The sequence below is a fragment of the Bradyrhizobium sp. AZCC 2176 genome, from assembly GCF_036924645.1.
Lineage (GTDB): Bacteria > Pseudomonadota > Alphaproteobacteria > Rhizobiales > Xanthobacteraceae > Bradyrhizobium.
Window position 1 is genome coordinate 5,995,994 of the sequence record NZ_JAZHRX010000001.1, and the last position, 52,559, is coordinate 6,048,552.

The 52,559-nt window shown below is 61.8% G+C and carries 66 protein-coding genes, 3 tRNA genes and 2 pseudogenes (2 of these 71 running past the window's edge); 40 read left to right on the forward strand and 31 right to left on the reverse strand.

Going from position 1 to position 52,559, the window contains the following annotated elements:
* On the reverse strand, nt 1–29 hold the 5' end (the start) of the coding sequence (locus tag V1288_RS28165) for an alpha-2-macroglobulin family protein (RefSeq protein ID WP_334360127.1). 5,182 nt of this gene lie to the left of the window's left edge; 29 of the gene's 5,211 nt are visible here — the first part of the coding sequence; its start codon is at nt 27–29; the stop codon falls past the left edge of the window.
* A 329-nt stretch (nt 30–358) separates the two neighbouring features.
* On the opposite strand from V1288_RS28165, the gene V1288_RS28170 reads away from it, so the two are divergent.
* From V1288_RS28170 to V1288_RS28180, 3 genes are all read left to right on the forward strand, one after another.
* A tRNA-Arg gene (locus V1288_RS28170) sits at nt 359–435 on the forward strand.
* Between the two features lie 125 nt (nt 436–560).
* Nucleotides 561–818 (forward strand): hypothetical protein, encoded by a 258-nt coding sequence (locus tag V1288_RS28175; RefSeq protein WP_247837597.1) that lies wholly within the window; start codon nt 561–563, stop codon nt 816–818.
* A 27-nt stretch (nt 819–845) separates the two neighbouring features.
* A complete protein-coding gene (locus V1288_RS28180) occupies nt 846–1,130 on the forward strand; it encodes a DUF3551 domain-containing protein (RefSeq protein WP_334360128.1) in 285 nt (94 codons plus the stop codon).
* A gap of 48 nt (nt 1,131–1,178) precedes the next feature.
* On the opposite strand, the gene V1288_RS28185 is transcribed toward V1288_RS28180, so the two are convergent.
* Complete coding sequence (locus V1288_RS28185; protein ID WP_442894188.1) at nt 1,179–1,373, reverse strand: hypothetical protein; 195 nt, start codon at nt 1,371–1,373, stop codon at nt 1,179–1,181.
* Nucleotides 1,374–1,718: 345 nt separating this feature from the next.
* On the opposite strand from V1288_RS28185, the gene V1288_RS34165 reads away from it, so the two are divergent.
* Nucleotides 1,719–1,970, forward strand: coding sequence for a PilZ domain-containing protein (locus V1288_RS34165; RefSeq protein WP_442893866.1), 252 nt, complete (start codon nt 1,719–1,721; stop codon nt 1,968–1,970).
* A 355-nt stretch (nt 1,971–2,325) separates the two neighbouring features.
* Here V1288_RS34165 and V1288_RS28195 read toward each other — a convergent pair whose 3' ends face one another.
* The 4 genes from V1288_RS28195 to V1288_RS28210 all read right to left on the reverse strand — a co-directional run bounded on the left by V1288_RS28195 (nt 2,326) and on the right by V1288_RS28210 (nt 5,152).
* Nucleotides 2,326–2,646, reverse strand: coding sequence for a hypothetical protein (locus tag V1288_RS28195; protein ID WP_334360131.1), 321 nt, complete (start codon nt 2,644–2,646; stop codon nt 2,326–2,328).
* Nucleotides 2,647–2,708: 62 nt separating this feature from the next.
* The gene (locus V1288_RS28200) at nt 2,709–3,044 is read right to left on the reverse strand and encodes an H-NS histone family protein (protein ID WP_334360132.1); all 336 of its coding nucleotides are present in this window, start codon (nt 3,042–3,044) and stop codon (nt 2,709–2,711) included.
* Nucleotides 3,045–4,559: 1,515 nt separating this feature from the next.
* Nucleotides 4,560–4,862 carry a hypothetical protein gene (locus tag V1288_RS28205; protein WP_334360133.1) on the reverse strand — a complete coding sequence of 101 codons (303 nt, stop codon included), beginning with the start codon at nt 4,860–4,862 and terminating at the stop codon, nt 4,560–4,562.
* Between the two features lie 44 nt (nt 4,863–4,906).
* Nucleotides 4,907–5,152 carry a hypothetical protein gene (locus V1288_RS28210; protein ID WP_334360134.1) on the reverse strand — a complete coding sequence of 82 codons (246 nt, stop codon included), beginning with the start codon at nt 5,150–5,152 and terminating at the stop codon, nt 4,907–4,909.
* 208 nt (nt 5,153–5,360) lie between these two features.
* On the opposite strand from V1288_RS28210, the gene V1288_RS28215 reads away from it, so the two are divergent.
* Nucleotides 5,361–5,606, forward strand: a complete 246-nt coding sequence (locus tag V1288_RS28215) for a hypothetical protein (RefSeq protein WP_334360135.1) — start codon at nt 5,361–5,363, stop codon at nt 5,604–5,606.
* A gap of 8 nt (nt 5,607–5,614) precedes the next feature.
* Here the strand turns inward: V1288_RS28215 and V1288_RS28220 are convergent, their stop codons facing one another.
* Complete coding sequence (locus V1288_RS28220) at nt 5,615–5,797, reverse strand: hypothetical protein (RefSeq protein ID WP_334360136.1); 183 nt, start codon at nt 5,795–5,797, stop codon at nt 5,615–5,617.
* Nucleotides 5,798–5,924: 127 nt separating this feature from the next.
* Between V1288_RS28220 and V1288_RS28225 the strand changes: the two genes are divergently transcribed.
* Nucleotides 5,925–6,278, forward strand: coding sequence for a DUF6481 family protein (locus tag V1288_RS28225; RefSeq protein ID WP_334360137.1), 354 nt, complete (start codon nt 5,925–5,927; stop codon nt 6,276–6,278).
* A gap of 151 nt (nt 6,279–6,429) precedes the next feature.
* Here the strand turns inward: V1288_RS28225 and V1288_RS28230 are convergent, their stop codons facing one another.
* The gene (locus tag V1288_RS28230; protein WP_334360138.1) at nt 6,430–6,669 is read right to left on the reverse strand and encodes a pentapeptide MXKDX repeat protein; all 240 of its coding nucleotides are present in this window, start codon (nt 6,667–6,669) and stop codon (nt 6,430–6,432) included.
* Between the two features lie 435 nt (nt 6,670–7,104).
* On the opposite strand from V1288_RS28230, the gene V1288_RS28235 reads away from it, so the two are divergent.
* From V1288_RS28235 to V1288_RS28245, 3 genes are read left to right on the forward strand one after another with little or no spacing between them, the layout of a single operon-like run.
* A complete protein-coding gene (locus V1288_RS28235; RefSeq protein ID WP_334360139.1) occupies nt 7,105–8,121 on the forward strand; it encodes a TRAP transporter substrate-binding protein in 1,017 nt (338 codons plus the stop codon).
* Entirely contained in the window at nt 8,118–8,672 is a 555-nt protein-coding gene (locus tag V1288_RS28240) for a TRAP transporter small permease (protein WP_334360140.1), read from the forward strand. Before V1288_RS28235 ends, V1288_RS28240 begins: the two co-directional genes overlap by 4 nt.
* Nucleotides 8,669–10,027: a TRAP transporter large permease gene (locus tag V1288_RS28245; RefSeq protein ID WP_334360141.1), complete on the forward strand. Its 1,359-nt coding sequence runs from the start codon at nt 8,669–8,671 to the stop codon at nt 10,025–10,027. Before V1288_RS28240 ends, V1288_RS28245 begins: the two co-directional genes overlap by 4 nt.
* A gap of 76 nt (nt 10,028–10,103) precedes the next feature.
* Here V1288_RS28245 and V1288_RS28250 read toward each other — a convergent pair whose 3' ends face one another.
* Nucleotides 10,104–10,793 (reverse strand): GntR family transcriptional regulator, encoded by a 690-nt coding sequence (locus V1288_RS28250; RefSeq protein WP_334360142.1) that lies wholly within the window; start codon nt 10,791–10,793, stop codon nt 10,104–10,106.
* 178 nt (nt 10,794–10,971) lie between these two features.
* On the opposite strand from V1288_RS28250, the gene V1288_RS28255 reads away from it, so the two are divergent.
* The 4 genes from V1288_RS28255 (at nt 10,972) to V1288_RS28270 (ending at nt 14,873) form a co-directional block, all read left to right on the forward strand.
* Complete coding sequence (locus V1288_RS28255; protein WP_334360143.1) at nt 10,972–11,595, forward strand: TRAP transporter small permease; 624 nt, start codon at nt 10,972–10,974, stop codon at nt 11,593–11,595.
* Nucleotides 11,595–12,860 (forward strand): TRAP transporter large permease, encoded by a 1,266-nt coding sequence (locus tag V1288_RS28260; RefSeq protein ID WP_334360144.1) that lies wholly within the window; start codon nt 11,595–11,597, stop codon nt 12,858–12,860. The genes V1288_RS28255 and V1288_RS28260 overlap by 1 nt, the downstream gene beginning before the upstream one ends.
* A 26-nt stretch (nt 12,861–12,886) precedes the next feature.
* Nucleotides 12,887–13,870 carry a TRAP transporter substrate-binding protein gene (locus V1288_RS28265; RefSeq protein ID WP_334360145.1) on the forward strand — a complete coding sequence of 328 codons (984 nt, stop codon included), beginning with the start codon at nt 12,887–12,889 and terminating at the stop codon, nt 13,868–13,870.
* 76 nt (nt 13,871–13,946) lie between these two features.
* Nucleotides 13,947–14,873 (forward strand): dihydrodipicolinate synthase family protein, encoded by a 927-nt coding sequence (locus V1288_RS28270; RefSeq protein ID WP_334360146.1) that lies wholly within the window; start codon nt 13,947–13,949, stop codon nt 14,871–14,873.
* Nucleotides 14,874–14,878: 5 nt separating this feature from the next.
* Here V1288_RS28270 and V1288_RS28275 read toward each other — a convergent pair whose 3' ends face one another.
* From V1288_RS28275 to V1288_RS28290, 4 genes are all read right to left on the reverse strand, one after another.
* Entirely contained in the window at nt 14,879–15,787 is a 909-nt protein-coding gene (locus V1288_RS28275) for a hydroxymethylglutaryl-CoA lyase (protein ID WP_334360147.1), read from the reverse strand.
* Nucleotides 15,784–17,790 carry an acetyl/propionyl/methylcrotonyl-CoA carboxylase subunit alpha gene (locus V1288_RS28280; RefSeq protein WP_334360148.1) on the reverse strand — a complete coding sequence of 669 codons (2,007 nt, stop codon included), beginning with the start codon at nt 17,788–17,790 and terminating at the stop codon, nt 15,784–15,786. The genes V1288_RS28275 and V1288_RS28280 overlap by 4 nt, the downstream gene beginning before the upstream one ends.
* A 2-nt stretch (nt 17,791–17,792) precedes the next feature.
* On the reverse strand, nt 17,793–19,397 hold the full coding sequence (locus V1288_RS28285) for a carboxyl transferase domain-containing protein (RefSeq protein ID WP_334360149.1): 1,605 nt from the start codon (nt 19,395–19,397) through the stop codon (nt 17,793–17,795).
* 103 nt (nt 19,398–19,500) lie between these two features.
* Nucleotides 19,501–20,673, reverse strand: a complete 1,173-nt coding sequence (locus tag V1288_RS28290; RefSeq protein ID WP_334361423.1) for an isovaleryl-CoA dehydrogenase — start codon at nt 20,671–20,673, stop codon at nt 19,501–19,503.
* Between the two features lie 180 nt (nt 20,674–20,853).
* On the opposite strand from V1288_RS28290, the gene V1288_RS28295 reads away from it, so the two are divergent.
* Together V1288_RS28295 and V1288_RS28300 are read left to right on the forward strand one after the other, a co-directional pair.
* Nucleotides 20,854–21,522, forward strand: a complete 669-nt coding sequence (locus V1288_RS28295) for a TetR/AcrR family transcriptional regulator (protein WP_334360150.1) — start codon at nt 20,854–20,856, stop codon at nt 21,520–21,522.
* The gene (locus V1288_RS28300; protein ID WP_334360151.1) at nt 21,522–22,025 is read left to right on the forward strand and encodes an Lrp/AsnC family transcriptional regulator; all 504 of its coding nucleotides are present in this window, start codon (nt 21,522–21,524) and stop codon (nt 22,023–22,025) included. Before V1288_RS28295 ends, V1288_RS28300 begins: the two co-directional genes overlap by 1 nt.
* A gap of 57 nt (nt 22,026–22,082) precedes the next feature.
* Here the strand turns inward: V1288_RS28300 and V1288_RS28305 are convergent, their stop codons facing one another.
* Nucleotides 22,083–22,388: an ETC complex I subunit gene (locus tag V1288_RS28305; RefSeq protein WP_334360152.1), complete on the reverse strand. Its 306-nt coding sequence runs from the start codon at nt 22,386–22,388 to the stop codon at nt 22,083–22,085.
* A 230-nt stretch (nt 22,389–22,618) separates the two neighbouring features.
* Between V1288_RS28305 and V1288_RS28310 the strand changes: the two genes are divergently transcribed.
* Complete coding sequence (locus V1288_RS28310) at nt 22,619–23,764, forward strand: OpgC domain-containing protein (RefSeq protein WP_334360153.1); 1,146 nt, start codon at nt 22,619–22,621, stop codon at nt 23,762–23,764.
* A gap of 26 nt (nt 23,765–23,790) precedes the next feature.
* Here the strand turns inward: V1288_RS28310 and V1288_RS28315 are convergent, their stop codons facing one another.
* A complete protein-coding gene (locus tag V1288_RS28315; protein ID WP_334360154.1) occupies nt 23,791–25,602 on the reverse strand; it encodes a carbamoyltransferase family protein in 1,812 nt (603 codons plus the stop codon).
* Between the two features lie 338 nt (nt 25,603–25,940).
* On the opposite strand from V1288_RS28315, the gene V1288_RS28320 reads away from it, so the two are divergent.
* Nucleotides 25,941–26,231 (forward strand): hypothetical protein, encoded by a 291-nt coding sequence (locus V1288_RS28320; RefSeq protein ID WP_334360155.1) that lies wholly within the window; start codon nt 25,941–25,943, stop codon nt 26,229–26,231.
* Nucleotides 26,232–26,353: 122 nt separating this feature from the next.
* Here the strand turns inward: V1288_RS28320 and V1288_RS28325 are convergent, their stop codons facing one another.
* The 3 genes from V1288_RS28325 to V1288_RS28335 all read right to left on the reverse strand — a co-directional run bounded on the left by V1288_RS28325 (nt 26,354) and on the right by V1288_RS28335 (nt 29,299).
* Nucleotides 26,354–27,361, reverse strand: a complete 1,008-nt coding sequence (locus V1288_RS28325; protein WP_334360156.1) for an amidohydrolase family protein — start codon at nt 27,359–27,361, stop codon at nt 26,354–26,356.
* Between the two features lie 130 nt (nt 27,362–27,491).
* On the reverse strand, nt 27,492–28,268 hold the full coding sequence (locus V1288_RS28330; RefSeq protein ID WP_334360157.1) for a cyclase family protein: 777 nt from the start codon (nt 28,266–28,268) through the stop codon (nt 27,492–27,494).
* Between the two features lie 47 nt (nt 28,269–28,315).
* A complete protein-coding gene (locus V1288_RS28335; protein ID WP_334360158.1) occupies nt 28,316–29,299 on the reverse strand; it encodes a fumarylacetoacetate hydrolase family protein in 984 nt (327 codons plus the stop codon).
* 87 nt (nt 29,300–29,386) lie between these two features.
* Here V1288_RS28335 and V1288_RS28340 point away from each other — a divergent pair, with 87 nt between their 5' ends.
* From V1288_RS28340 to V1288_RS28360, 5 genes are read left to right on the forward strand one after another with little or no spacing between them, the layout of a single operon-like run.
* The gene (locus V1288_RS28340) at nt 29,387–30,310 is read left to right on the forward strand and encodes an ABC transporter substrate-binding protein (RefSeq protein ID WP_334360159.1); all 924 of its coding nucleotides are present in this window, start codon (nt 29,387–29,389) and stop codon (nt 30,308–30,310) included.
* A gap of 10 nt (nt 30,311–30,320) precedes the next feature.
* Nucleotides 30,321–31,019: a GntR family transcriptional regulator gene (locus V1288_RS28345; protein WP_334360160.1), complete on the forward strand. Its 699-nt coding sequence runs from the start codon at nt 30,321–30,323 to the stop codon at nt 31,017–31,019.
* Nucleotides 31,020–31,023: 4 nt separating this feature from the next.
* On the forward strand, nt 31,024–31,827 hold the full coding sequence (locus V1288_RS28350; RefSeq protein ID WP_334360161.1) for an ABC transporter ATP-binding protein: 804 nt from the start codon (nt 31,024–31,026) through the stop codon (nt 31,825–31,827).
* Nucleotides 31,824–32,588: an ABC transporter permease gene (locus V1288_RS28355; protein ID WP_334360162.1), complete on the forward strand. Its 765-nt coding sequence runs from the start codon at nt 31,824–31,826 to the stop codon at nt 32,586–32,588. Before V1288_RS28350 ends, V1288_RS28355 begins: the two co-directional genes overlap by 4 nt.
* Nucleotides 32,585–33,352, forward strand: a complete 768-nt coding sequence (locus V1288_RS28360; RefSeq protein WP_334360163.1) for an ABC transporter permease — start codon at nt 32,585–32,587, stop codon at nt 33,350–33,352. Before V1288_RS28355 ends, V1288_RS28360 begins: the two co-directional genes overlap by 4 nt.
* An 8-nt stretch (nt 33,353–33,360) precedes the next feature.
* Here V1288_RS28360 and V1288_RS28365 read toward each other — a convergent pair whose 3' ends face one another.
* The 7 genes from V1288_RS28365 to V1288_RS28395 all read right to left on the reverse strand — a co-directional run bounded on the left by V1288_RS28365 (nt 33,361) and on the right by V1288_RS28395 (nt 37,056).
* Complete coding sequence (locus V1288_RS28365; protein WP_334360164.1) at nt 33,361–33,573, reverse strand: hypothetical protein; 213 nt, start codon at nt 33,571–33,573, stop codon at nt 33,361–33,363.
* A gap of 128 nt (nt 33,574–33,701) precedes the next feature.
* On the reverse strand, nt 33,702–33,926 hold the full coding sequence (locus V1288_RS28370; RefSeq protein ID WP_334360165.1) for a hypothetical protein: 225 nt from the start codon (nt 33,924–33,926) through the stop codon (nt 33,702–33,704).
* Nucleotides 33,927–33,998: 72 nt separating this feature from the next.
* Nucleotides 33,999–34,547 carry a CAP domain-containing protein gene (locus tag V1288_RS28375; protein ID WP_442894189.1) on the reverse strand — a complete coding sequence of 183 codons (549 nt, stop codon included), beginning with the start codon at nt 34,545–34,547 and terminating at the stop codon, nt 33,999–34,001.
* 119 nt (nt 34,548–34,666) lie between these two features.
* Nucleotides 34,667–34,743: transfer RNA gene (locus tag V1288_RS28380), tRNA-Pro, on the reverse strand.
* A gap of 63 nt (nt 34,744–34,806) precedes the next feature.
* Nucleotides 34,807–35,286 (reverse strand): DUF192 domain-containing protein, encoded by a 480-nt coding sequence (locus V1288_RS28385; RefSeq protein WP_334361425.1) that lies wholly within the window; start codon nt 35,284–35,286, stop codon nt 34,807–34,809.
* A gap of 142 nt (nt 35,287–35,428) precedes the next feature.
* Nucleotides 35,429–36,094 (reverse strand): cold-shock protein, encoded by a 666-nt coding sequence (locus V1288_RS28390; protein WP_334360166.1) that lies wholly within the window; start codon nt 36,092–36,094, stop codon nt 35,429–35,431.
* 200 nt (nt 36,095–36,294) lie between these two features.
* Complete coding sequence (locus V1288_RS28395; RefSeq protein WP_334360167.1) at nt 36,295–37,056, reverse strand: SIR2 family NAD-dependent protein deacylase; 762 nt, start codon at nt 37,054–37,056, stop codon at nt 36,295–36,297.
* Nucleotides 37,057–37,653: 597 nt separating this feature from the next.
* On the opposite strand from V1288_RS28395, the gene V1288_RS28400 reads away from it, so the two are divergent.
* From V1288_RS28400 to V1288_RS28415, 4 genes are all read left to right on the forward strand, one after another.
* Entirely contained in the window at nt 37,654–37,821 is a 168-nt protein-coding gene (locus tag V1288_RS28400) for a hypothetical protein (RefSeq protein WP_334360168.1), read from the forward strand.
* Between the two features lie 855 nt (nt 37,822–38,676).
* Nucleotides 38,677–38,835 carry a hypothetical protein gene (locus V1288_RS28405; RefSeq protein WP_334360169.1) on the forward strand — a complete coding sequence of 53 codons (159 nt, stop codon included), beginning with the start codon at nt 38,677–38,679 and terminating at the stop codon, nt 38,833–38,835.
* 127 nt (nt 38,836–38,962) lie between these two features.
* The gene (locus V1288_RS28410; protein WP_334360170.1) at nt 38,963–39,157 is read left to right on the forward strand and encodes a hypothetical protein; all 195 of its coding nucleotides are present in this window, start codon (nt 38,963–38,965) and stop codon (nt 39,155–39,157) included.
* Nucleotides 39,158–39,202: 45 nt separating this feature from the next.
* On the forward strand, nt 39,203–39,517 hold the full coding sequence (locus V1288_RS28415; RefSeq protein WP_334360171.1) for a hypothetical protein: 315 nt from the start codon (nt 39,203–39,205) through the stop codon (nt 39,515–39,517).
* On the opposite strand, the pseudogene V1288_RS28420 reads toward V1288_RS28415, so the two are convergent.
* The 3 genes and pseudogenes from V1288_RS28420 to V1288_RS28430 form a co-directional block, all read right to left on the reverse strand.
* Nucleotides 39,490–39,699 (reverse strand): annotated as a pseudogene (locus V1288_RS28420) (putative quinol monooxygenase); the annotation flags it as partial. The gene V1288_RS28415 and the pseudogene V1288_RS28420 overlap by 28 nt on opposite strands.
* 48 nt (nt 39,700–39,747) lie before the next feature.
* Nucleotides 39,748–39,903, reverse strand: a complete 156-nt coding sequence (locus V1288_RS28425; RefSeq protein WP_334360172.1) for a hypothetical protein — start codon at nt 39,901–39,903, stop codon at nt 39,748–39,750.
* A gap of 356 nt (nt 39,904–40,259) precedes the next feature.
* Entirely contained in the window at nt 40,260–40,448 is a 189-nt protein-coding gene (locus tag V1288_RS28430) for a hypothetical protein (RefSeq protein ID WP_334360173.1), read from the reverse strand.
* Nucleotides 40,449–40,619: 171 nt separating this feature from the next.
* Here V1288_RS28430 and V1288_RS28435 point away from each other — a divergent pair, with 171 nt between their 5' ends.
* The 3 genes from V1288_RS28435 to V1288_RS28445 all read left to right on the forward strand — a co-directional run bounded on the left by V1288_RS28435 (nt 40,620) and on the right by V1288_RS28445 (nt 42,278).
* Nucleotides 40,620–41,072, forward strand: coding sequence for a VOC family protein (locus V1288_RS28435; protein WP_334360174.1), 453 nt, complete (start codon nt 40,620–40,622; stop codon nt 41,070–41,072).
* A 48-nt stretch (nt 41,073–41,120) separates the two neighbouring features.
* A complete protein-coding gene (locus tag V1288_RS28440; protein ID WP_334360175.1) occupies nt 41,121–41,291 on the forward strand; it encodes a hypothetical protein in 171 nt (56 codons plus the stop codon).
* Between the two features lie 363 nt (nt 41,292–41,654).
* Complete coding sequence (locus V1288_RS28445; protein ID WP_334361426.1) at nt 41,655–42,278, forward strand: glutathione S-transferase family protein; 624 nt, start codon at nt 41,655–41,657, stop codon at nt 42,276–42,278.
* Nucleotides 42,279–42,298: 20 nt separating this feature from the next.
* Here V1288_RS28445 and V1288_RS28450 read toward each other — a convergent pair whose 3' ends face one another.
* Both V1288_RS28450 and V1288_RS28455 read right to left on the reverse strand, forming a co-directional pair.
* Nucleotides 42,299–42,550 carry a hypothetical protein gene (locus tag V1288_RS28450; RefSeq protein WP_334360176.1) on the reverse strand — a complete coding sequence of 84 codons (252 nt, stop codon included), beginning with the start codon at nt 42,548–42,550 and terminating at the stop codon, nt 42,299–42,301.
* A gap of 36 nt (nt 42,551–42,586) precedes the next feature.
* Complete coding sequence (locus V1288_RS28455) at nt 42,587–42,847, reverse strand: PilZ domain-containing protein (protein ID WP_334360177.1); 261 nt, start codon at nt 42,845–42,847, stop codon at nt 42,587–42,589.
* A gap of 244 nt (nt 42,848–43,091) precedes the next feature.
* On the opposite strand from V1288_RS28455, the gene V1288_RS28460 reads away from it, so the two are divergent.
* The 11 genes and pseudogenes from V1288_RS28460 to V1288_RS28505 all read left to right on the forward strand — a co-directional run bounded on the left by V1288_RS28460 (nt 43,092) and on the right by V1288_RS28505 (nt 52,299).
* A tRNA-Glu gene (locus tag V1288_RS28460) sits at nt 43,092–43,166 on the forward strand.
* 782 nt (nt 43,167–43,948) lie between these two features.
* Entirely contained in the window at nt 43,949–44,623 is a 675-nt protein-coding gene (locus tag V1288_RS28465; protein WP_334360178.1) for a PEPxxWA-CTERM sorting domain-containing protein, read from the forward strand.
* Between the two features lie 298 nt (nt 44,624–44,921).
* Nucleotides 44,922–45,041 (forward strand): annotated as a pseudogene (locus V1288_RS34170) (H-NS family nucleoid-associated regulatory protein); the annotation flags it as partial.
* Nucleotides 45,042–45,531: 490 nt separating this feature from the next.
* The gene (locus V1288_RS28470; protein ID WP_334360179.1) at nt 45,532–45,672 is read left to right on the forward strand and encodes a hypothetical protein; all 141 of its coding nucleotides are present in this window, start codon (nt 45,532–45,534) and stop codon (nt 45,670–45,672) included.
* A 105-nt stretch (nt 45,673–45,777) separates the two neighbouring features.
* Complete coding sequence (locus tag V1288_RS28475) at nt 45,778–47,010, forward strand: Zn-dependent hydrolase (protein ID WP_334360180.1); 1,233 nt, start codon at nt 45,778–45,780, stop codon at nt 47,008–47,010.
* Between the two features lie 20 nt (nt 47,011–47,030).
* Nucleotides 47,031–48,245: an MFS transporter gene (locus tag V1288_RS28480; RefSeq protein ID WP_334360181.1), complete on the forward strand. Its 1,215-nt coding sequence runs from the start codon at nt 47,031–47,033 to the stop codon at nt 48,243–48,245.
* Nucleotides 48,246–48,373: 128 nt separating this feature from the next.
* On the forward strand, nt 48,374–49,411 hold the full coding sequence (locus V1288_RS28485; RefSeq protein WP_334360182.1) for a PrsW family glutamic-type intramembrane protease: 1,038 nt from the start codon (nt 48,374–48,376) through the stop codon (nt 49,409–49,411).
* Between the two features lie 117 nt (nt 49,412–49,528).
* Nucleotides 49,529–50,113 (forward strand): HdeD family acid-resistance protein, encoded by a 585-nt coding sequence (locus tag V1288_RS28490; RefSeq protein ID WP_334360183.1) that lies wholly within the window; start codon nt 49,529–49,531, stop codon nt 50,111–50,113.
* Nucleotides 50,114–50,336: 223 nt separating this feature from the next.
* A complete protein-coding gene (locus V1288_RS28495) occupies nt 50,337–51,425 on the forward strand; it encodes a 3-deoxy-7-phosphoheptulonate synthase (protein WP_334360184.1) in 1,089 nt (362 codons plus the stop codon).
* A gap of 257 nt (nt 51,426–51,682) precedes the next feature.
* Nucleotides 51,683–51,943, forward strand: coding sequence for a hypothetical protein (locus tag V1288_RS28500; RefSeq protein WP_334360185.1), 261 nt, complete (start codon nt 51,683–51,685; stop codon nt 51,941–51,943).
* A 23-nt stretch (nt 51,944–51,966) separates the two neighbouring features.
* Nucleotides 51,967–52,299, forward strand: coding sequence for a hypothetical protein (locus V1288_RS28505; protein ID WP_334360186.1), 333 nt, complete (start codon nt 51,967–51,969; stop codon nt 52,297–52,299).
* Nucleotides 52,300–52,367: 68 nt separating this feature from the next.
* Here the strand turns inward: V1288_RS28505 and V1288_RS28510 are convergent, their stop codons facing one another.
* Nucleotides 52,368–52,559, reverse strand: the 3' portion of a protein-coding gene (locus V1288_RS28510) for a DUF6665 family protein (RefSeq protein WP_334360187.1). 165 nt of this gene lie beyond the right edge of the window; 192 of the gene's 357 nt are visible here — the last part of the coding sequence; its start codon lies off the right edge, out of view; its stop codon occupies nt 52,368–52,370.

Below are 52,559 nucleotides of genomic sequence, written 5' to 3' on the forward strand. Positions count from 1 at the left end.
ATCACTGTGGCGCGAACCAAACCGATCATGATGGGCTCCTTGCCGCGGACATCAGCCGCGTAACGTCAAAAAGTGCGCGAAAAGGTGACGGACTGATGGCGGTGATAAAGGCTTGCGAAGGGGTCGCATGCATGGTGCTGGCAGTCCAAACGATCCCGGCCGCACCGCCCGGCGGGGTGCCGGCGGCTGGCTTTATGTCAGGGGCGGACCATGTGAGGCAGTCCGCCGTCTGCCTTGGTCGCGAATTTGAGGAAATCGGTTCGACCGTCTTGGCGGGAAAGCGGATTTTTCATATTGGCAGTGCTAGATAAGGAAGGCCTATAAGGCGGAATACCTGGGGCGGCCAACGCCCCCCGACGGTCCCATAGCTCAACTGGATAGAGTAACGGATTTCTACTCCGTGGGTTGCAGGTTCGAATCCTGCTGGGATCGCCACCAAAATTGGGCTGGCTGCGGCGCATCGTTCGCAATTTCGACGTCATTCTCGACTCGACTTGGACGTGAGCCTACGATGCCGGCCGGAAATTGCTCCGTTGCCCTGACAAAGGATGCGGATCGTCATGCCAAAAAAGGGAATTACCGGCCACGACGAATGGGTCGTTACGGAAGCGCTGGCAACCGCGTTGGTTGCGCTCGAACAGCTTGAGCCGACCCAGCAATCGCGCCAGCAGATGGACGATATCCGGAAACTGCTAGCAGCCAACTGCCAGCCCGGGACCCTCAATTTGCACCTCGCCCAGGCCAAGTGCCGGCTGAACCCCCATGCCGACCGAGCCAACATCTATCGAGAGTACGGGTTTGAGGACTGGGAAGTCTGAAGCGCGGGCTCACGCTGGGAGTTCAGGATGAAGCTGCCACACGCATCTGCCACTGCACTGTCTTTGACAATTTTGGCCGCGGCTACCGCCCTGCCCGCACCCGCCCGCGCCCAGACCTACGATCCGAGCTATCCGGTCTGCCTGCAGGTCTACCAGGGCGGCATCGCTGACTTCTATTTCGAGTGCCACTATCGAACGATGGCGCAGTGTCAGGCGTCGGCTTCGGGCCGCTCCGCCCAATGCGTGGTCAATCCATATTACGGCGGGCCGAAGGCCGGGCGCAGCAAGCGCCAACGGTCCCAGCAATATTGAGAATCGGCTCGCTTCGACGGCCGACAGGCCGCCAGCGTCCCTGCGGGTTCACCAGCCGTAAGTACCGAGCGCGAGCGGCCTCGGCGGGGCCTTGGCGGTTCGCGTCGTTTCCGGCTTCAGGCAGCGCCGGGCTGCTTCGATCTCGGAATCACTCGCGCCCTTGCCGCGGGCCCACTGCTCTGCCGCGGACGCACTGTATTTCGCCACGTAATAGCGCACGACCGGGCATGAAATTCGACGCAAGACACCAGACTGTTCGCCCGCAAAGCCGGCGCTCGATGTTCCCAGACATAGCGCCAGCACACACATCCAACGTAAGTGCATATGATTCCCCTCTGTACGTTAAGAGAGGCCCGGCTTCTACCGTAGCATCAAGCGTGATTATGAGTTCCAAACACGGAACAGGCGAACCTGTGCTTTAGCCGCAACGACACCAACCCTGAATCGTGGCTACTCCGCCTGTGGAACGCGGCTTTACGCGATGATTAAAATTGATTGTTTACGAAGAAGACCGAACGTGATTGCCGTCTGAGCGCAATTCGCTAATCTCTACTTGCCAGAGCCTGGCATGAACGGTTGGTAACCCGGATGGATTTCGAACGCCGATCGGTGGCGAGGACGACGATCGCGAAAAACGCGCTGCTGTTCTTCGACGCGCAGCGCGGCGTCCTCACCTGCCGTGTTCAGGACGTCACGAATTCCGGGGCCGGAATTGAACTCCACAGCCTCGATCTGTCGCCGCTGAATTTCGAATTGAGCTTCGACAATTTTCACACCGTTCGCGAGTGCCGCGTGGTCTGGCGGCAAGGCGATTTCGTCGGCGTTGCGTTTCAAAACTGATACGGGCGACTTGCCGGAACGCGTGCTCCTTGAGCGCCGCACCTTGATTTCGCAGGTGCGAGGCGTACCCTGCTCGGCATACGGGACCCCGCGATAGACCAAAACAGCCTCGGGAGAATGGAACTAACATCGCGACGCCGCGTCGAATCCCGGTGCTTCCGGTGCCTCCGGAACACGACCCAAGCGGAGTTGACCGTTCTGGCGCGTCCCTTCCGCTCAGGGGCCGTTTGGAGGTCTGTGACGGGAGTTCATAATGTCCTGGGATCGTCCGTTCGCTCAGCCTGTCCCGCTCCCGGAGGGACCGCCTGCGCAAACCCTGCGAGACGCCGCCGACTACATCAGGAAGCTGCCTCAGTCAGAGCGTGATTGTCGGGAATGGCGGCTTGCCGTCCAGATGCTCATCGATGCCGCCGAAGATCGCGGCCCCATGCTGTTTGCGCGCATGGGAATTGTCAGAGCCCTCGAATCGCGTGTCGAAAGAACACTCAACCCTGAGCAATCTCCAAGCCAGGATCGAGACGAACTGAAGAGCGATCGTGACGCCAGTATCTGAATCCAGATCGACGTCACCGGCAATGTCGCGCTGAAACGCCTGAAGGCTTTCCAAGCCGAACAGCCAAGAGCTCGCGCACGCCAGCGACGCGCAGCAGGTCGGCACGGCACCTGCAGACTTCAAGCAGCCAATTGGTGGATTGGCCGAAGTGCGCGCGCGTCGGAGCCGATTGGCTGCAAATCCTCTTAGGCTACCTGCCTTATGCGGAAGTCATCGATCCGCTTGCCGGACTTCAATTTTGCAGCCAGCCAGCGCGGCGTCTTCCCTCGTCCCGCCCAAGTCTCGGACGGGCGATCCGGATTCCGAAACTTCGGAACGACGGTTGGATATGGCCGCTTCCCCGTCGACGAACTCGCGCGTTCGGCTTCAGCGATTCCCTTGAGCTGCTTCAAGCGATTTTCGAGCACGCGTTTCTCCGCGAGCAGCGTGGCTGCAAGCCTGGCAGCAACTTCTTCGTGGAGTGCCCACAACTCATCCGTGGACATTGATTTGAACTTACTTTGGTTCACGACCGTCCCCAATCATGATTCGATGTAGCCGTCATCGTTGGTAGAAGACATGAGCAGAATAAAGACCAATTCAGAACCTCTTCCGGGCCGAAAAGTTCCAACGGATTGGATTCGTCTCACAACACAACGATAACGAATTTGCTCGAAGGCGCACCTCAATTTCCTTTTATGGCTGGTGGCCGCGCCACACACAGCGTGTGATGATCTGAAGCTAAGCGCCTCTCGTTGATAGTTCCCTAATCGCACGACCGGGCGAAACGCGCCACGCGCTTGCCCGCTGCACTCTTGGGTGCGCTGGCGCCATCGGCGGCTTTGTCGTCGGGGCGGATGAAGTGCCCACAATAGCCGAGCGCGCGTCTCCCTAGGGTAGGTGAAGGGGCGGCGCCCGGCTATTCGGGCCGCGCGGCGGTGCGGCTTGATAAGGAACTCATTTCTTACTTAAAGAGGGATTTAAAAGGCCATTGAATCATAACGATTTTATAGCCGCAGTCGATTCCTGACGCTGGCATCCGGCCTTCGCGGGGAACCGAAAAGAGCGGCAAAACGGCCCGAAATCGCCGAGATAGGGAACCGAGAGCCTTCGACACGTTTTCCCCACCTCATCAATTGAAACGGTAAGCCCGTTGAGCCCTCTACCGCCAGAATTCGACCGCGACGAGGTGCTGGTGTGCATGGCGCTGGCGTTCTGCCTGGCGGGCGCATCGACCAGCATCATCTACCGGCTGCTGGGATAGGGGCCGGGGCGGCTATTCCTCGGAGGCCGCGAAGAACGGCAAATCCACGTCCATGACAACGCCCAGGAATACGGCGATGCCGCCGATGACCGCCATCAGCTCCAGCAGGACAAAGGCGAGTAGTGCGCTCAATCCGATTGCCGCTTTTTTCCAACCGTTCCACATCGGCTACCCCTTAGCACCGAAATCCCGCCACCGAAGCAAAACGCGAGCTTAATGTGAATTTGGAGCCCGGCATCCACGGCGGCTCCGGGGCCTGACCAGCGGATCCCCCGCTGCCGTTGAAGCCCGGACGACCAGCATCGCTTTCACGCGCGCGAAGCCGAAAGGAAGTGCGATGAGCGGTATCGTCTGCAAGATCGTCTATGTCATGCATCGTGGTGCTGCTGATCATCTGGCGATTTCTCGGATCGCTTTGATCGCGGGCGCGCAGGCCCAGTGACCGCATACCGCGTTGCGCATTTGCGATGTGATGATGCGGGGTCGAACGGCGGAAGCAGTTCGGCCACTGCGATGACGCGATGAAGAGCAGACGAGGATGAGGAGTAGACGAGGCCCGGAGTGCCTAGGAGTCCGGGCCTCGTGGCCTCCAGTGGTAGCGTCCGCCGTGATGGACGAACGCCCTGCCCCCCGCTGCAAGCGACGTCGTTATAGGTGCGCCGTGCGCGTGCAGCCAATCCGTATGAGTACGGTGCGATACTCCCGCGCATATTCCTTGCGTGTGTCCCGCACGCGAGACCGCAAAACGCTGCTCGGCCGTCGAGCGCAGCAAAGCAATCCGTCTCGCCGCGTCCTACCGCTTATCGAACGGAATATACTGGTGATACTCTTTCGGCACCGAGTTCCGGTAACGCGCGGGCACCGTGCCACGGTCGATCGAACGGTCGACCTCCTGCTGCCGGGTCATCTTGGCCGGCTTCTTTTTCTTCGGCGCCGCCTTCTCCTTTTCAGGAGCCGTGGTTTCCGGCGCGGCAGTGGACGTTGCCGCAGGCGCCGTCCCGTCGCTCGGCGCCCCCTGCGCCCGTGCAGCGCCGGCCGCCAGCAACCCGAGAGCCGCCACCGACGCGGCCACTACAAGACGAGACAGTTTTTGCATGGGAAACTCCGGTTCTGGCCAACTCCGTTTCCGGACCGATCCTATTACGTCCGCAGCCGTCCGCACACCGGGATCTTGGCGACGCGGACGGGCGTGGACTGGCCGTGCTTGACCCGGCTGCAGGTCGTGAAGATGAATGCCAACCGGCTGCACTGCCAGTCCGGGCCGAGGACAGCGCTGGCGGCTGGCTCGGGATATGACACGCCGATCACGACAAAGCCTATGAAGGCAAGCACGCCGATGGCGACGGCGAGGATGAAGTTCTTGCGGGTCCACCAATTGTGGGGCATGGCGGTCGCTCCTGTTTGAGAAGCCCGGAAGATAGGATCGCCCAATCCCCACTCGTGTGAACGGCTTCACAGTATAAAGGTTTTTAATGGGGCCCCGATCGGCACAGGAATGAGTATGGAATGGGTATAACTTCCTCAAATCCGTTGCGCGCGAAGAGACCTTGATCGACACTTACCGCTTGGAGACAGCGCGTGTGCGGGGCGTGCCATGATTGAACAGGAATCGGCAAAGCAGGATTCCGGTAAGCAGGAAACGGGCTACGACTATAGCAGGTACAAGCAATTGCTGGCGGAAGCGGTCGATGAGACCAAACGACTCGAACTGATCGAGATCATGATCAGGGAGAAAGCCCGCGAAAGGCTGGAGGCGCAGCGGACCGCGGATCGGGTCGCGATGACGGCGATGACGGTCGCACGCGTTCTAGGACCCGGCAGCCGTCGCGATAGCTTATAGAAGCGCGGTCACTTTTCCGACGCCAGCATCACCAGCGAGCCAACCAAGCCAATCAGCGCACAGCCGAGAAGCCCGTATTGCAGGATCGCCAGCGTCCGGCCCGGGGCTTCGGTCGCCGTTGCCATCTCGTAGAGCAGCCAGGCTGACGTAATCCCGCTCATCAGCATCAGTTTGGGCCATTTGCTGTTCACGCAAGTCTCCCCTGCTCTACCGGCCCCATTTCGACGCTGGCATTTTGCCCCGGGTTCACTTACCTAGGCCCCATTCCGCGCGTTTGGCGCATCCAACCCCGAGAGTGAAAGCGACAAGGCCTGTTTTATGAGTGGATTCAAGGAACCGAACTTCGCGGACCGCCAGAAGGCCGCGATGCAGGCGCGGCAGAACATCCTGAACAAGTTTCGCGCCCAGCCGGGGCCCGATGATCCCGAGGTGAAGCGCCGCCAGGCCGAGCGCGAAGCCCAGGCGGCCGCGCGCGCCAAGGCAAGAGAGGCCAAGGAAGCCGAAAAGGCCGAGCAGAAACGTCGCGAGGCCGAGGCCGCCGCGGTAGAAGCCGCCAGGATCGCGCGGGAGAAGGAAGAAGAGGCCGCCAGGCAGGCGGCGCTGGAGGCCGAGCAGAAGGCCAAGCGCGACGCCCGTTACGCCGCGCGCAAAGGCAAGGGCAAGAAGAAGTAGGCCTGCGAGCCGCCGTTGGTGCCGGCGCGCTCTCGTCGTCATTCCGGGGCGATGCGCAGCATCGAGCCCGGAATCTCGAGATTCCCCGGTGTGCAATTGCACACCTGAGGTCTGGTGCTAACGCGCCATCGCGGAATGACTGCCCTAAGCGTCAGTTCTTTTTCATGCCGTCGTCTTTTTTCATGCCATCCTTCATCATGCCATCGTGCTTCATGCCGCCCTTCTTCATCATGCCATCGTCTTTCTTCATCGCATCCTTGGACATCGATTCCTTCTTCATGCCGTCGTCCTTGCCCATCTTGTCCTGAGCGAAGACGGCCGGCGCGAATGCCAGGCCGAACGAAACGAGCGCGGCAGACAGGCCGAGGCCGATACGGGTCGTGGTGGTCATGGGATGGTCGTCCTTTGGGTTTGGTTGGTTTCTCGAAAGCGACATCTGCCGCTTCCTCAAACGACGATGCCGTGACCGGATTTGTTACCGGCCACATTCCAAAATTCTTCGCTGGTCACGGATAGTTGAAGCGGGCAAATTGATGGCGGCTAACGCTCCGCGAGTGCCAGGGTCGGACGTATTGTTGACTGACTCTTCTGCGAACGGCTGTTCCCGGGCGTGCGCCTCTGCGAACGGCTGTTCCCGGGCGTGCGCCGCGGCGATATCAGACTTTGCTCTGAGGGTTGGAAATCTGGGCTTGCCGTCACGTGCCGCCTCGACCTATCACACAGCCTCGAACGATCAGACCAACGCAACTTCAGACGAAGACCGGCTAAAATGGGCTGAAGCCGGTCCGGATCGCCGATCCAACAACCAATTTGCAGGGGAAAAACCATGCTTACACGCCGCCATGTCATTGCATCCGTACTTGCCGCGCCCGCCGTCCTTCGTTTCGGCACCGCCCATGCCGCCACGACACTGAAGATCTCGCATCAGTTCCCGGGTGGCACCATCGACAAGGGCGACTTCCGCGACCGGTTGTGCCGCATGTTCGCCGCCGAAGTCGCCAAGCGCTCTGGCGGCGAGATCGCAGCCGAGGTCTATCCGAACTCGTCGCTGATCAAGACCAACGCGCAATTCTCGGCGATGCGCAAAGGCGCGCTCGATATCAGCCTCTATCCGATGCCCTATGCCGGCGGTGAATTGCCGGAGACCAATATCGGGTTGATGCCCGGCCTGGTTGCAACCTACGACCAGGGCATGCGCTGGAAGAAGGAGCCGGTCGGCAAGGCGCTGACCGACTTCCTCGCCGACAAGGGCATCATCCTGTTGACCTGGGTCTGGCAAGCCGGTGGCGTCGCCAGCCGTTCCAGGCCGATCGTCGCCCCTGAAGACGCCAAGGGGCTGAAGGTGCGCGGCGGCTCGCGCGAAATGGACATGGTGCTGCAGACCGCGGGCGCCGCCGTGCTGTCAGTCCCCTCGAACGAAATCTACGCCGCGATGCAGACGGGTGCCTGCGACGCCGGCATCACCTCCTCCACCAGCCTGATCTCGTTCCGTCTCGAAGAGGTCGCCAAATCGCTGACCTCCGGCGCCGGCGCCTCCTACTGGTTCATGCTGGAGCCGCTGATGATGTCGAAGGCGATCTTCGACAAGCTGCCCAAGAACCAGCAGAACATCATCCTTTCGGTCGGCAGCGAACTGGAAGCGTTCGGCCGCAAGGGCGCGCAGGACGACGATATCGAGGTCGCCAAGGTCTATGAAAAGGCCGGCGCCAAGGTCAGCAAGCTCGATGTCGCGACCGTCGGCAAGTGGCGCGATATTGCGCGCGATACCGCGTGGAAGGACTACAGCGCCAAGACTGCGGCGTCGGCCAATCTGCTGAAGCTCGCCAGCGACGTCGCCGCATGATGCATGGTCCGCTCCCGGATCAACAAGACCATTCCGAGGCCGTCACGGGCAATCCGCTCGTGGCGGCGCTCGGCCAAGCGCTGGCGCTGTGCAACGGCGTCATCGTGGTCTTTGCCGCGCTCGCGCTGATCGCGGCCTGTGTGATCCTCAGTTACAGCGTGCTCGGTCGCGCCCTGTTCCACAGCGCCAATTACTGGCAGGATGAGGCTGCGGTGTTTCTGCTCGTCGGCGCGACCTTCATGACCGCGGCCTATGTGCAGGGTCAGCGCGGCCATATCGGCATTGAGGCCTTTGTCGGCCTGATGTCGCCGCTCGCCAACCGCATCCGGCTGTGGCTGGTCGATGTCGCAAGCTTGCTGTTCTGCGCCTTCTTCGCCTGGAAGTCCTGGACGCTGGCGCATGAGGCTTACGTCGACGGCCAGGTGTCGAACTCGATGTGGTCGCCCCCGCTTGCGATCCCCTATGTGCTGATGGCAGTTGGCATGACGCTGTTGTGCCTGCAGATCCTGCTGCAGATCATTATTCCCTTTGCTGGTGCTTCACGTCGATGAGCGTTCTTGGAATTGGTATCAGTTACGGCCTTGCTACCCTGTTTGCGATGTTTTCCGGTATGCCCATTGCGTTTGCTCTGGGCGCCGTCGCCGTCGTCTTCATGGCGATCTTCATGCCCGCGGCGTCGCTCGATACCGTGACGCAGAACGTCTATGAGGAAATGGCCTCGATCACGCTGTTGTCGATCCCGCTGTTCATCCTCAAGGGTGCGGCGATCGGCAAATCCCGCGCCGGTCAGGACCTCTATTCGGCGCTCCATGCCTGGCTGCATCGCGTGCCGGGCGGGCTTGGCGTCGCCAACGTATTCGCCTGCGCGCTGTTTGCGGCGATGGCGGGCTCCTCGCCCGCCACCTGTTCGGCGATCGGTTCGGCCGGCATTCCCGAGATGCGCAAGCGCGGCTATTCCGGCGGCTTTGCCGCCGGCATCATCGCCGCCGGCGGCACGCTCGGCATCCTGCTGCCGCCCTCGATCACCATGATCCTGTTCGCGGTCGCCGCGGAGAAATCGTTGGGCCGGCTGTTCCTCGCCGGCATCGGCCCGGGACTGTTGCTGGTGACGCTGTTCGGAATCTACGCCGTGCTGCGCTTCCGCAAGGAGTTTGCGGCGGCGCAGGCGCTCTACGAAAAGACCGGAACGGAATCCGCGATCCTGCAGCGCGACGAGTTCACGATGGCCGAGCGCTTCACCATGCTGCCGCGGGTGATCCCGTTCGTGCTGCTGCTCACCGGCGTGATGATTGCGCTGTATGGCGGTTACGCGACGCCGTCGGAAACTGCAGGCCTCGGCGGGCTGCTGGCGCTGGTGCTGATTGCGGTGATCTACAGCGTATGGCGGCCGAGCGACCTGTCGCCGATCCTGAAGTCCACCATCCGCGAATCCACCATGCTGATGATGATCATCGGCATGTCGCTGCTGTATTCCTATGTGATGAGCTATTTGCACATCTCGCAATCGGCAGCGGAATCCATCGTCGCCATGCATCTGCCGCGTTGGGAATTGCTGACCGCAATCCTGCTGATGGTGGTGGTGCTCGGCTTCTTCCTGCCGCCGGTGTCGATCATCCTGATGACCGCGCCGATCATCCTGCCGCCGCTGCGCGCCGCCAATTTCGACATCATCTGGTTCGGCGTGGTCATGACCATCGTGATGGAGATGGGGCTGATCCACCCGCCGGTCGGGTTGAACATCTTCGTCATCCGCAACGTCGCGCCCGATGTCCCCTTGAGCGAGGTGATCTGGGGCACGCTGCCCTTCGTGCTGCTGATGATGCTGGCGGTGCTGCTGCTGTGCTTCTTCCCGGGGATCTCGACCTGGCTGCCGGATCTGGTGATGGGGTCCGACGGAGGACGGTGAGGCTTCCGTAGGATGGGCAGGCCGCAGCGAAACCCATCGCGCGGTGGGTTTCGCTTCGCTCTACCCACCCTACAATTCAAGCGCTTTCGCTTCTGGCACGGGACGCAATCGATCCGCCGCCCACGACTTGCAATAGGTCCGTCCGCACCGCCTCGATATGCTGCGCGAGAAAGCGGCAGGCCTTGTCGATGTCCTGCGCCCGGCACAGTTCGATCAGGTGGGCGTGCTCCTTTTCGGCCGTTCCCATCGCCTTGGTGTTGGAAAGCTGCAGGCGCGTGTAGCGGTCGCTGGTCTGCAGCAACGCGATGACGATCGCCTTGGTCCGCGGCCGCCGCGCGTGCGCATACAGCGCCATATGGAAGTCGGCATTGAGCTGGCCCCACTCGCTGACGTTGCCCGCCTTGATCGCCTTCTCGAAGCGGCTCTGGATGTCGTCCAGCCCGGCAAAGTCGTCTTCCGTGAAGTGCGGCGCCGACTGCGCCAAAAGCCGCGGCTCCATGATTCCGCGGAGATCGAACACGTCGTTGATTTCGTCCAGCGACAGCTCCGAGACGATCGCGCCTTTTTGCGGGACGATGCGCACCAGCCCCTCGGCCTCGAGCTGAAACAGCGCCTCGCGCACGGGAATGCGGCTCACGCCGTAGGCATCGCCCAGCGCGTCCTGCCGAAGCTGCGAGCCGGCCGGATAGGTCCCGTCGAGAATCGACTGCCTGAGCTGGTCGACGATCGCAGCCGACAGCGTCCGGTGCTTCAGAGGGCCCTTCATTTGATCTTCCGTCGTCATGGCCGGCCTTTTCCGATCGAGGCGGGCTTTTATTTCGCACGTTGACGCGGTCCCGACCCAGCAAAAGCTAAGGGGCCCTCGTAATCTCCATTTGACAAGATTGTATAAATTATACATCTTGGAAATGCACGACAAATCTCAGGGGTAGCGGGGGCTCTTTATGATCGAGCAGACGATTGCGGATGCGCCGGCATTGAGCGCCCGGCAGATCGTTCTCAGGGCTTCGGCTCTCCTGCTCGCTTCCGAACGCATCGCCTTGATGGGGCTGATGTATCTGCTGACGGCCCTGATCCTGGTGAACGTCGTCACGCGCTATTCGCACTTCCCGATCTACTGGATCGATGAATCGGCCGTTTACTGCGTGGTCTGGCTGACCTTCATCGGCGCCTCCGCCATGACACGGCTGCGGCTCGATTTCGCCGTCACCATGATGACCGAGCGCCTCTCGGCGCGGAATCAGAAGATCGCAAAAGTCATCGCAACAAGCATGGTCGTCGTGTTCGGCGTGGCCTTGATCATCACCTGCTTCCTCTGGATGGATCCGATCGGCCTCGCTCGCGCCGGCTTCGACGCGCGCAAGCTCGCCGCCGAAACCTTCAACTTCCTCTACACCGAGCGCACGCAGACGCTGAACTGGCCGACCTGGGTCGTCTACCTGACGCTGCCGATCTTCGCCGTGTCGATGACCGTTCATGGGCTGGCAAACCTGCTGGAAGATCTCGAACTGGTCCCGCGAACGCCGCCAAAAGGCTTCCAGCTCTCCGAGCTCGACGGGGTCAACTGATGATCACCTCAGCCGCCTTTATCGCGATCATGCTGGTCGGGGTGCCGATCGGGCTTTGTCTTTGCCTTGCCGGCTTCATCTACATCATCGCATCGGGAAATCCGGTGCTGTTCCAGTCCTATCCGCTGCAGCTCTTCGGCGGCGTCGACAGCTACGGCCTGATCGCCATCCCGCTGTTCATCCTGATCGGCGAGATCATGAATGGCGGCGGCATTACGCGGCGCATCGTCGACATGGCGATGGCCTTTGTCGGCTCGCTGAAGGGCGGGCTGGCCTACGTCAATATTCTCGCCAACATGTTCATCTCATCCATCCTGGGATCTGCGACCGCGCAGGTCGCGATCATGGCGCAGATCATGGTCCCGGAAATGGAAAAGAAGGGCTACGACAAGACCTTTGCGGCGGGACTGACCGCCTATGGCGGCATGCTCGGGCCGATCATTCCCCCGTCGGTGATGTTCGTGGTCTACAGCGTGCTGGCGCAGGTTTCCGTCAGCGACATGCTGATCGCCGGTATCGTGCCAGGCGTGATCCTGACGGTGATGTTCTGCATCGTCATCGCGCTGATGGGATACATCTACAATTACCCCAAAGCCGATTATCAGACCCCGCGCCAGCGGGTAGCGACGATCCTGCGGACGTCGCCGACGCTGCTGATTCCGATCGTGATCGTCGGCAGCATCCTTGGCGGGCTTGCCAACGCAACGGAATCGGCGGCCGTCGGCGCTGTGGCGGCGGCCCTGGTCGGAAAATACTGGACCAAGGAGTTCAAGTTCTCGCAATTGCCGCAGATGATGCTGCGCGCCGGCATCTACTCGGCCATCGTCCTGTTCCTGGTCGCTGCCGCAGCCGTATTCTCCTGGGTACTGATCTTCGGCAAGGTGCCGCAGGAGACCGCGGGCTGGATCCAGTCGGTCGCCAAGGATCCCGTCAGTTTCATGCTGATCTGCAACGTCATCCTGCTGGTGATCGGCACGGTTATCGACGGCATTCCCGGCCTGATCATGACGGTGCCGATCCTGCTGCCGGTTGCGACCGAGGTCTATCACATCGATCCGCGCCAGTTCGGCGTCGTCGTGGTGATCAACCTGGTGCTCGGATTGCTGTCACCCCCGGTCGGTCTTTGCTTTTTCGTCGCCGCCGCCGTCACCGGGGCCAAGCCCGGCAAGATGTTCATGGTGACACTGCCGCTATTCGGCATCTCCTGCATCCTTCTGGTGCTGCTCTCGCTCTATCCATCCCTCTCCCTCGTCCTCATCAAGTAGGTCCAAACCCTCAAGGAGCCTTGCCAATGCCTCTTTCACGTCGCCGCTTCCTTGCCGCCAGCGCGGCCGTGCCGCTGTTCGCGCCGTCGCTTGCACTGGCGCAAGCCAAGGAATTTCGCCTCGGCTTGATCACGCCGAACGGCCATTCCTGGAACAAGGCGGCGCTAAAACTCGGCGACGATCTCAAGGCGGCCACCAACGGCCGCCTGACCATGACGGTGTTTCACTCCGGCCAGCTCGGCAACGAGCCGGCGATGATGCAGCAATTGCAGTCGGGCGCGCTCGACATGGGCTTCATCCAGGCCGCCGAGCTCGGCTCGCGCGTGCCGCACATCGCGGCGATCAACGCGCCCTACATCGTGCGCTCGACACCGTCGGTCGCAAAATTCGTCCGCCATCCGGCGGCGATCAAGCTGTTCGACGTCCTGCCGCAGGAAACCGGGACGATCGGATTGGGCTGGGGCATCACCGGGATGCGCGCCGTCTTCTCGTCGAAAGACCTGACGAGCCTTGCCGACATCAAAGGCATGAAGCTGCGCATCAACCCGACACCGGTCTATCGCGATTTCTATTCGTCGCTCGGCGCCGCGCCGACGCCGATCCCGACGCCCCAGGTGTTCGACGCCATGGCGAATGGCCAGGTCGACGGCCTCGAGGCGGATCTGGAATTTTCCTGGAACCAGCGCTTCGACAAAGTGTCAAAAGTCATCCTGCAGATGAACGCCGTCTTCATGCCGATGGCGGCCGTCGTCTCCGGCCGCGTCTGGCAGTCGCTGCCGGCGGCCGACCGCGAGCTGATCACCAAGACCGTCAAATCGACGCTCGATGCGCAGATCGACGAATTGGCCGGCAATGAGCCCAAGCTGATCGAGAACTTCAAGAACGCGCCGATCCCGATCCGTCAGGTCGATGCCAAGGATACCGAGGCCGTCATCGCCGAATTCGACAAGATCTGGCTGCCCAAGGCGCCGGTTCTCGCCGAGCTGCGAAAAGTCGGCGCGACGCTCTGATCCCATCCCATCGTTTTCAAGCCAAAGCCCTGCGGATTCATCAGTCCGCCGGAACAATTCCAATGGAGCTAAACAAATGAGCCCACGCATTTCCTGGGAAGGCGTCTTCCCGGCCGTCACCACGCAATTCAATGACGACCTGTCGCTCAATATCGATGCGACTGCGAAGGTCATGGACGGCCTGATCCGCGACGGCGTTTCCGGACTGATCGTTTGCGGTTCCGTCGGCGAGAACACTTCGCTGGAGCGCAAGGAGAAGGTCGCAATCATGGAAACCGCGAAATCCGTTGCGGCCGGCCGTGTCCCCGTCCTGTGCGGCATTGCGGAATTCACCACGGCGTTTGCGGTCGAAACCGCCAAGGAAGCCGCGCGGGTCGGCATCGACGGCGTGATGGTGATGCCCGCGCTGGTCTATTCCTCAAAACCGCATGAGACCGCCGCGCATTTCCGCGCGGTTGCCAGCGCGACCGACCTGCCGGTGATGCTCTACAACAATCCGCCGATCTACAAGAACGACGTCACGCCGGACATTCTCGCCACCCTTGCCGACGTCGAAACCGTCGTCTGCTTCAAGGATTCCTCCGGCGACACGCGGCGCTTCATCGATACCCGCAACATGGTCGGCGACCGCTTTGTCCTGTTCGCCGGCCTCGATGACGTCATCGTCGAGAGCGTCGCCATGGGCGCCGTCGGCTGGGTCTCCGGCATGTCGAACGCCTTCCCGCGCGAGGGCGAGACCCTGTTCCGCCTCGCCAAGGCCGGACGCTACGAAGAAGCGATGCCGCTGTACGAATGGTTCATGCCGCTGTTGCACCTCGATGCCCGCCCCGACCTCGTCCAGTGCATCAAGCTTTGCGAGCACATCGTGGGCCGCGGCACCGCCCTAACCCGCCCGCCGCGGCTGGCGCTTTTGCCGCACGAGAAGGCGGAGGTCGAGGCGATGATGGCAAAGGCACTGAAGAACCGGCCGGTGCTGCCGAATGTTGGCCTGAAGGCCGCGTAAGCGGCCTATTTCGCGGCCCGCATCTTCGCGTTCAACGCCGCCGCGACGCGGCTGACCGGCGGACGGCCGATCAGTCCGCTTACGACATTGGTTGCCGCGACCAGTTTTGACATATCGACCCCGGTCGAAATGCCCATGCCCTCGAGCATGTAGACCACGTCCTCCGTCGCGACGTTCCCCGTCGCGCCGGGGGCGTAGGGGCAGCCGCCGAGGCCGCCGGCGGCGGAATCGATCACGCGGCAGCCCTCCTCCAGCCCGGCATAGAGATTGGCGAGCGCTTGCCCGTACGTGTCGTGGAAATGCATTGCAAGATTGGCCATCGGTACGTGGCCGGCCACCGCGCGTATGAGCTGCCGCGCCTTCAACGGCGTGCCGACGCCGATGGTATCGCCGAGCGAGATTTCGTAGCAGCCGAGATCCCACAGCACTTTTGCAACATCGACCACCGCCTGTGGCTTGATCTCGCCCTCATAGGGACAGCCGAGCACGGTGGAGATGTAGCCCCGCACCCGCACTCCGTCCGCCTTGGCGCGGGCGAGCACCGGCTTGAACCGGTCGATCGATTCCGCGATCGAGCAGTTGATATTGGCACGCGAAAAGCTTTCCGATGCCGCGGCAAATACCGCGATCAATTTGGCACCCGCAGCCTGCGAAGCCTCGTAACCTTTCTCGTTCGGCACCAGCACCGGCAGTTCGCAATTCACGTGATGGCTGACGCCGCGCAGCACCTCGGCCGATCCGACCATTTGCGGGATCGCCTTGGGCGAAACGAACGCGCCGACCTCGACGGTGCGGAGGCCCGCTGCGATCAGCGCCTCGATGAAGGCGATCCGGTCAGCGACGCTGACCGGGGTCTTCTCGTTCTGCAGCCCGTCGCGCGGGCCGACTTCGACGATATGGACGCGATCGCTCATGACGCCGCCGGTTCGACTTCGGCGAGTTCGACGCCTTCGCCGACGATATCGCCGACCTTGCACTTGATCTTCTTCAACACGCCCGCAAAGGGCGCGCGCAGCGTCTGCTCCATCTTCATGACTTCGAGCGTGAGGATCGCAGCGCCCTTTTCCAGCGTCGCGCCTTCCTCGGCCAACAGCGCCACCACGGTGCCGGGCAGTGGCGCCACGATCTTGTCCTCGCCGACCTGCTCCTCGGTCTCGCCGCCGAATGGATCGACCCAATGCAGGTCGAAGCGGCCGTTGCGCGTGCGCAGGTAAAGCTCATGCCCCTCGATCACGGCCACGACGCGCGATTTCATGCCATCGATCGTCAAGTCGAAGCCGCCTTCTTCCGCAGGCGAAGTCGTGAAAACGAATTCGTGCTTGCCGATCGACACCGCCGATGGCCCGTTGCCATAGTGCAATGTCACCTTCTGCTCGGCACCCTGTCCCTGACGGAACGAGAACACCCGCTTGCGCTGGCCAACCGGCATCCAGCCAAAAGTCTGCCACGGCGAACGCGTTTCCTTGCGCGCGGCCTTCTGCTCATCGACGACAATCGCCGCCACCGCAGCGCAAAGCTCGAGTTCGCCTGCCGTACCCGACGCTTCCGTCAGCTTCTTCAACTCACGCTCGATGAAGCCGGTATCGATGGTATTGGCGCGCACGGCAGGGTGCGTCACCAGCGCGGACAGGAACGGGATGTTGGTGACGATGCCGCGGACATCAGTCTCTTCCAGCCCGCGGTTGAGCCGCTCGATCGCGGCCTGACGGGTCGGCGCCCACGCGATTACCTTGGCCAGCATGGCGTCATAATACGGCGACACCGCATCGCCGTCGCGATAGCCGGCATCGATCCGCAGGCCGTCGACGGCATCCGGCGTCCGCCAGGTCTTGATCCGGCCCACTGAAGGCATGAAATTCTTTTGCGGGTTTTCGGCGTAGACCCGCGCCTCGATGGCGTGGCCGTTCAGCCTGATCTCGTTTTGCGCCAGCGGCAGCTTCTCGCCGAACGCCACCCGCAACTGCCATTCGACGAGATCAACACCGGTAATCAGCTCGGTCACGGGATGCTCGACCTGCAGGCGCGTATTCATCTCGATGAAGAACACCTCCTTGCCGTCGGAGACGAATTCGATGGTGCCGGCGCCGACATAGTTGACCGCGGCAGCCGCCTTGCGCGCGGCGGCACAGACCGTCTCGCGCTGGTTGGCGTCGAGCGTCGGCGATGGGGCCTCCTCGATCACCTTCTGGTGCCGCCGTTGCAGCGTGCACTCGCGCTCCCAGAGCGAGAGCAGATTGCCATGGCTGTCGCCGATGATCTGCACCTCGATATGCCGGGGGTTTTGCACGAATTTTTCGATCAGCATGCGGTCGTCGCCGAACGCCGCCTTGGCCTCGCGCTTGGCGCTGACGATCGCTGCCGCAAGTTCGCCGGCCGAATTGACCACGCGCATACCGCGCCCGCCGCCGCCGGCGGACGCCTTCACCAGCACCGGAAAACCGATCTTGTCGGCGGCTTTCGCAAGCGTCGCCTCGTCCTGGGCCTCGCCGTGATAGCCCGGCACCAGCGGCACACCGGCCTTTTCCATCAGCGCTTTCGAGCCAGACTTCGAGCCCATTGCCGTCATCATCTGAGCCGTCGGACCGACGAACACCAGCCCGGCATTCAGACAGGCCAGCGCGAATTCGGCATTTTCAGACAGAAAACCATAGCCGGGATGCACGGCCTCGGCGCCGGTCTGGCGCGCGGCGTCGATCACGCGTTCGATATTGAGGTAGCTATCGCGCGCTCGCGCCGGTCCAAGCAGCACGGCCTCATCGGCCACGGCGACATGCATGGCGTCGCGGTCGGCCTCGGAATAGACCGCAACCGTCCGCAGCCCCATGGCGCGGGCGGAGCGGATGACGCGGCAGGCGATCTCGCCGCGGTTGGCGATCAGGAGAGTGCGAAAACGCCGGTAAAGCTTCGAGCGGTCCATCATCACATCCTGAACAGGCCGAATTTCGTGGGCTCGATCGGCGCGTTGGCAGCCGCTGATAATCCAAGGCCAAGCACCAGCCGCGTGTCGGCCGGGTCGATCACGCCGTCGTCCCACAGCCGCGCGGTGGCGTAGTACGGATTGCCCTGGCTCTCATATTGCGCGCGGATGGGGCTGCGGAACCTGTCTTCCTCCTCGGCCGACCAGCTCTCGCCCTTGGCTTCGATATTGTCGCGGCGGACCTGGCTCAGCACCATCGAGGCCTGCTCGCCGCCCATCACGGATATCCGCGCGTTCGGCCACATCCAGAGGAAACGCGGAGAGTAGGCGCGGCCACTCATGCCGTAATTGCCGGCGCCATAGGAGCCGCCGATCACGACGGTGAATTTCGGCACGCCGGCGGTCGCGACCGCCGTCACGAGCTTGGCGCCGTCGCGCGCGATGCCGCCAGCCTCGTATTTCTTGCCGACCATGAAGCCGGTGATGTTCTGCAGGAACACCAGCGGAATATTGCGCTGGCAGCACAGTTCGATGAAGTGCGCGCCCTTCAGCGAGCTCTCGCTGAACAGGATGCCGTTATTGGCGATGATGCCGACCGGATAACCCCAGATGTGAGCGAAGCCGCAGATCAGCGTCGCGCCGTAGAGTTTCTTGAATTCGTCGAACTCGGAGCCGTCGACGATCCTCGCAATGATATCGTGGACGTCGAACGGCTTTCGGCCGTCCGCGGACACCACGCCATAGATTTCTTCGGCGGGAAACAGCGGCTCCCGCGGCTCGCGCATGTTCAGCGCGGCGCGCGTCGGCTGCTTCAGCGTGGCGACGATGCGCCGGGCGATCCCGATCGCATGGGCATCGTTTTGTGCGTAGTGATCAGTGACGCCGGATTGCCGCGAATGCACGTCCGCGCCGCCGAGTTCTTCCGCCGAAACCACCTCGCCGGTGGCGGCCTTTACCAGCGGCGGCCCGCCGAGAAAGATGGTGCCCTGATTGCGCACGATGATGCTCTCGTCCGACATGGCCGGCACATAGGCGCCGCCAGCGGTACACGACCCCATCACGATCGCGATCTGCGGAATGCCCTGCGAGGACATCTGTGCCTGATTATAGAAGATGCGGCCGAAATGCCGCTCGTCGGGAAAGATCTCGTCCTGCATCGGCAGGAAGGCGCCGCCGGAATCGACCATGTAAACGCAGGGTAGATTGTTCTGCCGCGCAATGTCCTGCGCCCGCAGATGCTTCTTCACCGTCATCGGATAATAGGTGCCGCCCTTAATGGTGGCGTCATTGGCGACGATGACGCATTCGCGGCCCGAAATACGGCCGACGCCCGTGATCACGCTGGCAGAGTGGACGTCGCCGCCATAGAGGCCGTTGGCGGCCAGCGGTGACAATTCGAGAAACGCCGTGCCCGGATCGACCAGCAGGTCGACGCGCTCGCGCGCCAGCATCTTGCCACGCGACGTATGCCGCTTGCGGGAGACCTCGCCACCGCCGCCGGAGACGACCTTGAGCTTGTCGCGCAGTTCCGCCACCAGGCTGCGCATCACGTCGGCGTTGCGAGCGAACTCGGGGGATTTGGGATCGATGGTGGAATGAAGCTGCATATCGGCGTTTTCTCTGGATGCTGGAGAGCCGTTGAGAGTGCTTCAGGACGGCACGTTCGAAGAGAATGCGACAGCCTGTATCATCTTTGCCCTGATGTGAAGCTTAAGCCGTCTTTTCGAACAGCTCCCGGCCGATCAGCATGCGGCGGATTTCGCTGGTGCCGGCGCCGATCTCGTAGAGTTTGGCGTCACGCAGCAATCGCCCGGTCGGGTAGTCGTTGATATAGCCGTTGCCGCCGAGCAACTGGATGGCGTCGAGCGCGCATTGCGTCGCCTTCTCGGCGGCGTAAAGAATGGCGCCCGCCGCGTCCTCGCGCGTGGTCTCGCCACGGTCGCAGGCTTTGGCCACCGCGTAGACATAGGCGCGCGAGGCATTCATCGTCGTGTACATGTCGGCGATCTTGCCTTGCACCAGTTGGAACGTGCCGATCGGCTCGCCGAACTGCTTGCGCTCGTGCACATAGGGCAGCACCACGTCCATGCAGGCCTGCATGATGCCGATCGGCCCCGCCGCCAGCACCGCGCGCTCGTAGTCGAGGCCCGACATCAGCACGTTGACGCCGCGGCCGACTTCGCTGAGCACGTTTTCTTCCGGCACCTCGCAATCCTCGAACAGCAGTTCGCAGGTGTCGGAGCCGCGCATGCCGAGCTTGTCGAGCTTCTGTGCGGTGGAAAATCCCTTCATGCCCTTTTCGATGATGAAGGCGGTCATGCCGCGCGGGCCGGCATTGGCGTCGGTCTTGGCGTAGACCACCAGCGTATCGGCCTCCGGGCCGTTGGTGATCCACATCTTGTTGCCGTTGAGCACAAAGCGGTCGCCCTTCTTGTCGGCGCGGGTCTTCATCGACACCACGTCACTGCCGGCGCCAGGCTCCGACATCGCCAGCGAGCCGACATGTTCGCCCGAGATCAGTTTTGGCAGGTATTTCCGCTTCTGCGCCTCGCTGCCGTTGCGGCGGATCTGGTTGACGCAGAGGTTGGAATGCGCGCCATAGGACAGACCGACCGCCGCCGACGCCCGCGACATTTCCTCGAGCGCGATGCAGTGCTCGAGATAGCCCAAACCCGAGCCGCCATACTCCTCCTCGACGGTGATGCCGTGCAGGCCGAGCGATCCAATTTTGGGCCAGAGATCCCTGGGGAATTGGTTGCTGCGGTCGATTTCGGCGGCGCGCGGCGCGATTTCGTTCTGCGAAAACGCTTGCACCGTCTCGCGGATCGCATCCGCGGTCTCGCCGAGATCGAAGTTGAGAAGCAGCGTCCGGTTTGAGGCCATCATTTCCCCCGAAATCTTCTGGAATTAAACGATCATACGTTTTTTTAACTCATCTGCAAGCGGAACCTGCCAGTATTCAAGTAGAGCTACAGACGATTGAAATTTCTATGATTTCATGCCATAATTATACGATCGCTCGCTCGTTTCCACGGGTTAGCGAACGCCCACTTCAGAGGCCCCATGGCGCGGACGATCGGTTCTCACGGCCCCAAGACGATGGAGGCGATCCGCAAGGCCGGGCTGCGCCTGATCTTCGAGCACGGCTACGCCGCCATGAGCCTGCGCCAGCTCGCCGCCGAGGTCGGGATCCAGTCGGGCTCACTCTACAACCATATCAGCACCAAGCAGGAATTGCTGTTCGAGCTGATACGCGACCACATCAACGAATTGCTGCGCCAGCTCGATCACGCCCTGCAGGGCAAACAGCGGCCGGTCGACAAGCTCCGCGCTTTTACCGCCTTCCACGTCAGCTATCACATGACCAGGAAGCGCGAGGTCTTCATCGCCAATTCCGAGTTGCGGAGCCTGGAGCCGAAGAATTACGAGCATATCGTGGCGCTGCGCGGCGCCTATGAGCGGCGGCTGGCGGAAATCCTCTCGGACGGCGTCGCCGAAGGCGAATTCGAAGTCGTGGACATCCAGGTGGCGACCTTTGCGATCCTGGCCTTGTTGACCGGCCTCACCACCTGGTACCGACCCGGCGGGCGGCTCACCAAGGGGGCTATCGTCGCCGCCCACGAAAAGCTGGTGCTGTCGAGCGTCGCCCCCGGTGTGACACCTGATCCAGCGCGAACCAAACCCGCGCCCTCCCCTGATATTACCGCGCCCGCCGGGCTGGAGCGCCGATGATGCCTACGACGGAACGCCCCCTCCTCGACGACATCGACCTGAAGATACTGTCCGAGCTGCAAAGGGATGGACGTATCCGCAACAACGAACTGGCGGAGCGGGTCGGCCTTTCGGAGCCGCCATGCCGGCGGCGCGTTCGCGCGCTCCGCGAGCGCGGCTATGTCAGCGCCATTAGGGCGACGCTCGACGAAACGCTGCTCGGCTACGAAGTCATCTCCTTTGTTTTGATCCAGTTGCAGAGCCAGGCCCAGGCGCCGCTGCAGGCGTTCGAAAAGTCGATCGCGGGGGTGCCGCTCGTGCTGCAGAGCTGGCGGATTTCGGGCGACGCCGACTATCTGCTCAAATGCGTGGCGCGAAACGTCGAGGGTATGCACCAGCAGCTTCTGCAGTTTTCCGCGATGCCCGAAGTCCGCAACATCAGAACTTTTCCGGTGCTCGGCGTCGCCAAGGATACGCCGTTGCCGATCCCCAACTATCCGGCAGCATCCGACCTGGCGCAGTAGCCCCACCCCCACCCGCAACTCCCCGCCTCGAGCGACCGGGAAGCGCCGCTCAGGCCTCTAATGCGTCCAGGGTTCGACGCGCTTGAAGGCGAAATTATCGGCGTAGGCGGCCGGCCGGCGCACCGAATCCTTGGGCTCGATCACCTGATAGGCAATGCCCTTGCGCTCGCAATAGGCGATCGCGTCTTCCTTGGTGTCGAATTGCAGCGTGAGCTGCTGCTTCATGTCGCCCGACGAGGTCCAGCCCATCAGGGGCTCGACCGCCCGCGGCTGCTCGGGCTCATAATCGAGCTGCCATTCCCGGGCCTGGGCCCTGCCCGATTGCATCGCGTTTTTGGCGGGCTTAAAAATGCGTGCGGTCATGGATGGTCGGGTCCTTAAGTGTATGCGACATGGTAGCGGTTGGTGGAAACAGCCGGGATAGTATAGACACACCTTTCAGGAATTGATCGGTGATTCCGTAAAACCCGGATGTACCATTTCCGTACCGGTATAGTCATTATGCCGTACTGTGACAATCTAGGGCTATCCGGCGCCCGGGACACCGTCTTGCGGCGCCATCTTCCCGAAAGCCTCACTGTGAAGCGGCATCCATGAAAATCAACGCCACCCTGCCCGACAAAGGACGCGACCTCCGGCTCGACCTGTTTCGCGGGGTCGCGAACTGGGCGATCTATCTGGACCATATTCCCGACAATGTCGTGAACTGGATCACCACGCGCAATTACGGGTTTAGCGACGCGGCCGACCTGTTCGTTTTCATTTCCGGCTATACCGCCTCTTTCGTCTACGCCCGGATGATGCTGGAGCGCGGCTTTATCGTCGGCGCGACGCGGCTGACCAAGCGGGTCTGGCAGCTCTATGTCGCCCACATCATCCTGTTCGTGATCTATATCGCCTCGATCAGCTATCTGGCGCTGCGCTTCGGCGATTCCCAACTGGTCAACGACTTCAACGTCGTCGGCCTGATCGACAACGCGACCGAAACGCTGCGGCAAGGCCTGTTCCTGAAGTTCAAGCCGGTCAATCTCGACGTGCTGCCGCTCTACATCGTGCTGATGGGACTGTTCCCGCCGGTGCTGTGGATCATGCTGCGCCAGCCCAACTGGACCATGCTGGCCGCGATCGCGCTGTGGCTGGTGTCGCGGCAGACCGGCTGGAACCTGCCCGCCTACCCCCAGGGGACCTGGTACTTCAACCCGTTCGCCTGGCAGGTGCTGTTCGTGTTCGGCGCATGGTGCGCGCTCGGCGGCGCCCGCAAGAACCTGCACATCATCAATTCGCCGATTACGCTGTATTTCTGCATCGCCTACATGATCCTGGCGCTGGTCATGACCATGGCCGGCAAGTTTCCGGCGTTCGGCGAAATGTTCCCGCAGTGGCTGTATTCGACGTTCAACCCGAACGACAAGACCAACCTCGCGCCCTATCGCTTCCTGCACTTCGTAGTGATCGTGATCCTCGTCATCCGTTTCGTGCCGAAGGAATGGCCGGGCCTGGAATGGAAGATTTTCGATCCGCTGGTCGTTTGCGGCCAGCAGTCACTGGCCGTGTTCTGCGTCGGCGTGTTCCTGTCGTTCGTCGGGCATTTCGAACTGTCGATGAGCTCAGGCTCGCTGTTCGCGCAGATCTTCGTCAGCGTGACCGGCATCGCCATCATGACCATCGTCGCCTATTACATTTCCTGGTCGAAGCGGCAGGACAAGCCGCTCAAGCCCACGGCGCCGAAAGCCGCTTGAGCGGCTCCCGGCCTCGGCAGCCGGCTTCAGGCCGGCTGCGCGGTCGAGGCCACCAGCATCCGCACGTCGGCGTAGATATTGACCAGCGGCGCGACCACCTTGTGCATCGTCGTCTTCGACACGATCGTGTCGTGCATGACCAGATGATCGACGCCCGTGGTCAGAAAGCAGTTCACCGCATCCTGCGGTGTTTCCACGATCGGTTCGCCCTTGATGTTGAATGAGGTGTTGATCAGCACGGGAACGCCGGTCAGCGCCTCGAATTCCTTCAGCAGGCGATAAAGCATCGGATTGGTTTCCTCGCGCACGGTCTGCACCCGCGCGGTACCGTCGACATGCACGATCGCCGGGATCTTGTCGCGCCACTCGGGGCGCACCGGCTTGGCGATCAGCATGAACGGCGAATCCTCCTCGCCTTCGAAGATTTCCGTCATGCGCTCGGCCAGCACGATCGGCGCGAAGGGGCGGAACGCCTGCCGGTGCTTGACGCGGCTGTTGAGGATATCCTTCATCCCGGGCTTGCGTGGATCTGCGATCAGGCTGCGGTTACCGAGCGCGCGCGGTCCGAATTCCGACCGGTCCTGAAACCAGCCGATCACCTTCTGGTCGGCGAGCAGCTTTGCGGTGTCTCGGCAGACATTGTCGCTGCGCTTTGCCTCGACCTGGATCCGCACCAGAAATTTCTTCAATTCCGCCGCGGCCTCTTGATCGCTGTAGCGTTTGCCGACATAGGAATGGTCCATCACGAAGTTGCGGCGCTGCTTCAGGATTTCGAGCCAGCCGTAATAGGCGCAGCCGATGGCGATACCGTCATCACCGGCCGCGGGCTGAATCCAGACGTTCTCAAATCCGGCTTCACGGGCGACCCGCCCATTCGCGACGCAATTCAGCGCGACGCCGCCGGCCATACAGAGGTTCTTCGCGCCGGTGGTTTCACGCAGCCAGCGGGCGCGGGCGAGCAGCACATTTTCGGTGTCGTCCTGCGTGCGCCAGGCGAGATCTTCCCAGTGCCGCATCGCGGGGCTCTTTTCCCAATTGCTGCCGGGTTCGAATACGTAAGGCTGTTTGAAGTCGGCGGTCCAGTGCGGCACGTGCAGCTTGCCGTCGTTCAGTTCGAGCAGATGCTTGACCTGGTCGCGGCGGCCATAGGGCGCCAGCCCCATCAGCTCGCCGCATTTGTTCCAGTCGCCGAAAATGTAGGTGGAGGCGCGGCTGTAGAGCGCACCGAGCCCGGGCATGGTGTAGAATTCGTCGCTGAGGAAGCCGCGGTCCGGCTCCATCCAGACCTTTTTGACGCATTCCAGCGTCGTGCCGCTGAACTTGTAGTAACTCTCCGATTCGCGTGCGAGCGGCGTCGCCGTGTCGCTGGCAGGAAACGATTCCATGACGTCGGATCGGTAGCTGCCGACGCCGTCGACGATCATCACGACGCCATCCTCGAACGGCGACACCGCGAACGCGCTGTAGGCGTGCGCGAGGTGATGGGAGATCGTCACCACCTTGTCCGAATGCTTCAGATAGAGCGGATGCTTGGCCGCGTCGCCGCGCTCGAACTCCGGGAGAAAGCCCGGCGCATCGAAATAGACCAGCCGCTCCTCCATTTCCTGAACCGGCAGGATGTAGCAATTGCGAACCACCAGATCGACGTCGTCGAGCGTAATGCCTTCGGCCTCGAGACAATAGTCGATCACTTCCTTGTAGAAGCCGGAGGCGTGCTTGGCCCGCGTGATCCGCTCCTTGGCGATCGCAAACGCGATGGCGCCGTCGCGCAACAGGCAGGCGCTGACATCATGGTCATAGGTGTTCAGACCAAGGACATAAGTGTGTTTTTTTGGCATGGGTACTCGTCAGGAGAGGATCGTCTTGCGCTGAAAAATGGAGATCATGTCGACATCAAGTTGTTGGCGTGGCCTTGCGGATTTTTTTCGTTCAAGGTTCTGCAGTGCACAATCCCAAGTGTTCATCCAATATTCAGGAAGATGAATGCGCGCCGCAGGAATCCGCAGCAAAACCCACCGTAACTTGACCTTACTTCCCCTTCTCAATAAAGTCCCAAGAGCTCGAAAGAACCTTGTGAAAATATTGTGTTAGCGCATCTGAACTGAAAACTGTCTCGCGCGTCTTAGTGAGATAGTGGCGAGGTCCAGATGTTTGGAAGTGACCGGGAGATTCTCGAATGGCTAAACGCTACAATATCCTGACCCGCTGTCTTGCAGCGCTGGCTTTGTTCTTCGTCTACTTCATCAGCACGTCTGCTGTCCTGGTAGGCGCGACGACCTCGCCGGCACAGGCGCAGCGTGGCAGGGGTTATGGCCGTGGCTTCTATGGTGGGCGAGGCTATGGCAGAGGTTATGGCAGAGGCTGGGGCCGCGGGCGCGGCTATGGCTTCTATGGCGGCCCCGTTGTCGTCGCCCCGGGTCCGCGCTGCTGGTGGACACCCTATGGCGTTCGCCGCTGCCGCTGGTGACATAGGCTTGATCGCCGTCGCATAACGCGACCGCAAATACAACCAGGCGTGCCGGGCAACCGGCGCGCTTTTTCTTTTTGGCGAGTCGACTCCGCGGGCGACGGCGCTCGCCTGCTGCCAACTCAGCTTGCCAGCCGCGGGATCAGCTTGAGCGCATTGCCGCGTTCGATCGACGTGATCTGTTCGTCCGTGAACACGCCCGCCTCGCGCAAGCCCTTCACGTGATCGATGCCGGTGCGGTACGGAAAATCCGTTCCGAACACGATCTGCGACGGCGGAATGATCGCCGCCAGCGCCGACATCGCGCCGCGGTTGGAGGTCTGCGCGGTGTCGTAGAAGAAACGCGTCAGCTCGGTGAGCGTGCCGTCGGGCACCGTCTCCTTGGCCTTCGGCGCCAGCAGCGGATGGCGGACGAAGCGCTCGATCAGGAATGGCATCGTCCCGCCTGCATGCGAGAAGATCCAGCGTATTTCGGGAAACCGCCGCGCATTGCCGGAGAACACGATGTCAGCGATGGTGCGCGTCGTGTCGGTGCCGAACTCGATCATGACCGGCGGCTGCGTCGGCGCGAGGTTCACGCAGCAATTGGCCGCCGTCGGATGGGTGTAGACCAGCGCCTTGCGGCGATTGAGCTCCTCCATGACAGGCAGGAATAATGGATCGCCAAGCCATCTGTCGCCGTAGCTCGTCATCAAGGCGATGCCGTCGGCCTTGAGGGTATCGAGCGCATAGGTCAGTTCGCGCAGGCTGCCTTCAGCATCGGTGAGCGGCAGCATCGCGAAATTGCCGAAGCGTCCGGGATAATCCGCGACCAGTTTTGCGCCATACTCATTCGACTCGCGGCAGAGCTTTCGCGCTGTGTCGCCCTTGGTGAAATTGACCGCAGGCGTGGTGACGGAAAGCATTGCGGTGGCGATGCCGGCCTTGTCCATGTCAGCCAGCGATTTCTCGATACTCCAGTTCTTCATCAGGGGATCGCCGAAGCCGCTGTCGTTCGACGCGGTCACATAGGTTGGCGGCGACAGATGATGATGAACGTCGATCCGGAACGGTTTTGTGTCGGCGGGTTGCGCCCCTGCCCGATCTTGCCCCATGGCCGCTGACATCACCAGCGCGCCGGCGCCGAGCATGAAACCGCGCCGGCTGGGCGTGGAGCGCGACGCGCTTGATGGACCACAGCAGAAGCATCCCCGCAATCGCGGTGCGCGCAAATCCGTCATTCGTTTTCTCCCGGTTTTTGTTTTTTGTTGCGTACAGCCTTCAGCCGTCGAGAATGGCGACCGCACGGGTCCATCCTGCGGATGCCCGCTCGATCTTCACCGGGAAGCACGACACCGTGAAGCCGGTCGACGGCAGTTGCTCGAGATTGTGCAGTTTTTCGATGTGGCAATAGCCGATATGGCGTCCGGCTTTGTGCCCTTCCCAGATCAGGCTGGCGTCCCTGGTCTCGGCGTATTTCTTCGCCGTGTAGACGAACGGCGCATCCCAGCTCCAGCCATCGATGCCGGTCAGCCGCACGCCACGCTCCAACAGATACATCGTCGCCTCGTAGCCCATGCCGCAGCCGGAGGTGACGTAATCGGGCCTGCCATATTTGACGCCGGCGCTGGTGTTGACCACGACGATCTCCAGCGGCGACAGCGTATGGCCGATACGCTTCAGTTCAGCTTCGACATCCTTGGCGGTGGCGACATAGCCGTCCGGCAAATGCCGGAAGTCGAGCTTCACACCCGGCTGGAAACACCATTCCAGCGGCACCTCGTCGATGGTCCAAGAACGCTCGCCGCGATTCATGGTGGGATGGAAGTGCCATGGCGCGTCCAGATGCGTGCCGTTGTGGGTGGAGAGCGATACCTGCTCCACCGCCCAGCCCTGGCCATCAGGCAGATCTTCCGCCTTCAGCCCATCGAAGAACTGCAGCATGCGCGGCAGGCCCTGCTGGTGATCGATATACTGGATGGTGGGGTGATTGCCGGGTGGATCGGCCGGCACGTCGTTTTGCAGGGGAACGGAGATATCGATCAACTTGCGCGCCATGGTGTTTCCTCAGCTTAATGTTCTTTTGTAACGTCGCCAAAAGCAGACTATTGCCGCTCGACACGGTTCTTCAACGTACCGATCTTTTCGACTTCGAGCTCGATGGTATCGCCATGCTCGAGGTACCAGCCAAGCTCGAGCCCGCAGCCATTGCCGACGGTGCCGGATCCGATGAATTCGCCGGGCATCAGGGTCTCGTCCTGGCTGACATGGGCGATGATCTCTTCGAACGAGAATAGCATGCCTTCGGTCGCGCCCTGCGAGCGCCTCTCGCCGTTGACGCGCGCTTCCATCTTCAATTTGTAGGGATCGCCGATCTCGTCTGGCGTGACGATCCACGGCCCCATCACGTTGCCGCCGTCAAAGCTCTTGCCTTTCGCCGGGCCGAGGCGGCCCTCCATTTCGATGCGCTGGGCGTCGCGCGCGGAAAAATCGTTGAAGATGGTATAGCCGAAGATGTGGTCCCTGGCCTTGGCGGCGGAGATGTTGGCGCCTTTGTTCCTGGTGATGATGCCGAATTCGAGTTCGTAGTCCATCACCTGGCTGTAACGCGGCCATTTCACCGTGGTGTTGGTGCCGCGCACGCTGAAACGGTTGGTGATGTAGTAGATCGGTTGCTTGCGGTAGACCTCCGGCAGTTCGCCGAGCGGCTCGGCCTCGATCCGCGCCAGCTCCGCCATGTCGTTCCTGGCGCGCGCGGCGAGCTTGAGCTGCCCGCGCGGGGCCTGCAGGATGTGCAGCGGAAACGACATGCCGTCCCGCATCTGCCGCGGCTCTGGAACCGGCGCGAGTATCTCCGCCGTCCCGGTCTTTGCCGACAGCGTCTCGTCCCGGCCGTGCTTGTCGAACATCTTGGCCGCCTGTTCGAGCGCGCTCTCGCCGGCGTCGATCAACGCCAGCATCGATGCAAAGGCCGGATTGGCGCTTCCGCTCCGGTTAGCGGCGGCTGCGAGATCGAACAGAAGAGTATCGCCCGTATGCACGATTCCGATCTTTTCCTGTCCGCCGGATTTGAATGTCGCGAGTTTCACTGGATGACCCCTTGTTTTCTGCTGGAATATATGATCAAAAAAAATATCGATAAACAAGACAGAAAAATGTGTATTGGGGAGAACACCGTGAAAAAGGCTCTTGCCGCCTTGGCGGTCAGCGTGGCGCTGACCGGCACCGCTTTCGCGCAAGCCAAGATCCAGGTCGGCTGCACGGCGACCTCGGACTGCGCCTCTGCGATGGTCGCGATCGACGAAGGCATCTTCAAAAAGCACGGGCTCGAGGTCGAGATGACGCCGATCGGCATCAACTCGAATATCCCGGCGGCGATCCTGTCGAACTCGATTCAGATCGGCGGACCGACCTCGACCGTGTTCCTGCAGGCGGTCGACGGCGGCCTCGATCTCGTCGCCATCGCGGGAGCTACCGTGATGAGCCCGGTGTCGAACGGCAACATCACCGCCTTTGTGCGTAACGGCATCACCATCAAGGAACCGAAGGATTTCGTCGGCAAGAAAGTCGGCGCGCCCGGGCTGAACGCATTCCTGCACGTGCTGTTCGTGAAATGGCTGGTCGAGAAAGGCGTAGACCCCAAGAGCGTCAATTTCGTCGAGGTCACCTTCCCGACCATGACCGATATCATCAAATCCGGCGGCGTCGACGCCGTGCTGACCGCCGAACCGTTCGTGAGCAGCATGACCAACGCCGGCCTCGGCTCGGTCGGCGCACGCTACGCGGTCGAGCTGGCACGCACCGACCCCATCATCTTCTACGCCGCGTCGCGCGAATGGGCAGACAAGAACGCCGCGGCGATCAAGAAATTCCGTGACGCGATCGCCGAGTCCGCCGTCATCGTCAACAACGACCGCGAAAAGGCATCGACCTCGATCTCAAAATTCACCAAGCAGCCGATTGAGCTGGTCAAGGCGACGCCGCCGAACCGCTCCGAACCGGCGCTGAAGCCCGAGCAGCTCGCCTGGTGGATCGAGGTGATGTCGTCGCAGAAGATGCTGCAATCCAAGCTCGACACCTCGAAGCTGGTCCTCAAGTAAGGGATTGCCGATGCCGGCTTCCGAGCGCCAACCGAACCGACCGGTAACCGAGGCCGCCACGCTGAGCGAGCGGGCGGCCATGCTGGTCGAACAGGACATCCTGGCCGGTCTTCTGGCGCCGGGATCGCGGCTCGGCATCGTCGACCTCGTGCAGCGCTACGAGATCGGCGCCACGCCGCTGCGCGAGGGCCTGTCGCGGCTGATGTCGCGCGGGCTGATCGTGGGCACTGGGCAGCGCGGTTTTCGCGTCGCCGACATCAGCCGTGAGGACCTGCTCGACATCACCACGATGCGTACGGCGGTCGAGGTCGAGGCCATCCGGCTGGCCATCGTCCATGGCGACGACGCCTGGGAGGCCGGCATCGTCAGCGCGCTGCACCAGATGCGCCGCCATATCGAGCGGACCGGCGATCAATTTCGCGAAGGCGCGGAGGATTTCGACCGGCTGCACAAGGGCTTTCATACCGCGTTGTTGGCCGCCTGCGGCTCAAAACGCCTGCTCGCGTCCCACTCCGATCTCTACGACCAGGCCTACCGCTACCGCCGCGTGATGATGCGCTCGTTCGACAGCGGCAGGAAATTCGTGCGCGCGCATCAATTGCTGGCCGATCGGGTGATCGCGCGCGATATTCCCGGCTCGCAGGCGATGCTGACGGCGCATCTGCGCTCGACCCTGGACTTCGTCTATCCCTCAGGCAGCGAGAGCTGACATCATGGCAAGCGCCGCAAAACGCCTCGAAGCCGTCCCCGGCACGCCCGCGCCGCAAATCAGCTTTGACGCGGTCACGCTGCAGCTCGGCGGCAAGACCATCATCGAACGCCTCAGCCTCGGTGTGCAGCCTGGCGAATTCCTCTGCATCGTCGGCGCCTCCGGTTGCGGCAAGACCACGGCGCTGCGGCTGGCGGCAGGGCTCTACCAGCCGACCAGCGGCAAGGTGAATTTCGACGGCCAGCCGATGCGCGAGCCGCGCCGCGAGATCGCGATCGTGTTTCAGGATTACGGCAAGGCGCTGCTGCCGTGGCGCACCGCGGCCGGCAACGTTTCGCTGGCGCTGGAAGCGGGCGGCATGCCGTCGGCCGAACGCCCAGCCCGCATCGAGGAATTGCTGCGTACCGTCGGCCTGCCCGGCCACGCCGGCAAATATCCGTCAGAAATGTCCGGCGGCATGCAGCAGCGCCTGCAGATCGCCCGCTGCCTGGCGCAGGAGCCGAAGACGCTTCTGATGGACGAGCCGTTCGGCGCGCTGGATGCGATGACGCGGCAGGGACTGCAGGACGAGGTGCTGTCGCTGGTGGCGGCCAGCGGCGCCACCGTGATCTTCGTGACCCACGACCTCGATGAAGCGATCTATCTCGGCGACCGCGTCATCGGCCTGTTGCCGCATCCGGGGCGGATCGGCATCGAACTGCCGGTCAATTTGCCGCGCCCGCGCGATCAATTGTCGACCCGCGAGCATCCCGAATTCCTGCGGCTGCGGCGGCAATTGTTCGATTTCATCAAGGCGAGCGAGCATTGACCAGCAATTCCGCCAAGGCGCTGGTGCTGCCGCTCGCCGTGCTGGTGGCGTTCGAAGTGTGGGCGCGCGCGACCCATCTGCAAAGCGACAGCCTCGCGCCGCCGAGCGAAATCGTCACGGCGCTTGCCGGCGCCTTCGCCGATTTCTCGATCCTGGCGGCGACGCGCGATACGCTGTTCTCGGCGTTCACGGGCCTCGCCATCGGCACCCTTATTGGCCTGGCGTTCGGCATCGCCTTCGGAATTTCTGATACAATCAACCGCCTGATGGAAGTGACCGTCGAGGCGATCCGCCCGATCCCCTCGATCGCGCTGTTGCCGATCGCGCTGATCGCGCTCGGCTTCGGCTACCGCATGGAAATCGTGATCGTGGCGTTCGCCTGCGTCTGGCCGATTCTGATCCTCTCGCGCGCCGCCGTGCGCAGCATCGAGCCGCGGCTGATGGAGGTGTCGCGCGCGCTACGCTTACCGCCGGCGCAGCGGGTCTGGAAGATCATCATCCCGGCGGCGCTGCCGCGGATCTTCGTCGCCTTTCGGCTGTCGGCCGGCATCGCGCTGATCGTCGCCGTGACCGTTGAAATCGCGATCAATCCGCTCGGCCTCGGCGCCGGTATCATGCTGGCGCAGCAGGCGCTGCGCCCTGACCTGATGCTGGCCTATCTGGTCTGGATCGGCGCCATCGGCTACGCGCTGAATGTCCTGCTGGTCGTGGCCCAGCGCCGCCTGTTCGGCCGCGCCGCCCTGAGCGGAGACAGCCCATGAACCGCACAGCGATCATCTGGCGCGTGGCAAGCTTTGCGATAGCAGCCGGCTTCATCGCGCTCTGGCAACTGACCGCCAATTTGAAACTGGTCTCGCCGGTGTTCCTGCCGGGACCGGACCGCGCATGGGCCTCGCTGATGCGCGGATTTGCCTCGGGCGATCTCTGGAGCAAGCTCGCCGGCACGCTCGAGCATATGGCCTATGGCTGGCTCGCTGCTTCCATCGCCGGCATCGCCATCGGCGCGATCATCGGTTCGTCGCGCACGATGCGGACCTATGTCGCGCCCTCGCTGGAGTTTTTACGGCCGCTGCCGGTCTCGGCGATCATTCCGGTCGCGATCGCCATGCTCGGATTGACTCAGGCGATGGCGCTGTTCGTGATCGCCTTCGGCGCAATCTGGCCGATCATGCTGGCGACCATCCACGGTTTTGCGGCCGTCGAGCCTCGGCTCTACGAGGTGGCGCGGTCGCTGCAGATGTCGCGCCTCGCCGTGATCTTCAAGATTGCACTGCCTTCCGCCAGTCCCGACATTCTCTCCGGCATGCGGCTCAGCCTGACGGTGGCGCTGATCCTGTCGGTGGTCTGCGAAATTCTGGCCGGCCTCGACGGGCTCGGCCACTGGGTTCTGCTGTCGGCCCGCGCGTTCCGCTCCGCCGACCTGTTCGCCGGTGTCATCCTGCTCGGCGTGACCGGCTATGTGACGTCGGTGGCGATGTCGCTGGCGGAACACCGGCTGCTGGCGTGGCAGGCGGCGCAGCGCTGACGTGGCGCTTACGGCTGCGAAGCATTCTCCGACATGCCTTCCGGCATCCGTTCAAGCCAGGCGGAGTTCTTCCTTGTCCTGACCACGTCCCTGCGAACGCGCCCCATCCACCGCCAGGCAGCCTTGAGGCTGAAGGTAATGAGCACCTCATGGTGCCGCATCCCCTTGCCGCCCTTGACCAGCCCGAGATCGCGGATGACGCAGTACGTCCCGCTGCTCATGCGGGCGAACTTCGCACCTTGGAAATGATTGCGCACACGCGACAACAACATGCGTGCAGCATGCACCACGCGTCGATTCCGTCAACCTTGACGGCCGCCGAATCAACCGCACCGACGTGCGAAAGCCGTCAAAGCGTTGCGTTGTTGCCGCGCCCGCCGAGGCGATGCACCTGACCGGTTGGAACCCGCACGCGGCTCAACACTTCCCGACGATCGCTCAGCCGCGTGCTCGGTGGCTCGCGCTGCGCAAAGCATTCAAGAATCTGGATACGGATTTCCTCCGCGAGCGGACCCTCGACCCGGCGCATGCGATTCCAGAGCCGGATGATTTCTCGTTGCTTCTCGACATCCATTGGTCACCTCCGAAGAACGACCAAAGAGAACATAACAAGAACGACATGGCAAGCGTTAAAGTTGCAACTTCGCTAGAAGCAGATGCTGAGAATCTTCAATCGGCAGGCCTCAGCCGCGCGCGATTTGGGCTTCGCAGCGTTTGCCTGCTTTGATTCCTTCGGCAAACTCTTTGGCGAACCCTTCGGCTTCTTGGGACGCTCATAGTCGCCTGCGATCACCATGGCCCAGTACGTACGACCGGTTTTGCCGCTTTTGACGCTGGCAACACCGACGCGCGTGGCGCCGGGCAGCAGGAGGTTTTTTCGGTGCCCTGACGAATTGATCCACTGGTCGAGGGTCTTGGGAAAACCGTCATAGCCGTACGCAATGTTCTCTGCGGCTCGGCCGGCGCCTGCCGGACTGACACGCGAATTGAATCGGCCGAGGACATCGTGATCCAGTACGTCCTTTGCGGCCATCGCCTGGGCTTGATCGTGTGCAATCCGTGTGAGGGTTGCATCCAGGGTTACCCGCTTCTCCCCGTGCTTTAGCCGAAAGTCAGAAATCATCTGCGCGGGGTTGGCCGCGGCCGTCCGGCCCAGGACCGCAATGGCAAAACAAAGCGCCAGCCCCAGCAGCAGAGCCTGCCGCGCCAGAATGACTAACTTCCTACCCGTCACAAGTTTTCCCCTGCCCGTCCCAATTGGGATCGCTGGGACGGATTCAATCCGAAAAAGACGCAGCAAGTCATTGATTTTATTGGTCGGGGCAGCTGGATTCGAACCAACGACCTGCAGTACCCAAAACTGCCGCGCTACCAGGCTGCGCTATACCCCGATCTGTGTTGGGAAATCCGTCGATACACGCTTAAATCCCCGCCATCAAGGCGATCTGAAAGGTTCAGCGCTTGTTGAACAGCGGGTGTGCCACCCGGTCGCCCGGCTGAATGCCATATTTTTTCGCCGTGCCGGCGACCACTTCCAGCACGCCCTTGGCGAGCCCTCCGGAGGAGATGATCTTGGTGGAGAGCGGCTCGGTATTTTCGGCGATCCGCAGGATGCGGCCATCGGCGCGGATGAAGATCATGTCGAGCGAGATGTAGGTGTTCTTCATCCACATCGAGATCTGCTGCTCCGGCGAGAAATCGAACAGCATGCCTTTGCCGTCCGGCAGCTCCTTCCGGTACATCAGCCCCTGGGTCTTCTCCTCCTCCGTCGTCGCCATCTCGACCGAGAACACCTGCACGCCTGACTTGGTAGCGATCTCGAGCGGCTGGAAGCTCGCGGCCCTCGCAGGCGGATTGGCGCAGAGGATGACGAGCACGGCGGATGCCGCCAACGACGTCACCACGCGGCCGCCGATACGAAGCCGCGCAACCATCAAAGCAAAATTCATCAAAGCACTCACGCCGGATATTTGGGAATTGCCGGGGAACCCTAACCTGACGATTGCGGCAAATGCCAGAGGCCGCCGCGCGGGTGCGCGGCGTCCGGCTCACGTTTGCGTCAGCAGCGCAGCAGGGTTAGTGCGACGACAGCGCCGACGGGCCGGTCTCGGGATGGATCTCGGCCGCCATCATGCCCTTGGAGCCGGGCCCGAACCGCACCAGTACGTACTGGCCCGGCCGCAACTCGGTCATGCCGAAGCGGCGCAGCGTTTCCATGTGCACGAAAATGTCGGGCGTGCCCTCGCCGCAGGTCAGGAAACCGAAACCGCGCAGCCGGTTGAACCACTTGACCTGGGCCCGCTCCAGCCCGCTGGTCGGCGTGACGCTGACATGGGTGCGGGGTGGCAGCATCTGCGCCGGATGGATCGCGGTGGACTCATCCATCGAAACGATCCGGAACGCCTGATAGCCCTTGGCGCGCTGCACGCACTCGACCACCAGCCGCGCGCCTTCATAGGCGGTCTGATAGCCATCGCGCCTGAGCACGGTGACGTGCAGCAGCACGTCAGGCCAGCCATTGTCCGGAACGATGAAGCCGTAGCCCTTCGAAGCGTCGAACCATTTGATGACGCCGGATATTTCGACAAGGTTGGCTGCGGCATCGCCGAGCCCCGACAGCGCATCCACTGCCGGATCGCGCTGCGAGCCGGCTGCGTATTCATCTGGCCCAAGTCTGTTTTGCCCTGTCCCGCCTGACGGCGGCCCCCCGAGCTTCTTGGACCCAAATTCGTCCGACCCCATGACCCCGGACCTCACACATTCAAAAAGCGGTCCGCTGTCGCCGCGGCGGACCGGAACACGCGCCCTACCATGACCATCATGATAACGCAGCGCGAATCTCTCGAATCAAAAGATAACACTCCCGACTGCCGCGCATAGCTAAAAAAAACAAAATTGCGGGGGCTATGAACAGGCTTGCACAGCCGCGAATCAATTGGAGATCAATTGCCTACAAACGGTCCGAGCGCTTCCCCGATGTCGAAACGGATCACCAGATCGGCGACGTCATCCTGTTCCGTCGGCTCATTGTTGATGATGACGAGCTTGGCACCGCAGTTCTTGGCCATCAGCGGAAAACCTGCGGCAGGCCAAACGACTAGCGACGATCCGATCGCCAGGAACAGGTCGCATTGCTGGGCCAGTTCGGTGGCCCGGCGCATCGCGTCTTCCGGCATCGACTGTCCGAACGAGATCGTCGCAGTCTTCACCGGCTCCTCGCAGATGGTGCAGTCGGGCGCGCTGCCGGTTTCTTCGAAACGCACTTTTACCCAAGGAAGATCATAGGCATGTCCGCAGCCGATGCAGCGGGCATAGGTGGTGTTGCCATGGAGTTCGACGACGTCGCAAGCCTTGAAGCCTGACGCTTGATGCAAATTGTCGATGTTCTGGGTAATGATCGCAGGCGTCTTGCCGGCCCTGTAGAGCGAGGCCAGCGCGCGATGCCCGCGGCCGGGCTTCGCCGCTGCAAAGGTCTCTTCCATCGCAAAGCGCCGCCGCCAGGCCTCGGCCCGCGCGTCGGCGCTCGAGACGAATTCGTCGAACGCGATCGGGCGGTTACGGGTCCACAGGCCGCCCGGCGAGCGGAAATCCGGAATGCCGCATTCGGTGGAAATGCCGGCTCCGGTAAAGGGAACGATACACGCCGCTTCGGCGATCATATTGCCGAGCTGCTCGACGCCGCTGCGCAAATCCTTGGCGATCACCGCTGATGTTTCCGAATTGTGGGGCCGTGCCGATTATAGCACGGCCGTTCGGATTGCCAGATCGATGCGCCCTGCCCGGCCGCGCCGCACGGGCCTCGTCAAAGCCCCTTTATCAAGCGGCCTTATACCGACGCTGCTTCTTCACGCTGCTTTGATCATGCTGCCTTGATCACGCTGCCTTGGCGACCTGCTCCTTCGGCTCCCTGGCTTCTTCGGCCTTCTTCACCTTGGGCGCCGGCGCGCCTTCCATCTTCTTCACCGGCTTGCCGTATTGAGCCAGCTTTTCCAGTTCCGCTTAGAGCTCGGCGCGTCGCGCTGCGACTTTCTCGAACAGCTTGTCGGTAACGTTGTCGCGCAAGCCTGCGAGTTCTTCGATACCAAGTGAATCCAGATCGATCTTTGCCAATGGAACCTCCCGTTTCATCCTTTCGCTAACGGGAACCGGCGTGAGCGACAAGAATGCGCCACATCTTATCCACCGCCTTCACCTCGCAACGGCAGGCGATCATAACGCTGCAACCCCGCTTCCGCATTCACGCCCCATTCGCGCGCGCCAATGATGGCGGGACGCGAATCAAACAAGATAACGGATGGGCGATGACCGAGAAGGAAGAAAGACTCGCGCGCGACCGCGCCGAAATCGCAGCGCGCGTCGCGAACTTCAGGGAAACCCAGCAGAAGTTCGAACGCGAGCGCGAGGAATATTACGAAACAACTCTAGCCAATGCGCTGAACGGAACCAGCCGGCCCTCGTTCTGGCGTTGAGGCGGAACCGGTGCAGGGCCTTTGCATTGTCGCCGACCAAATATGTTGCGCGGAGCCGCAAGAGTATTTCGCCAAGAATTCTGCAACACCGGGAACGAAGCCGCGGCCTCAAAGTTTTCTTTCCAAGTGCAGCAACCTTGCGAGAGGTGAAAGCACGAAAGACCCCGCCTACATCTTCGAATGTGGGCGGGGTTTTTCGTTAACGAGCGGATGGACCTGCGACCGCGTGCGATCGCAAGCCAATGCGATCGGGCGGGTCTGATCGTCGGATTATGCGGGAACTACTACGGCCCTTGCGGAGTTATTATCGTTCGCGAAAGGTGTGTCATGCCCGCGTGGATGGAAATTCTGATCAACGTGATCGGCTATGCCGGCTTCATCGCCATCGCGACCTATCACCGATCACCGAACAACAAACTGCCGGACCGTTGAGCGCCAATCGTCCAGCATCAGTTTGCTTTGGTCAATCAGTTTGCTTTGATCAGTTTGCCTGGTCGGTTCGCTTTGGGCGGCTCACCCTCGGTGCGGACGAGCCGGGCGGCGTTGACTAGCGCCTGGCGGTGGTTTTCGCATCCGCCTCGGTAGCCACGGCAATGCGTGCCGACGCGAAGCGCAGCAGTCCAACACCGATCCCAACACCGATTCTGGCGTCGAGAAAGACTCCTTTTGTTCTCCTGGAACGAACAGGGGGTGCATTTTCCGCCGCGGTTGCCCCGTTAAGATACCGTTACCTCACAAGCTTCGTCCGCTCGCCGACCCGACCGATCCCGCGCGGCTGACCTGCCGATCGCCAGCGCCGATGCCGGCCGTCGAACCTTTTTGGCGCCATCCGTACTCATCTAAAAAGGTGCTGCCATGACCCAAGCTGACCACTATCGAGAGCAGTCCAACAGAGCTCGCCAACTCGCCGAAGCGGTCAAGGATCCGGAAGCCTCGAAGAAGCTGATCGAAATGGCTGAAGAGTTCCGCCTCTACGCCGAGCGGCTGGAAGAGACGCACCAGCTCTCTTCCTGAGAATCACGGGAGCGGAGACTTTAAGCCCCTGTTTACCTCTTCCCGCTAAAGAGCCCCGCCGTTAACCCAACCTCTTTACAAAACGTAAATGCGCGCCTGACAAGTTTTGGCCAGGAGGGTCATTCCCATGGTCATTTATCCCATACCGGTTGAAGTGACACAGGCCAGAATACAACTCGTCGTCGATCAGAACGCCAAGGCGCCGCCGACGACGATCAATCAGGATCTTCAGGCCGTCTACCACGCCAAGGCAGCCGCCGTAGAAGCGACACTTGAGAATTTGCAGTCCGAAGAACCGCCCCTGGTGGACGTCAAGGTCTGAGCGAAGTCGGAAGTCAATTCCAGCGCGCGCCGTCGGAACAAGACTGTGCGTCCGGTCACATCGACCGCGCCTGCACTGGCGCTATCGTCGAAGCATGATGCCGTTTCGCGAGGTCATGATCTGGATCGTTCAAGCCGTCCTGTTCGGCATCGGATCGGTATCGCCGGGCTGACGGCGCATCCGGCCGGCCCGCTCGCGGCCGCGGCCTTCGCGATCGACGAGCTGATCCCGACCGCGATCGTCTTTTTTGCCGTGGTGACGGTTCTCGGCTGGTTTGGAAACAGGTTCTGGCCCGACGACTGGATATACAATCCCCTGCTGTTAGCGTCGCGCTATCTCGGTATCGCTTCCGCCCGATAGATCCGTGTCCCCGAGGTCTCGACGATCCGGCCCTTGAGCGATCTTACAAACGCCTTCGATTCTTCGATGGCGAAATGCGTGCGCAACGCCGCCTCATCAGCCCATTGCTCGAAGAAGAACAGCCGCATCGGGTTCTGGCAGTCATGCACGTCATGCGAAATGCAGCCCGGCTCCTTGCGCCCGCCCTCGGAGGCGCCGGTCGTTGCGCGTCGAGGCGGGCAATTTCTTCGTTAGTGCATCAGGCGCGGCACGACAACCGACACCGCCAGCAATACGCCGAGGCTGCCCACCAAAGACAGTTTCATCCGGGCCGTCCTTGCGTCGGTAATCGGGAGCACGAAGAAGAAAATCATCGCGAGAATGAGCACGCCGTAAACCAGGTACATGACTGATCCCTCCGTTGGCATTCACGATGGACGAAGGGGCCAATCGCGTATGTGTGAGGGATCACTCTGGTGACGCACTGACGCGCCAAGCTTGAGCTACGGTTAAAGCCCTGCAACGATGAGGATGGCCAGGCTGGCCAACATCCAAAGCGCGCGCGCAAGCGGGGACAGGGGTGGTGTGCACCTCCTGCCCTACGCTGCTGGTCGACCAGCGCCGATACGCCGGCACGGTTGAATTCGTGAGCCGATTTCGAACGGGCATCAAACGCGAAAGGCCTCCGGCCGAAGCTGGAGGCCTTCACTGTCACGAGGGGTACGTCCGCCCTTCACGACACTATCGGAGCGCAGAAAGTGCGCTATGATTTTGTTTCGGCAGCCTCGCGGGCACGCCGTTCTGCCTTGAGCCGCTCAAAGTTCGCACGGAAAGCGTCGTCAGCTTTCTTACGCGCAATAAGCGCTTCCTCGGCGTCCTTGCGAGCCTGCTCTTTCTTTGCCTCACGTTCTTCCTTCGTGGGCGCCAGCTTCTCGCGGGTTTCGTAATCCATGTCGGTCAACGTTTTGTGACGTTAAAGGTTCCAGACCAACGCCTCTTTCACATCCGCCACCGGCGAAATCAGAAGCCCGGATTGCTCAGGGCTCTTCCTTGCTGCTATTTATTGCCCCCGAGCGCCCCAAACGCCTGAAAAACAACAAACCCTCTCAAGGAGTTCTCCAAAATGCGCTATCTCCACACCATGCTGCGCGTCCGCAATCTCGATACCGCGATGAAGTTTTACCGGGATGCGCTGGGGCTGAAGGAAGTACGCCGGGTCGACAACGACAAGGGCCGGTTCACGCTGGTGTTCCTGTGCGCGCCCGAGGACGAGGGCCTGTTCAAGGCCGCGCCGCAGAACCGCGGCGCGCCGCTGGTCGAGCTCACTTACAATTGGGACGAGGAGAAATACGGCGAGGACCGCTATTTCGGTCACCTCGCCTATGAGGTCGACGACATCTACGCGACCTGCGACCGCCTGATGAAGGCCGGCGTCACCATCAACCGGCCGCCGCGCGACGGCAATATGGCCTTCGTCCGCTCGCCGGATCTGCATTCGATCGAGCTGTTGCAGAAGGGCGAGCCGAAGCCGCCGGCGGAGCCGTGGACGTCGATGCCGAACACCGGCCATTGGTAGGCTTTGTACAACTTCTTCGTACACGTCCGTCATCCGAGCTACCGGCTCGTGACCAAGGCTGATGTGCCGTTTCCATCGGGCGCGCGTGAAAGCGAATGGCGGCTGACGCGCAGCCGCCATGCTGACGACGTCAACGCCGAGGTGCGCGAGGCGGTCGACCGCGACGGCTACTCGCTGTTTCGAATAGGATTGTCGCTCTCGGAAATTCCCACATCGTGAAACGTTCCCTCGCTTGCGTGCAATTTCGCGGCAGGAACGACACATGGCGAAAGCACGTTGTCTTCGCGATTGAGAAATCGAGGAGACGGCGCTGGGACGAGGAACATTGCTTTGGCTGTTGGGCGTGCCGATTCCGGTGATCATCCTTTTATGGCTGTTCTTCGGTCACTGACGACTGGCGCAACGACGCGTCAGGCCAAGATCGGGCCCCGCCGCACCGCGGCGGGGTCTGATTTTTTTGTAAGCCTGATTTTGCAACCGTGTCCTGCTGCAAACCGCGCGCTTTTTCGCTGATCTTCGGTTATGAACGGATCAACGGGAGCAACGGGAGCGACACGCATGGCCGACAACAACAAACAATAACTGACCATCTGGGGCCGGGCCAATTCGGTCAACGTTCAAAAAGTGCTGTGGTGCCTCGCCGAACTCGACCTCGGCTATGAGCGCATCGACGCCGGCATGCAGTTCGGCAAGAACAACGAGGCGCCGTATCTGGCGATGAACCCGAACGGCCGCGTGCCGACGCTGGTCGACGGTGACTACGTGCTGTGGGAATCCAATTCGGTGATGCGCTATCTCTGCATGGCCTATGGCGAAAATTCGTCGATCTACCCCGCGCAGCCGAAGGCGCGCGCCGGCGTCGACCGCTGGCTCGACTGGACGCTGTCGACGCTGCAGCCGGTCGACCGCCCGGTGTTCTGGGCGCTGGTGCGGACGCCGCCCGAGAAGCGCGACATGGCCGCGATCCAGAAGGATGCCGACGCCGAGGCCGTGGTGTGGCGCATCGTCGAGGCGCAATTGGCGACGCGGCGCTTCATCGAAGGTGATCAGTTCACCATCGCCGACATCGCGCTCGGCGCCTATGCGCGGCGCTGGTTCGGCGTCGAAGGCGTCACCAAGCCGAAACTGCAAAACCTCGAACGCTGGTTTGCGCAGTTCTCTGCCCGCCCCGGCTTCACGCGGTTCATTGCGCCGCCGATGACGTGAGCGCTTTCGAGCTCATCCTGTCAGCGCGAGCCGCTGGACACGCCGGCGCCGATGCTGACCGCGCCGCCGATTTTCATGCAGGTGTTGGTGCCTTCGACCTTGACGAAGCCCGCGCCGTACTCCGCGCATGCATTGGCTGAATTTGAGCGCTTCAGCGGAGGCAGCTTGCCCAACGTTGCGGCCTTGTCGGACTTCTGAAGACGGGGCTGCTCGGCGACCGCGGCAAGCGCCGGGAACACCACAGCCATCATAACCAGGAGAGATTTTCGCATCCCGCCTTTTATCGCCGCTCGCGGATCGATGCCAGTTTAGCGAACGAACTTGACGCCGACCGATTTGCCGCGGCGCCAGACCACTTCACAGCGGCGTCCGGTCCTGGCGTCGCGCGAGAACGCCAGCCGCAACTTCGCCGGCAGCGAGTTGGGATCGTCGATCGTGACCTTTGCTCCCGTTGTGGACAGATCCTGCACCACGCATTGGCGCGCAGCAAAACCACCCTCCAGCGTGATCCAGCCGGGCTGACTCAATGATTTGCGCGTCTCGCGCTTCTTGTTCGATAGCAAAGCCATGTCGGAAGTTCCCCCGACATAAATCCTACGACGTGCGCCTTTAAAATCCGTTGCATGGTCGGGCGTGCCTACGTGGAGTGTCGATCGAGGCGCAAACGGCCGCAAAAAACGCCTTTTCGAGCGGCTTGCCCACCCGGCCAAACGCCACTATACGTTCGCCCGTCGCCGCCTCCATGGAACATGGACGGCAGGCGGCCAACACGGCCAATCAAGCGCATAATCCCTTGATTTTCCGGTTGTTTTTGCTCCCTTCGTCTATCGGTTAGGACGCCACCCTTTCACGGTGGAGAGAGCGGTTCGATTCCGCTAGGGAGCGCCATAGCGCTGCAAACACTTCCAAAACCCAAGGCGATCGTTTTCACGGCTTAAGGGAATCATTTTCAGCGCCCAAGTTCCATTCCGCTGCGCTGTCCGGCGACGGACACCGGTGCGCAATGCGTTAAGAAGTTAAGAATAAGGGACAGGAAATGGATACGGCTGCTATTGCACTCACAACCTGCGTCGCACTTTACGCCGCACCCCGCCTGACGTTGCGGACCTATTTTCCACCAGATACCTGACCGCCCTCACCTGACCGGCATTGTAACGTGCGGGAAAGACGCTACGCACGTCCTCGACCGCACGATCTACGAGTGCCAAACCGCGGTCGGCGCTGCTCCTCCCCAACGTTCGAAACTGAATCTGACTTGCGCTCCCAACGGGGGCGTAGGCGCTCGCTTGGCGAGCCGGTAGGCGATATCCCGCAAAACGGCCGCATGGACCTCACCACGAGGAAACCTGACCGAACCTAGGCCAGGAAGACTGTGCACTTATTCTGAGTGCGTGTATTTAATGCATATTCGCAATCGCTCCGATTAAATGGGTGTGCGATGATTCCAGAGATTGCCGTAAGCACAAATACAGCCGGAACGAGTGCTACAGAGACGGGTGCGCGAGGGGAAAAGGGCAACTTATAATCGATTAAATAAATTTACTGGACGGTATAAAAGTAAGGTTAAATCGCTTTACCAAATTTTAATGAATGCATACATTCCAGAAAATCTGGCATATCGGGCCAGTCGTTAAATTTATTGCGAAATCCAGTGCTGGCAGGAGTACCGAATGATTAGATCACGCGGAATACTAGCAGCAGCGTTCATATCGATTGCCGCTCTCTCATCTGGCCCGGCTCGCGCTGATATCGTCATGATATCGGCGAGTTCGATCCAGGGGGATAATGTTCTATTCAACTCCGGCACTCAAATCGGCACGACCGTTTTTGGACATACGCAGTCGGGGACGATTGTCGAGTTTAGCGGTACTACGTTCGACGGCGGTACTACGATCACCGCGAACGGGGGGCAGGCTCGGATCGAAGGCACGGCGGACGCGCGCCTCACCAGCCTGAACTGGCATCTTCAAGGCGGCAACACCTTCAACGACCAAGAGTTCAACATAAACACCGTGCTGAATGGCGCGAACGGTGGCGGCGCAACGTCGGTCAGTTTCAGTGTTTATGACGACGCCTTGCAACTCTTCACGTTCAACAATCTGGCCCTAGTAAACGGCTCGAACTTCTTTGGCTTCCAGGGTATCAACGGAGAAAGCATTTCCTCCATCTTCATGACTTTCAATGGAGGGAACGGCGTTCAGGACGTGAGGCAGATAAGGCTTGACGAAGTCACTGCCGCCGTTCCCGAGCCGTCCACCTGGGCGATGATGATCCTCGGCTTCGTGGGCGTCGGCTTCCTGGCCTACCGCCGGCGAGGGCAAGGCCAAGCAGTACGTCTGGCTTGATGCGCGTAAACTAGAACGTCAAAAAGGGCCGCCACTCTTGGCGGCCCTTTTTGCGAAATTGCCACCGACCAAAGTTAATCGCAGCAGGGCGCGTGATGAAACAGAGGGATTGCAATTTCGAATCGATGCCGAGCTCTGGGACTTGATCGAAACTTGCGGCCAAGCTGGAGGCCGAAGCGACTTTGATTCAACTAAGACTGGATGAGATACGGCGGCGTGTCTTCGTTCAAACGGCACGTTGCAGTGATAAGCGCAAACATGCCGCCGTGGCAAAATTTCGTAACCCGCCCCGTTCCAGACATGGTCCGGTAGAGGAGCACAACCGCTTTGGGTCAGGAACGTGCTCGAGCAAGGCGGAACAATGGATAGCCTCCGGATCAAGGCGTTCGCGCAAATTGAGGAAACCCATCCTGCGTAACTTCGAGCTGCTGATGCACTTCGGCCTGCACGCTTGGAGCATCGTATTGGGAGCATCGTATGCATCGAGATCCCCGCGCGAAAGAATTGGCTAATCTGAAGGAAGCGCTCGCGAACTTCGAGCATCAGCTCGATGCATTCGAAGCCCGTGCCGGAAACGACGGCGCCCCAGGTTCATTGTCTGGCGTCGAACGACCCTCAAATTGCGTTTGCCAATGAGGTCGTTGCCGCGATGAAGAACCGCCTGGCCGAAGGTCGCGCCATGGCCGGCATGCCACCCAGCGAACTCCCCTAGCGCCGCCGACGCGATTTCCAACACGCAAGACATCTATGCCGCCCGCAGCCGCGCTCGACGAGCGGTAGAAGTGGCGGCCATCGCCCCACGGCGTTGGAGCCGCTTCCCTGCTCGCACCGCCCTTTTCCACTCGCACAACGCGAACTATTTCTTTCCCGATGCGACTGAGGATTGAATATCCTCCGCACGGGTCTGAATGCCCCTCACACGTTTTGCGGAAAACATGCGCAGCTACACGTTAAAGGAGAAAGCGAAGATAACTGCCGGCGCAGTAACGTCACTCGTCATCGTGGCATGGCTTGCCATCATCGCACTGGCGCTGCTGTCGGGAGGATAAAATAAGCGCGGCTGGCATCATCCCTGGAACTTTGTTCTACTCACGCGAACATTCGGAACTTTGTTCTGCTCCGGAGAACTACGGACCACCAGAGGTGCGCAAGCCATGACTGACAATCTCTCACGCGCCGACGGCACGCGCGTCCTTGCCGATCTACACGCGCTGCGCGCAATCGGCCCGTACAAGACCGGTGTTCACAAGCCGACTTTCTCGGAACCGCATCTGCGCTCGCTGGCGTGGCTGGTACAGCGGCTTCCCGAGGCCCACCTCACCGGCGAGATCGACGGCATCGGCAATGTCCTCGGCACCAGCACGAAATCCGGACCGAAGCTGCTGGCGGGGTCGCATCTCGAAAGCCAGAACCACGCGGGCTGGCTCGACGGGCCGCTCGGCGTCGTCTATGCGCTGGAAGCCGCCCGCGTCATCAATCGCGATCCGAATATAAGCGGCGCCGTCGAAGTTGCGTCGTGGTGCGATGAGGAAGGACATTTCGGACACTTCCTCGGCAGCCGGTCCTATGTCGGCGGCGTCACCGAAGCCGATATCGACGCGGCACGCGACCGCAACAGCGACAGGAGCATGCGTGACGCGCTGCGCGACGCTGGCCTCGCCGGCCGCGCCCGCGCAGGTTACGAACGCGGCCGGCACATCGGATATCTGGAAGCCCATATCGAACAGGGCGAGACGCTCGAAAGCAGCGGTCTCGGAATCGGAATCGTCACGTCCATCGTCGGGATCTGGCAATACCGCATCACCTTCACGGGCGAACAAAACCACGCCGGCACCACGCGGATGGCCATCCGCCGGGACGCAGGCCTCGCCCTCGCCAGGTTCTGCGTCGAGATCGACAATCGCTTTCCTGCGGCCTGCGGCCCGCGCACGGTGTGGACGACGGGCCGCATCACCCTCGATCCCGGCGCGCCCAGCATCATCCCGGGAGCTGCGGAAATGCTGTTCCAGATTCGCGACGACGATCCGGCTGTGATTGCGCGGCTGGAGGATCTCCTCCGCAGCATGGCCGCGGAGGTCGATAAGCAGGGCCGCTGCAGCGTCGCGGTGGAGCGCATTCGCACCGGTGCGCCCGCGGTGATGGATGGCTCGTTCCAGCAGGCCATCGAACAAGCCAGCGCAGCCTTTGCCGGCGGCAGGTCACTCCGCATGCCGAGCGGCGCCGGTCACGACGCCCAGATTCTCGCAACCGTCATGCCGGCAGGCATGCTGTTCGTGCCCTCGATCGGCGGCATCTCGCACCACTGGACCGAGAACACCGCCGACACCGACATCGTCACGGGGGCCGAGGTCTTTGTCGACGCGTGCCGGCGGCTGTTGTCGCGGTGAGACGGCGCGTAAGGGACGACATGGCTGCCGGCACCAAGCCGACCTATTCGATCAGGAACATTCCGCCGAGCGTGTGGGTGCTCGGTTTCGTCTCGATGCTGATGGACGTCTCGTCGGAGATGATCCACGCCCTGCTGCCGATCTACCTGGTGTCGGTGCTGGGCGCCTCGATGGTGACGGTCGGTGTCATCGAAGGCATCGCCGAGGCGACCGCCTCCATTACGAAAATATTCTCCGGCGCGCTCTCCGACTGGCTCGGCAAGCGCAAATGGCTCGCGGCCGCGGGCTATGGTCTCGCGGCGTTCACCAAGCCGGTCTTTCCGCTGGCGCCAACCATCGCCTGGCTGGTGGCGGCGCGCTTCGTCGACCGGATCGGCAAGGGCATTCGCGGCGCCCCTCGCGACGCGCTGGTGGCAGACCTCTCGCCGGCCGAGCTGCGCGGCGCGAGCTTTGGGCTGCGTCAGTCGCTCGACACGATCGGCGCCTTCACAGGGCCTCTGCTGGCCATTGCCCTGATGTGGTGGACATCAGACAACTTCAAGGCGGTGTTCTGGGTTGCCGTGATTCCCGCCTTTCTGGCGCTGGCGCTGATCGTTTTCGCCGTGCGTGAGCCGGACCGGCCGGCAGAGCTGCGCGCCGTGCGCAATCCGATCAGCCTGGCCGAGATCAAGAACCTCGGGGCGGCCTATTGGTGGGTGGTGGCGGTGGCGAGCGTGTTCACGCTGGCGCGCTTCAGCGAGGCGTTCCTCGTTCTGCGCGCCCAGAATGTCGGGCTGCCAATCACGCTCGTGCCCGTTGTGCTGGTGGCGATGAATGTCGTCTATGCCGTCGCGGCCTATCCCGCCGGCGTCATCTCGGATCGCATCAGCCGCACGGCCGTGCTGGCGGCCGGCATGGTGTTGCTGATTGCCGCTGACATCGCGTTGGCCCTGCTGCCGTCGATCGGCGGCGTTGCGCTGGGCGTCGTTCTCTGGGGCCTGCACATGGGGCTGACGCAAGGGTTACTGGCCGCGCTCGTGGCGGATACCGCGCCGGCCGAATTGCGCGGCACGGCCTACGGGTTCTTCAACCTGCTCGGCGGTCTGGCGATGCTCGCAGCCAGCATCATTGCAGGCAGCCTCTGGGATCTCGCGGGGCCGCAGGGGGCGTTCCTGGCCGGCGCCGGCTTCGCGCTGGTTGCGCTGGCGGGGTTGCTGATGGTGCACGGCAGGGTGGGCGGCAAGGCCGCCGCATAGCCCCGGAAGGCCCGGATTTTCAAATTGCTCTTTCAAATTGCTCTTGGCGACAACGAGTCGCGTTCGGCTTTCTTGCAAACAACTGAATTTGCGGCCATTTGAGCGCCTGACGAGGTAATGTTTCCGACATGCTGCTGCTTCAGGCCCTCCCCACATCGATCGGCGTTGCCGCCATTGCGCCGGCGTTGTTGGTGCTTTGGCTCGTCATTGCCGCCGACGAGCGCCCTGGCCCACCCACGCGGGTATGGCTCGCTTTCGTCCTCGGAGCCGCCAGCATCTCTTTGCTGGGAATTGCGCGCGCCCCGTTTGCCGCGATCCTCGCGGTGCCGGGAAACCCCTGGATGACGCAGGGCCTGCGTTCGATCTTCGGCGTCGCTGCGCCCGAAGAGATCGTGAAGGTCCTCGTGATCATTGCGGTATCGCTGCGGCGCCGCACGTTTGCCGATCCGATGGATACCGTGGTCTACGGCGCGGCCGCCGGCCTCGGCTTCGCGGCCTACGAAAACCTCGCTTATCTCGTGCAGCACGCCGACATGTGGCGATCGCTGGCCGCCTTGCGCAGCGTGCTGACGGTGCCGTTTCATGGCGCGCTCGGCATTATCGCCGGCGCCTATATCGCGATCGCGCGCGCAGGAACGGCGCTGGGCGCGCACCGCCATCATCGCGACTGGGCCAGGATTTCGAGTTGGTGTCTGGCGCTGTTCGCTCCCGTCGCGCTGCATGCGGCCTTCGATTTTCCGCTGCTGACGTTGCAGAAGCATCCCGATCTCGGTCACACCACGCGAATGCTGCTCGGGGCGGCCAGCCTGCTGATCGGATTCAGTTCGATCGGATTTGCCATCCGGTTGGTGCGGCGCGTCGGCCGCCACCATGCGCCGCGCACCGAGATCGCGCGTGAGCGGCTGAGCCAGTTGCGGCGAATGTGGGCGCTGCTGCTCGTGGGCAGCGGGGCCGGCTTCGCTGGGGCTGCTTTCGTGCTGACCTCGCTCCATCACTGGTTCGTCAATCCCGACCGCAACGCGTCGCTACTTCTCGTTCCGCTCGGCCTGACCTCCATTCTGATCGGCTTGGGATTGTTGCTGGCGACGTCGGCGGTCTATGTGTTCGGGCGCAACCGCATCAGGACGTCCTCGGAGGGATTTTCGTCCGCGCCCGAGCCAGGCTGAACGTCATCCTTTCGTCGTTGATCTCGCTCAAAAAGGCCGGCGAACAAATTTTACCCGCAGGCGGCACACGGGCTATATTGGATACTCGATCGGCGCGGCAGGCATCGGGAGTTTCCAATGACCCTTCCCCACGATATTCCGCCAGATATCGGCAAACTGCAGTCGGAAATGAACGCCGCGGTGAAGGCGCATTGGAAGGCCTTCCTGTTCGAGGGCATCGTGCTCGCTTTGCTCGGCCTCGCTGCGATGATCGTGCCGCCGCTGGCGAGCCTTGCCGTCACGATCTTCCTCGGCTGGATGTTTCTGATCAGCGGCATTGCCGGGCTGTTTGCCACCTACTGGGCGCGGCAGATGCCGGGCTTCTGGTGGTCGCTGTTTTCCGCGGCGCTGGCCGTCCTCGCCGGCGGAATCCTGCTGGCGAGGCCGGTGCAAGGCATCCTCACGCTCACCATCGTGGTCGGCGCCTATTTTCTGGCCGAAGGCGTCGTCACCATCATGTACGCACTGGAGCACCGCCGCGAATTGTCGGGGCGTTGGTCCTGGCTCATGTTGTCCGGGGTGATGGACCTGCTGATCGCGCTCATCATCGTGGCCGGGCTGCCGGGGTCCGCGGAATGGGCGATCGGGCTCCTCGTCGGGATCAATCTCGTGCTCGGCGGCGCGTCGCTGGTTGGCATGGCGCTCGCCGCGCGCAAATCCTGAACATCGCCGATTATGGGATGACAAGCCCTGCCGGGTGCGCTATAGAGCCCGCCATGATCAAGATCGCTGCCAGCAACTTTTGGTATTTTAGCTACGACAGCTCGCTGGCGGTGGGAGGATCGCGCTCAATCTGACGAATTGAAGCCAAGAAGTCCGAACAGCCGCCAGACCTGGCGGCTTTTTTATTGGCCGGCAGGTTTCCTGGCAAACAGGAGCCACAGCCGTGTTGAGCACCACCGACGACCTTCGAATTAGCGAACTGAAAGAGCTGAGTACGCCCCACGAGGTGATGCGCGAGATACCGCGCACCTTGACCGCGACGCGCGTGGTGATGGCGGCGCGCAACGCCATCCACGCCATCCTGAACGGGACCGACGACCGCTTGCTGGTCGTCGTCGGGCCCTGCTCGGTGCACGATCCCGTGGCAGCCGTCGAGTACGCCGAGCGGCTCACCGCCTTGCGCGAAAAGCTGGCCGACCGCCTCGAGATCGTGATGCGCGTCTATTTCGAGAAGCCGCGCACCACGGTCGGATGGAAAGGGCTGATCAACGATCCCAATCTCGACGGCTCTTTCGACATCAACAGGGGGCTCCGGCTTGCCCGCAACGTGCTGTCCGCCGTGAACAATCTCGGCTTGCCCGCCGGGACCGAATTCCTCGACATGACGACGCCGCAATACATTGCCGACCTGATGGCGTGGGCGGCGATCGGCGCGCGCACGACGGAGAGCCAGATTCATCGCGAGCTGGCTTCCGGGCTGTCGTGTCCGGTCGGCTTCAAGAACGGCACCGACGGCAATGTCCGCATCGCAGCCGATGCCGTGAAGTCGGCCTCGCATTCCCACCATTTCATGGCGGTGACCAAGGGCGGACGCTCGGCGATCGCGGCAACCACCGGCAACGAGGACTGCCATGTCATCCTGCGCGGCGGCCACCAGCCGAACTACGACCGGGAAAGCGTCGATGCCGCGTGCCTCGAACTCGCGCGCGCCGGCGTGGCGCCGCGGATCATGATCGATACCAGCCACGCCAATAGCAACAAGAAGCCGGAGAACCAGCCGCTGGTCGTGGCCGACATCGCGCAGCAGATCTCAAGCGGCGAGCAACGCATCACCGGCGTCATGATCGAGAGCAATCTCGTCGCCGGCCGCCAGGACGTGGCGCCGGGCAAGAAGCTCGCCTACGGGCAGAGCATCACCGACGGCTGCATCGACTGGGAGACGACGGTATCCGTCCTAAACGTGCTGGCCGATGCGGTGGCGCTGCGAAGGAATGCGCCATCGCGCAATTTCCGCGGGGAGCGTTCGGCCTAGCCAACCGGGCCGAAGGATGGCGAAGCAGGGCACGCAATCGGAGCGCGGCCTGCTCCCGTTTGACTTGACGCTGCAACCTCGATCCGGAGCGTAGCCGGCATAAACCCAGGTTACTTCTCCCGCCATTGGATGATTGCCCTGGCAAGCGCACACGCCGTACACGTGGCAAAACCGACCAGCCTGTGGCGTACTTCACACCAGGAAACAGCGCGTCAGAATATTGTCTCAACGGGGCTGCTGTCTCGAACGATGCTCTCATGAAACGATTTCCGAACAACCTGAGTGCAGACGACCTGCGTACCTACCGTCGGTGGACCGGCGGCTTATACCTATCCTATCTGGCCGCCATTATCGTCGCGGTTGCCCTCACTTTCGCGAACAGGCCCGCGAGCGAACTCAGGGCGTCGAACGAAATCCAGGTGGCGCGCTTGAAAGGCTCATCAGCATCTGTCGACGTTCCGGCAGCAGCCAAGCCTGTCGCCAAGCCGCAAGCCGCCGCGGGCCGACTACTCAAATAACATTCATTTTTTTGGAAATAGCGATGATTAAACCGATCATTCGATTGCTCTTGATTGCAGCCCTGCTCGCTCCAGGTTCGGCATTTGCCGACACCGAGCAAACCCGCGTTCAATTTTGTTGGGCGATGGGAAAATTCGACCATACCATCTACTTCGCCGAAGTTGAGAACCGCGAAGACCGGCAGGCAAGCTTCGATGATTTGCTCGAGATTTCAGGCATCGATCACCACGCAGTGAAATGCAGCACTTCCGATTCTGCAACGCATCGCTTGGCGCGCGCGAAATTATTGAAAGATTGGCGCGAGTCCGAGTTCGAAATCGTGAACACCACGTTCTTGTCGGATCTCGATTACTAGGGACTCAATAAGCCCGCAGCCACTGCATGCCGCAAGATAGCGGCGACCCGCCACGCGCAAGGCGAGCCTTAGAACAATGGCGCCCGCGTTTCTGCAATCCCTATGGTCTTGCTTGCATGCATGCTCGGCATGGCCAATGGCCCCATGCGGGCAACCACCTCGTTCGGCACCCCGTAGACCTTTATCACGTGGTCGATTTTGTTGAGACCGCAGGCCTCGCGCTGCACGACGAAGAGCCAAAGCGCATACCCCGCCTGTTC

Bases quoted from the DNA above. Each gene is read 5' to 3' on its own strand.
- V1288_RS28410 (WP_334360170.1), top strand. From the start codon at position 38,963: ATGGTCATTTATCCCATACCGGTTGAAGTGACACAGGCCAGAATACAA.
- V1288_RS28310 (WP_334360153.1), top strand. From the start codon at position 22,619: ATGAAAATCAACGCCACCCTGCCCGACAAAGGACGCGACCTCCGGCTC.
- V1288_RS28265 (WP_334360145.1), top strand. From the start codon at position 12,887: ATGCCTCTTTCACGTCGCCGCTTCCTTGCCGCCAGCGCGGCCGTGCCG.
- V1288_RS28305 (WP_334360152.1), bottom strand. From the start codon at position 22,388: ATGACCGCACGCATTTTTAAGCCCGCCAAAAACGCGATGCAATCGGGC.
- V1288_RS28330 (WP_334360157.1), bottom strand. From the start codon at position 28,268: ATGGCGCGCAAGTTGATCGATATCTCCGTTCCCCTGCAAAACGACGTG.
- V1288_RS28180 (WP_334360128.1), top strand. From the start codon at position 846: ATGAAGCTGCCACACGCATCTGCCACTGCACTGTCTTTGACAATTTTG.
- V1288_RS28240 (WP_334360140.1), top strand. From the start codon at position 8,118: ATGATGCATGGTCCGCTCCCGGATCAACAAGACCATTCCGAGGCCGTC.
- V1288_RS28400 (WP_334360168.1), top strand. From the start codon at position 37,654: ATGACCGAGAAGGAAGAAAGACTCGCGCGCGACCGCGCCGAAATCGCA.
- V1288_RS28385 (WP_334361425.1), bottom strand. From the start codon at position 35,286: ATGGTTGCGCGGCTTCGTATCGGCGGCCGCGTGGTGACGTCGTTGGCG.
- V1288_RS28280 (WP_334360148.1), bottom strand. From the start codon at position 17,790: ATGGACCGCTCGAAGCTTTACCGGCGTTTTCGCACTCTCCTGATCGCC.
- V1288_RS28175 (WP_247837597.1), top strand. From the start codon at position 561: ATGCCAAAAAAGGGAATTACCGGCCACGACGAATGGGTCGTTACGGAA.
- V1288_RS28235 (WP_334360139.1), top strand. From the start codon at position 7,105: ATGCTTACACGCCGCCATGTCATTGCATCCGTACTTGCCGCGCCCGCC.
- V1288_RS28365 (WP_334360164.1), bottom strand. From the start codon at position 33,573: ATGAGCAGCGGGACGTACTGCGTCATCCGCGATCTCGGGCTGGTCAAG.
- V1288_RS28485 (WP_334360182.1), top strand. From the start codon at position 48,374: ATGCTGCTGCTTCAGGCCCTCCCCACATCGATCGGCGTTGCCGCCATT.
- V1288_RS28370 (WP_334360165.1), bottom strand. From the start codon at position 33,926: ATGGATGTCGAGAAGCAACGAGAAATCATCCGGCTCTGGAATCGCATG.
- V1288_RS28435 (WP_334360174.1), top strand. From the start codon at position 40,620: ATGCGCTATCTCCACACCATGCTGCGCGTCCGCAATCTCGATACCGCG.
- V1288_RS28285 (WP_334360149.1), bottom strand. From the start codon at position 19,397: ATGCAGCTTCATTCCACCATCGATCCCAAATCCCCCGAGTTCGCTCGC.
- V1288_RS28275 (WP_334360147.1), bottom strand. From the start codon at position 15,787: ATGAGCGATCGCGTCCATATCGTCGAAGTCGGCCCGCGCGACGGGCTG.
- V1288_RS28500 (WP_334360185.1), top strand. From the start codon at position 51,683: ATGAAACGATTTCCGAACAACCTGAGTGCAGACGACCTGCGTACCTAC.
- V1288_RS28480 (WP_334360181.1), top strand. From the start codon at position 47,031: ATGGCTGCCGGCACCAAGCCGACCTATTCGATCAGGAACATTCCGCCG.
- V1288_RS28390 (WP_334360166.1), bottom strand. From the start codon at position 36,094: ATGGGGTCGGACGAATTTGGGTCCAAGAAGCTCGGGGGGCCGCCGTCA.
- V1288_RS28350 (WP_334360161.1), top strand. From the start codon at position 31,024: ATGGCAAGCGCCGCAAAACGCCTCGAAGCCGTCCCCGGCACGCCCGCG.
- V1288_RS28345 (WP_334360160.1), top strand. From the start codon at position 30,321: ATGCCGGCTTCCGAGCGCCAACCGAACCGACCGGTAACCGAGGCCGCC.
- V1288_RS28470 (WP_334360179.1), top strand. From the start codon at position 45,532: ATGCCCCTCACACGTTTTGCGGAAAACATGCGCAGCTACACGTTAAAG.
- V1288_RS28215 (WP_334360135.1), top strand. From the start codon at position 5,361: ATGATTGAACAGGAATCGGCAAAGCAGGATTCCGGTAAGCAGGAAACG.
- V1288_RS28450 (WP_334360176.1), bottom strand. From the start codon at position 42,550: ATGCGAAAATCTCTCCTGGTTATGATGGCTGTGGTGTTCCCGGCGCTT.
- V1288_RS28245 (WP_334360141.1), top strand. From the start codon at position 8,669: ATGAGCGTTCTTGGAATTGGTATCAGTTACGGCCTTGCTACCCTGTTT.
- V1288_RS28225 (WP_334360137.1), top strand. From the start codon at position 5,925: ATGAGTGGATTCAAGGAACCGAACTTCGCGGACCGCCAGAAGGCCGCG.
- V1288_RS28360 (WP_334360163.1), top strand. From the start codon at position 32,585: ATGAACCGCACAGCGATCATCTGGCGCGTGGCAAGCTTTGCGATAGCA.
- V1288_RS28465 (WP_334360178.1), top strand. From the start codon at position 43,949: ATGATTAGATCACGCGGAATACTAGCAGCAGCGTTCATATCGATTGCC.
- V1288_RS28290 (WP_334361423.1), bottom strand. From the start codon at position 20,673: ATGGCCTCAAACCGGACGCTGCTTCTCAACTTCGATCTCGGCGAGACC.
- V1288_RS28205 (WP_334360133.1), bottom strand. From the start codon at position 4,862: ATGCAAAAACTGTCTCGTCTTGTAGTGGCCGCGTCGGTGGCGGCTCTC.
- V1288_RS28505 (WP_334360186.1), top strand. From the start codon at position 51,967: ATGATTAAACCGATCATTCGATTGCTCTTGATTGCAGCCCTGCTCGCT.
- V1288_RS28325 (WP_334360156.1), bottom strand. From the start codon at position 27,361: ATGCTCGGCGCCGGCGCGCTGGTGATGTCAGCGGCCATGGGGCAAGAT.
- V1288_RS28455 (WP_334360177.1), bottom strand. From the start codon at position 42,847: ATGGCTTTGCTATCGAACAAGAAGCGCGAGACGCGCAAATCATTGAGT.
- V1288_RS28430 (WP_334360173.1), bottom strand. From the start codon at position 40,448: ATGGATTACGAAACCCGCGAGAAGCTGGCGCCCACGAAGGAAGAACGT.
- V1288_RS34165 (WP_442893866.1), top strand. From the start codon at position 1,719: ATGGATTTCGAACGCCGATCGGTGGCGAGGACGACGATCGCGAAAAAC.
- V1288_RS28315 (WP_334360154.1), bottom strand. From the start codon at position 25,602: ATGCCAAAAAAACACACTTATGTCCTTGGTCTGAACACCTATGACCAT.
- V1288_RS28300 (WP_334360151.1), top strand. From the start codon at position 21,522: ATGCCTACGACGGAACGCCCCCTCCTCGACGACATCGACCTGAAGATA.
- V1288_RS28230 (WP_334360138.1), bottom strand. From the start codon at position 6,669: ATGACCACCACGACCCGTATCGGCCTCGGCCTGTCTGCCGCGCTCGTT.
- V1288_RS28405 (WP_334360169.1), top strand. From the start codon at position 38,677: ATGACCCAAGCTGACCACTATCGAGAGCAGTCCAACAGAGCTCGCCAA.
- V1288_RS28255 (WP_334360143.1), top strand. From the start codon at position 10,972: ATGATCGAGCAGACGATTGCGGATGCGCCGGCATTGAGCGCCCGGCAG.
- V1288_RS28425 (WP_334360172.1), bottom strand. From the start codon at position 39,903: ATGTACCTGGTTTACGGCGTGCTCATTCTCGCGATGATTTTCTTCTTC.
- V1288_RS28320 (WP_334360155.1), top strand. From the start codon at position 25,941: ATGGCTAAACGCTACAATATCCTGACCCGCTGTCTTGCAGCGCTGGCT.
- V1288_RS28490 (WP_334360183.1), top strand. From the start codon at position 49,529: ATGACCCTTCCCCACGATATTCCGCCAGATATCGGCAAACTGCAGTCG.
- V1288_RS28250 (WP_334360142.1), bottom strand. From the start codon at position 10,793: ATGAAGGGCCCTCTGAAGCACCGGACGCTGTCGGCTGCGATCGTCGAC.
- V1288_RS28270 (WP_334360146.1), top strand. From the start codon at position 13,947: ATGAGCCCACGCATTTCCTGGGAAGGCGTCTTCCCGGCCGTCACCACG.
- V1288_RS28475 (WP_334360180.1), top strand. From the start codon at position 45,778: ATGACTGACAATCTCTCACGCGCCGACGGCACGCGCGTCCTTGCCGAT.
- V1288_RS28260 (WP_334360144.1), top strand. From the start codon at position 11,595: ATGATCACCTCAGCCGCCTTTATCGCGATCATGCTGGTCGGGGTGCCG.
- V1288_RS28295 (WP_334360150.1), top strand. From the start codon at position 20,854: ATGGCGCGGACGATCGGTTCTCACGGCCCCAAGACGATGGAGGCGATC.
- V1288_RS28210 (WP_334360134.1), bottom strand. From the start codon at position 5,152: ATGCCCCACAATTGGTGGACCCGCAAGAACTTCATCCTCGCCGTCGCC.